The 57,671-nt window shown below is 42.6% G+C and carries 53 protein-coding genes, 1 pseudogene and 1 riboswitch (2 of these 55 running past the window's edge); of the genes and pseudogenes, 23 read left to right on the top strand and 31 right to left on the bottom strand.

The features are described 5' to 3' along the window. The 11 genes from CHA01nite_RS08050 to trpS all read left to right on the top strand — a co-directional run. Positions 1–1,428: the 3' portion of a hypothetical protein gene (locus tag CHA01nite_RS08050; protein WP_146940799.1), read on the top strand. 1,206 nt of this gene lie to the left of the window's left edge; 1,428 of the gene's 2,634 nt are visible here — the last part of the coding sequence; its start codon lies beyond the left edge, outside the window; the stop codon is at positions 1,426–1,428. A gap of 1 nt (position 1,429) precedes the next feature. Beyond that, complete coding sequence (locus tag CHA01nite_RS08045) at positions 1,430–1,738, top strand: hypothetical protein (protein ID WP_146940798.1); 309 nt, start codon at positions 1,430–1,432, stop codon at positions 1,736–1,738. Between the two features lie 36 nt (positions 1,739–1,774). Continuing rightward, entirely contained in the window at positions 1,775–2,098 is a 324-nt protein-coding gene (locus tag CHA01nite_RS08040; protein ID WP_146940797.1) for a hypothetical protein, read from the top strand. A gap of 249 nt (positions 2,099–2,347) precedes the next feature. After that, a complete protein-coding gene (gene ileS, locus CHA01nite_RS08035) occupies positions 2,348–5,755 on the top strand; it encodes an isoleucine--tRNA ligase (RefSeq protein WP_146940796.1) in 3,408 nt (1,135 codons plus the stop codon). 61 nt (positions 5,756–5,816) lie between these two features. Beyond that, the gene (locus tag CHA01nite_RS08030; RefSeq protein WP_146940795.1) at positions 5,817–6,197 is read left to right on the top strand and encodes a TraR/DksA family transcriptional regulator; all 381 of its coding nucleotides are present in this window, start codon (positions 5,817–5,819) and stop codon (positions 6,195–6,197) included. Positions 6,198–6,278: 81 nt separating this feature from the next. Next, positions 6,279–6,524, top strand: coding sequence for a DUF6576 domain-containing protein (locus tag CHA01nite_RS08025; protein ID WP_146940794.1), 246 nt, complete (start codon positions 6,279–6,281; stop codon positions 6,522–6,524). Positions 6,525–6,543: 19 nt separating this feature from the next. Beyond that, positions 6,544–6,735 carry a DUF2683 family protein gene (locus tag CHA01nite_RS08020; RefSeq protein ID WP_146940793.1) on the top strand — a complete coding sequence of 64 codons (192 nt, stop codon included), beginning with the start codon at positions 6,544–6,546 and terminating at the stop codon, positions 6,733–6,735. Then, complete coding sequence (locus CHA01nite_RS08015; RefSeq protein ID WP_146940792.1) at positions 6,735–7,376, top strand: lipoprotein signal peptidase; 642 nt, start codon at positions 6,735–6,737, stop codon at positions 7,374–7,376. Before CHA01nite_RS08020 ends, CHA01nite_RS08015 begins: the two co-directional genes overlap by 1 nt. A 12-nt stretch (positions 7,377–7,388) precedes the next feature. Continuing rightward, entirely contained in the window at positions 7,389–8,033 is a 645-nt protein-coding gene (locus CHA01nite_RS08010) for a SanA/YdcF family protein (protein ID WP_146940791.1), read from the top strand. Next, positions 8,005–9,033, top strand: coding sequence for a hypothetical protein (locus tag CHA01nite_RS08005; RefSeq protein WP_146940790.1), 1,029 nt, complete (start codon positions 8,005–8,007; stop codon positions 9,031–9,033). The genes CHA01nite_RS08010 and CHA01nite_RS08005 overlap by 29 nt, the downstream gene beginning before the upstream one ends. A 48-nt stretch (positions 9,034–9,081) precedes the next feature. Next, positions 9,082–10,050: a tryptophan--tRNA ligase gene (gene trpS / locus CHA01nite_RS08000; RefSeq protein ID WP_146940789.1), complete on the top strand. Its 969-nt coding sequence runs from the start codon at positions 9,082–9,084 to the stop codon at positions 10,048–10,050. 502 nt (positions 10,051–10,552) lie between these two features. Here trpS and CHA01nite_RS07995 read toward each other — a convergent pair. The 6 genes from CHA01nite_RS07995 to CHA01nite_RS07970 all read right to left on the bottom strand — a co-directional run bounded on the left by CHA01nite_RS07995 (position 10,553) and on the right by CHA01nite_RS07970 (position 15,667). Continuing rightward, positions 10,553–10,915: a hypothetical protein gene (locus CHA01nite_RS07995; RefSeq protein WP_146940788.1), complete on the bottom strand. Its 363-nt coding sequence runs from the start codon at positions 10,913–10,915 to the stop codon at positions 10,553–10,555. Positions 10,916–10,939: 24 nt separating this feature from the next. Further along, positions 10,940–11,635, bottom strand: coding sequence for a YjjG family noncanonical pyrimidine nucleotidase (locus CHA01nite_RS07990; protein ID WP_146940787.1), 696 nt, complete (start codon positions 11,633–11,635; stop codon positions 10,940–10,942). A 201-nt stretch (positions 11,636–11,836) separates the two neighbouring features. Further along, complete coding sequence (locus CHA01nite_RS07985) at positions 11,837–12,427, bottom strand: RNA polymerase sigma factor (protein ID WP_146940786.1); 591 nt, start codon at positions 12,425–12,427, stop codon at positions 11,837–11,839. Positions 12,428–12,625: 198 nt separating this feature from the next. After that, a complete protein-coding gene (locus tag CHA01nite_RS07980) occupies positions 12,626–13,117 on the bottom strand; it encodes a hypothetical protein (RefSeq protein ID WP_146940785.1) in 492 nt (163 codons plus the stop codon). Positions 13,118–13,201: 84 nt separating this feature from the next. Then, positions 13,202–14,482, bottom strand: a complete 1,281-nt coding sequence (gene metK, locus CHA01nite_RS07975; RefSeq protein WP_146940784.1) for a methionine adenosyltransferase — start codon at positions 14,480–14,482, stop codon at positions 13,202–13,204. A gap of 234 nt (positions 14,483–14,716) precedes the next feature. Next, positions 14,717–15,667 (bottom strand): LysR substrate-binding domain-containing protein, encoded by a 951-nt coding sequence (locus tag CHA01nite_RS07970; RefSeq protein ID WP_146940783.1) that lies wholly within the window; start codon positions 15,665–15,667, stop codon positions 14,717–14,719. Between the two features lie 134 nt (positions 15,668–15,801). Here CHA01nite_RS07970 and CHA01nite_RS07965 point away from each other — a divergent pair, with 134 nt between their 5' ends. The 5 genes from CHA01nite_RS07965 to CHA01nite_RS07945 all read left to right on the top strand — a co-directional run bounded on the left by CHA01nite_RS07965 (position 15,802) and on the right by CHA01nite_RS07945 (position 20,068). Continuing rightward, complete coding sequence (locus CHA01nite_RS07965; protein WP_146940782.1) at positions 15,802–17,289, top strand: catalase; 1,488 nt, start codon at positions 15,802–15,804, stop codon at positions 17,287–17,289. 107 nt (positions 17,290–17,396) lie between these two features. Continuing rightward, entirely contained in the window at positions 17,397–18,164 is a 768-nt protein-coding gene (locus tag CHA01nite_RS07960) for an enoyl-CoA hydratase-related protein (RefSeq protein WP_146940781.1), read from the top strand. 47 nt (positions 18,165–18,211) lie between these two features. Continuing rightward, positions 18,212–18,634 carry a deoxycytidylate deaminase gene (locus tag CHA01nite_RS07955; RefSeq protein ID WP_146940780.1) on the top strand — a complete coding sequence of 141 codons (423 nt, stop codon included), beginning with the start codon at positions 18,212–18,214 and terminating at the stop codon, positions 18,632–18,634. A gap of 7 nt (positions 18,635–18,641) precedes the next feature. After that, entirely contained in the window at positions 18,642–19,556 is a 915-nt protein-coding gene (gene xerD / locus CHA01nite_RS07950; protein ID WP_146940779.1) for a site-specific tyrosine recombinase XerD, read from the top strand. After that, positions 19,553–20,068: an NUDIX hydrolase gene (locus CHA01nite_RS07945; RefSeq protein WP_146940778.1), complete on the top strand. Its 516-nt coding sequence runs from the start codon at positions 19,553–19,555 to the stop codon at positions 20,066–20,068. The genes xerD and CHA01nite_RS07945 overlap by 4 nt, the downstream gene beginning before the upstream one ends. A gap of 525 nt (positions 20,069–20,593) precedes the next feature. On the opposite strand, the gene CHA01nite_RS07940 is transcribed toward CHA01nite_RS07945, so the two are convergent. From CHA01nite_RS07940 to CHA01nite_RS07925, 4 genes are all read right to left on the bottom strand, one after another. Then, positions 20,594–21,052: a heme-binding domain-containing protein gene (locus CHA01nite_RS07940; RefSeq protein WP_146940777.1), complete on the bottom strand. Its 459-nt coding sequence runs from the start codon at positions 21,050–21,052 to the stop codon at positions 20,594–20,596. A gap of 1 nt (position 21,053) precedes the next feature. Beyond that, positions 21,054–22,811, bottom strand: a complete 1,758-nt coding sequence (locus CHA01nite_RS07935; RefSeq protein ID WP_146940776.1) for an Ig-like domain-containing domain — start codon at positions 22,809–22,811, stop codon at positions 21,054–21,056. A 25-nt stretch (positions 22,812–22,836) separates the two neighbouring features. Further along, positions 22,837–24,093: a serine hydrolase domain-containing protein gene (locus CHA01nite_RS07930; RefSeq protein ID WP_146940775.1), complete on the bottom strand. Its 1,257-nt coding sequence runs from the start codon at positions 24,091–24,093 to the stop codon at positions 22,837–22,839. A 238-nt stretch (positions 24,094–24,331) separates the two neighbouring features. Further along, a complete protein-coding gene (locus CHA01nite_RS07925) occupies positions 24,332–25,261 on the bottom strand; it encodes a 2-hydroxyacid dehydrogenase (RefSeq protein ID WP_146940774.1) in 930 nt (309 codons plus the stop codon). Positions 25,262–25,357: 96 nt separating this feature from the next. Between CHA01nite_RS07925 and CHA01nite_RS07920 the strand changes: the two genes are divergently transcribed. Next, positions 25,358–25,717 carry a DUF1648 domain-containing protein gene (locus CHA01nite_RS07920; protein ID WP_146940773.1) on the top strand — a complete coding sequence of 120 codons (360 nt, stop codon included), beginning with the start codon at positions 25,358–25,360 and terminating at the stop codon, positions 25,715–25,717. Between the two features lie 119 nt (positions 25,718–25,836). Here the strand turns inward: CHA01nite_RS07920 and CHA01nite_RS07910 are convergent. The 5 genes and pseudogenes from CHA01nite_RS07910 to CHA01nite_RS07890 all read right to left on the bottom strand — a co-directional run bounded on the left by CHA01nite_RS07910 (position 25,837) and on the right by CHA01nite_RS07890 (position 31,201). Continuing rightward, positions 25,837–26,222, bottom strand: a pseudogene (locus tag CHA01nite_RS07910) (GxxExxY protein). A 63-nt stretch (positions 26,223–26,285) separates the two neighbouring features. Next, positions 26,286–26,813, bottom strand: a complete 528-nt coding sequence (locus CHA01nite_RS07905) for an acyl-CoA thioesterase (RefSeq protein WP_146940772.1) — start codon at positions 26,811–26,813, stop codon at positions 26,286–26,288. After that, complete coding sequence (locus tag CHA01nite_RS07900; RefSeq protein WP_170234702.1) at positions 26,813–27,598, bottom strand: HU domain-containing protein; 786 nt, start codon at positions 27,596–27,598, stop codon at positions 26,813–26,815. The genes CHA01nite_RS07905 and CHA01nite_RS07900 overlap by 1 nt, the downstream gene beginning before the upstream one ends. A 341-nt stretch (positions 27,599–27,939) precedes the next feature. After that, positions 27,940–30,042 carry a TonB-dependent receptor gene (locus CHA01nite_RS07895; RefSeq protein WP_146940771.1) on the bottom strand — a complete coding sequence of 701 codons (2,103 nt, stop codon included), beginning with the start codon at positions 30,040–30,042 and terminating at the stop codon, positions 27,940–27,942. Between the two features lie 388 nt (positions 30,043–30,430). After that, positions 30,431–31,201, bottom strand: coding sequence for a WG repeat-containing protein (locus CHA01nite_RS07890; protein ID WP_146940770.1), 771 nt, complete (start codon positions 31,199–31,201; stop codon positions 30,431–30,433). Between the two features lie 323 nt (positions 31,202–31,524). Here CHA01nite_RS07890 and CHA01nite_RS07885 point away from each other — a divergent pair, with 323 nt between their 5' ends. Both CHA01nite_RS07885 and CHA01nite_RS07880 read left to right on the top strand, forming a co-directional pair. Then, positions 31,525–34,308 (top strand): bifunctional aconitate hydratase 2/2-methylisocitrate dehydratase, encoded by a 2,784-nt coding sequence (locus tag CHA01nite_RS07885; RefSeq protein ID WP_146940769.1) that lies wholly within the window; start codon positions 31,525–31,527, stop codon positions 34,306–34,308. Between the two features lie 306 nt (positions 34,309–34,614). After that, positions 34,615–36,882, top strand: a complete 2,268-nt coding sequence (locus CHA01nite_RS07880; RefSeq protein ID WP_146940768.1) for an aconitate hydratase — start codon at positions 34,615–34,617, stop codon at positions 36,880–36,882. A 329-nt stretch (positions 36,883–37,211) separates the two neighbouring features. On the opposite strand, the gene CHA01nite_RS07875 is transcribed toward CHA01nite_RS07880, so the two are convergent. The 3 genes from CHA01nite_RS07875 to CHA01nite_RS07865 are packed head-to-tail and all read right to left on the bottom strand — an operon-like array spanning position 37,212 to position 39,248. Further along, on the bottom strand, positions 37,212–37,898 hold the full coding sequence (locus tag CHA01nite_RS07875) for a LytR/AlgR family response regulator transcription factor (RefSeq protein ID WP_146940767.1): 687 nt from the start codon (positions 37,896–37,898) through the stop codon (positions 37,212–37,214). After that, a complete protein-coding gene (locus tag CHA01nite_RS07870) occupies positions 37,891–38,862 on the bottom strand; it encodes a sensor histidine kinase (protein ID WP_228458368.1) in 972 nt (323 codons plus the stop codon). Before CHA01nite_RS07870 ends, CHA01nite_RS07875 begins: the two co-directional genes overlap by 8 nt. Before the next feature lie 38 nt (positions 38,863–38,900). Beyond that, positions 38,901–39,248, bottom strand: coding sequence for a hypothetical protein (locus CHA01nite_RS07865; protein ID WP_146940765.1), 348 nt, complete (start codon positions 39,246–39,248; stop codon positions 38,901–38,903). 160 nt (positions 39,249–39,408) lie between these two features. Between CHA01nite_RS07865 and CHA01nite_RS07860 the strand changes: the two genes are divergently transcribed. The 3 genes from CHA01nite_RS07860 (at position 39,409) to CHA01nite_RS07850 (ending at position 45,104) form a co-directional block, all read left to right on the top strand. Continuing rightward, positions 39,409–41,526 (top strand): outer membrane beta-barrel family protein, encoded by a 2,118-nt coding sequence (locus tag CHA01nite_RS07860; protein ID WP_146940764.1) that lies wholly within the window; start codon positions 39,409–39,411, stop codon positions 41,524–41,526. 483 nt (positions 41,527–42,009) lie between these two features. Next, the gene (locus CHA01nite_RS07855; protein ID WP_146940763.1) at positions 42,010–44,244 is read left to right on the top strand and encodes an outer membrane beta-barrel protein; all 2,235 of its coding nucleotides are present in this window, start codon (positions 42,010–42,012) and stop codon (positions 44,242–44,244) included. 170 nt (positions 44,245–44,414) lie between these two features. Continuing rightward, positions 44,415–45,104 (top strand): DUF1345 domain-containing protein, encoded by a 690-nt coding sequence (locus CHA01nite_RS07850; protein ID WP_146940762.1) that lies wholly within the window; start codon positions 44,415–44,417, stop codon positions 45,102–45,104. Positions 45,105–45,157: 53 nt separating this feature from the next. On the opposite strand, the gene thiH is transcribed toward CHA01nite_RS07850, so the two are convergent. From thiH to CHA01nite_RS07785, 13 genes are all read right to left on the bottom strand, one after another. Then, positions 45,158–46,276: a 2-iminoacetate synthase ThiH gene (gene thiH / locus CHA01nite_RS07845; RefSeq protein ID WP_146940761.1), complete on the bottom strand. Its 1,119-nt coding sequence runs from the start codon at positions 46,274–46,276 to the stop codon at positions 45,158–45,160. A 9-nt stretch (positions 46,277–46,285) separates the two neighbouring features. Further along, positions 46,286–47,062: a thiazole synthase gene (locus CHA01nite_RS07840; protein WP_146940760.1), complete on the bottom strand. Its 777-nt coding sequence runs from the start codon at positions 47,060–47,062 to the stop codon at positions 46,286–46,288. A gap of 10 nt (positions 47,063–47,072) precedes the next feature. Beyond that, entirely contained in the window at positions 47,073–47,714 is a 642-nt protein-coding gene (gene thiE, locus CHA01nite_RS07835) for a thiamine phosphate synthase (protein WP_146940759.1), read from the bottom strand. Between the two features lie 29 nt (positions 47,715–47,743). Beyond that, complete coding sequence (locus CHA01nite_RS07830) at positions 47,744–48,487, bottom strand: hydroxymethylpyrimidine/phosphomethylpyrimidine kinase (protein WP_146940758.1); 744 nt, start codon at positions 48,485–48,487, stop codon at positions 47,744–47,746. Further along, the gene (locus CHA01nite_RS07825) at positions 48,460–49,047 is read right to left on the bottom strand and encodes a thiamine phosphate synthase (RefSeq protein WP_146940757.1); all 588 of its coding nucleotides are present in this window, start codon (positions 49,045–49,047) and stop codon (positions 48,460–48,462) included. The genes CHA01nite_RS07830 and CHA01nite_RS07825 overlap by 28 nt, the downstream gene beginning before the upstream one ends. Further along, positions 49,044–50,855 carry a phosphomethylpyrimidine synthase ThiC gene (thiC, locus tag CHA01nite_RS07820; RefSeq protein ID WP_146940756.1) on the bottom strand — a complete coding sequence of 604 codons (1,812 nt, stop codon included), beginning with the start codon at positions 50,853–50,855 and terminating at the stop codon, positions 49,044–49,046. Before thiC ends, CHA01nite_RS07825 begins: the two co-directional genes overlap by 4 nt. Before the next feature lie 19 nt (positions 50,856–50,874). Further along, positions 50,875–51,081 carry a sulfur carrier protein ThiS gene (thiS, locus tag CHA01nite_RS07815; protein ID WP_146940755.1) on the bottom strand — a complete coding sequence of 69 codons (207 nt, stop codon included), beginning with the start codon at positions 51,079–51,081 and terminating at the stop codon, positions 50,875–50,877. Between the two features lie 56 nt (positions 51,082–51,137). Further along, a riboswitch (TPP riboswitch) is annotated at positions 51,138–51,234 on the bottom strand. 311 nt (positions 51,235–51,545) lie between these two features. Continuing rightward, a complete protein-coding gene (locus tag CHA01nite_RS07810) occupies positions 51,546–51,923 on the bottom strand; it encodes a hypothetical protein (RefSeq protein WP_146940754.1) in 378 nt (125 codons plus the stop codon). Between the two features lie 7 nt (positions 51,924–51,930). Next, positions 51,931–52,527, bottom strand: coding sequence for a glycoside hydrolase family 19 protein (locus CHA01nite_RS07805; protein ID WP_146940753.1), 597 nt, complete (start codon positions 52,525–52,527; stop codon positions 51,931–51,933). A gap of 440 nt (positions 52,528–52,967) precedes the next feature. Continuing rightward, positions 52,968–53,645 (bottom strand): RluA family pseudouridine synthase, encoded by a 678-nt coding sequence (locus CHA01nite_RS07800; RefSeq protein WP_146940752.1) that lies wholly within the window; start codon positions 53,643–53,645, stop codon positions 52,968–52,970. Positions 53,646–53,648: 3 nt separating this feature from the next. Beyond that, positions 53,649–53,975, bottom strand: coding sequence for a hypothetical protein (locus CHA01nite_RS07795; protein WP_146940751.1), 327 nt, complete (start codon positions 53,973–53,975; stop codon positions 53,649–53,651). Positions 53,976–53,978: 3 nt separating this feature from the next. After that, entirely contained in the window at positions 53,979–54,794 is an 816-nt protein-coding gene (panB, locus tag CHA01nite_RS07790; protein ID WP_146940750.1) for a 3-methyl-2-oxobutanoate hydroxymethyltransferase, read from the bottom strand. Between the two features lie 61 nt (positions 54,795–54,855). After that, positions 54,856–55,569: a Crp/Fnr family transcriptional regulator gene (locus CHA01nite_RS07785; RefSeq protein ID WP_146940749.1), complete on the bottom strand. Its 714-nt coding sequence runs from the start codon at positions 55,567–55,569 to the stop codon at positions 54,856–54,858. Between the two features lie 89 nt (positions 55,570–55,658). Here CHA01nite_RS07785 and CHA01nite_RS07780 point away from each other — a divergent pair, with 89 nt between their 5' ends. Further along, positions 55,659–57,671, top strand: the 5' portion of a protein-coding gene (locus CHA01nite_RS07780) for a heavy metal translocating P-type ATPase (protein WP_174771813.1). Its footprint extends 363 nt past the window's final position; only the first 2,013 of its 2,376 coding nucleotides appear in the window; its start codon is at positions 55,659–55,661; its stop codon lies off the right edge, out of view.

The raw sequence follows: 57,671 nt of genomic DNA, 5'->3' as shown, positions 1-57,671 counted from the left end.
GAAAGACATTGTGATCTTACAGGATATTTTATGGAAGGAGATCCTGACAATATCGTAACCCTGATCAATACGGTAAAAGTGTTTAATCTGAAAACAGAGAAAATTGAAGCTGAAAACGAAATTGAAAACGGAGAATTCAGGCCACTGGATATGCTGCACCTCAAAGTGTATGAACAGGAAAAACTTCGGACAGGTAAGGTTCAGACTCATGAAACCGACACTGAGGTTCCGGCTTTGTTTCTTTATCATATCGCTCAGACAAAAGCTGCTGAAGATGCATTAAGATGTCTTCGCGTCGCCGCGGATCTCATGGTGATCTCCGCCAGCCTTGCAACCATTGAATCCGGAGTTTCGGGATTGCCTTTATATGCGGCTTATGCAGATATCGGAATGACCCTTTCAGACTTTTATATAGAGACCCGGCTCAGAGATGAGCTTAAATTCACCACTAAAGGGAAAAAACTTCTGGAATTATGGGATGACATTTATATGGTCCAGGGCACAGCAGGTGCCATGGCAAGCATGTTACCAAAGGCAGAAAAAGCCTTGGACGTCACGGTAGAAGTCCTGTATACATCCAGGTATCCGCGTCAACAGGAAAGTTTACAAAAATTAATTAAAAATGCATTATATTCGTTTCCGTTAAGGAATTATTCTAAAAACGGATTAAGGGTTCTTTCAAAGGATGGTATAAAAAGCTTTACCACGCACGCTACTGATTTTGAGAAGCTGAAAGTGCTTTTTATAGAAAATGCAAAGAAAGAGGTAGCAGTACTTTATAAAGGGAAAAAGTTCTTTCAAGCAGATTCCGCCGGAAGAACGGGGAAATTCCTAGATTATCTTTACAGGAAGGCTGGCGGTAATATTACAAAGCTTGATCAAGAGATGAGCCGTCTTGCAGGAATGGCGGAAAATCTTCCTCCTAACTTCAGTATGAAAGCTGAAGAGTTTGAAGCAGGATGGAAAGCTCTTCAAGAAGCTATAGTTGAAAATAAAATTTCTAGTGAAAATGCACTGGATTATATCTATGAAGTACTACCATATTTTAATCATCATGTAGTAAATGGAGAAGTCGTTATGATTTCTAATACCAACTGTGTAAACGTTGTTAAAAATTTAATAGAATATCTAACGACAGGTGAATTAAAGACTGCACTACCTTCTGAAGGACAAGAAGTTGATTTATTAGAACAAATTTATAATGATAAATTTAAACCAACAACTTTGGAAGATCTTAAGGCAGAGAAAGGAATGAAAGAAGGAGAAATTGGGATTATTTTTGCCTACAAAAATATTTCCACAACTATTAAAGGTCATGTTTTTAATATTGTTAAAAAGAATAACAGGCTGATTCTGCCCGATGGACAGTTTGGAATATTAGCCAGAACAAGAGACTATAAATATTTTGAATATATTAAAGTAAAATAAGATGATGCTAAGCAATGAAAAAATAGATAAAATCGCGGAAAGATATGTAAAAATGATATCTGAAAATATAAATGTAGAATTAATTATTCCTAAAGATATTATAATTGATAAACCTTATGGAAGAATTTATTTTTATGGAGCTAAAGATTACAAGAAACATCGATTGGCAGGAAATGGACCTTTTCTGGTGAAAAATGACACCGGTATTGTTATTCCATTTGGTACCGCTATGGATGTTGATTACTATATTAGAGGATATGAGGATGGTACCTGGAAGCCCGCATCATATGGTATTTGGGATCCTAATTAAAATTAATAGATTTACTCTTATATTAAATTAAAAATCATGATGTTAAAAGAACAAGAAGTAATAGAAATTGCGAAAAATCATGTGAAAAACCAGAGTGAAAAAAGTGGATATGATCTTGTCATCTTGGATAATGCCGAAATTAAGAAACCATACGGAATAATATTCAGATACAATACAAAAAAATTCAATCAGACAAGAGATTACAATGATAAAACATTAATTGGAAACACTCCATTCCTGGTTGAAAATAAAACTGGTAAAATTATAATATTCGGTTCTTCACAAGACTTAGACTATTATATTAAGGAATACGAAGCAGGCAGATGGCCGGATATGTCAAGACTCAGCGATTTCCAATAACAAAAAAGCCTTCTTTTGACAGGTGTCATTCTTAAAAGAGGTAAGCTTTAATACCTATTAAGCCTCTGAATAAATTTAATTTCCATAAAATTCACCCGTCCACTATTCCACATTGACCATTCACCTTTCACTTTATTTTTCTGAAACAGAACATTTTCATGGGAACGATCAAAATAAAACATATATTATAAACCGGTAAATTTTAGTAAATTTGCCAACTTAATTAATCAACGATATTGATCTGATACAATGAGCCAGTTTAAAGAATACAAAAACCTCAACCTTATTGACGTCGCCGAGAACATCTCGGAATTCTGGAAGCAGAATAAAACCTTCAGTAAAAGTGTTGAGATCCGTGAGGGGCAGCCTGAGTTTGTTTTTTATGAAGGTCCGCCTTCGGCAAACGGTATGCCCGGAATTCACCACGTAATGGCCAGGGCACTAAAGGATATTTTCTGTCGTTACCAGACCCAGAACGGAAAGCAGGTTTTCCGTAAAGCGGGTTGGGATACCCACGGACTTCCGGTAGAGCTTGGTGTGGAAAAAGAATTAGGAATCACCAAAGAAGATATTGGCAAAAAAATTTCAATCGAAGATTACAACAAAGCCTGTCGTGAAGCGGTGATGCGCTATACGGACGTATGGAATAACCTTACCGAAAAAATCGGGTACTGGGTAGACCTTAATGATCCGTACATCACGTACAAATCCAAATACATGGAAACCGTCTGGTGGCTGCTGAAACAACTGTACGATAAAGAATTACTGTACAAAGGGTATACGATCCAGCCGTACTCTCCGAAAGCCGGAACCGGACTTTCTTCGGCAGAATTAAATATGCCGGGAACCTACCACGACGTTTCGGACACCACGGTGGTGGCCCAGTTCAAGGTAAAGAAAGAATCTTCCGAACTGTTTAGCGATGTGGACGGAGACGTGCACATCCTGGCATGGACGACAACCCCATGGACGCTTCCTTCCAACACGGCTCTTACTGTAGGAAGAGATATTGAATATGTCCTGGTAAAAACTTTCAACCAATACACTTTCGAGCCGGTAAATGTTGTTCTGTCAAGAGTGCTGCTGTCTAAAGTTTTCGGGAAAAAATATACTGAAGGAACGGATGAAGATTTTGAGAATTATTCTGCAGAAAACAAAACAATTCCGTTTAAAATTCTAAAAGAATTCACCGGAGAAAAACTGGTGGAAACCCGGTACGAACAACTGGTTCCATGGTTTACCCCGAATGACCATCCTGAAAATGCCTTCAGGGTAATTTCAGGGGATTTCGTAACCACGGAAGACGGTACGGGAATCGTTCATACGGCGCCGACTTTCGGTGCGGATGATGCACGGGTTGCCAAAATGGCAAAACCTGAAGTTCCGCCGATGCTGGTAAAAGATGAAAACGACAACCTGGTTCCGTTGGTAGACCTTCAGGGAAGATTCATCAAAGGGGAAAACGTTCCTGAATTGTTCTCCGGGAAATACATCAAGAACGAATATTACGATGAAGGAACTGCTCCGGAGAAATCCTGGGATGTAGAGCTGGCGATTTTACTGAAGACGGAAAACAAAGCCTTCAAAGTAGAAAAATATGTCCACAGCTATCCGCACTGCTGGAGAACGGACAAGCCGGTATTGTATTACCCGCTGGATTCATGGTTTGTGAAAATGACGGCCGTAAAAGAAAGGCTCGTGGATTTAAACAAAGAAATCAACTGGAAACCGAAATCAACGGGAGAAGGGCGTTTCGGCAACTGGCTGGAAAACGTGAATGACTGGAATCTTTCCCGTTCAAGATACTGGGGAATCCCGTTACCGATCTGGCGTACGGATTCTTCGACAGGCTCCGCACAGGAAGAAAAAATCATCGGTTCCGTGGAAGAACTGTACAACGAGATTGAAAAATCCGTTTCGGCAGGGTTCATGAAAGAAAATCCGTTTAAAGGTTTTGTGATCGGCAATATGGCTGAATCCAATTATGAGCTTGTTGATCTGCATAAGAATGTAGTGGACAAGATCATTCTGGTTTCGGATTCGGGAGAGCCGATGAAGCGTGAAAGCGATCTGATCGACGTCTGGTTCGACTCGGGTTCGATGCCGTATGCCCAGCTGCACTACCCTTTTGAGAATAAAGAGCTGATCGACAACAACAAAGCCTTCCCTGCCGATTTTATCGCAGAAGGGGTTGATCAGACCCGCGGATGGTTCTACACGCTTCATGCGATCGGAACCGCGGTATTCGATTCGGTAGCGTATAAAAATGTAATGAGCAACGGGCTTGTTCTGGATAAGAACGGACTGAAAATGTCTAAATCCAAAGGAAATGCCGTAGATCCGTTTGAAACCCTTTCGGTATATGGACCGGATGCTACGCGTTGGTACATGATCTCCAATGCGAATCCGTGGGAAAACCTGAAATTCGATATCGAAGGAATTGACGAAGTAAGAAGGAAATTCTTCGGAACCTTATACAACACCTATTCTTTCTTCGCTTTATACGCGAATGTAGACGGATTCAGCTATTCCGAAAAAGAAGTAGAAAACCGTCCGGAAATCGACCGGTGGATTTTATCGGAACTTAACTTACTGATTAAAGAAGTTAAAGCTTTCTATGAAGATTACGAACCGACGAGAGTCGCCAGAGCGATCAGTAATTTTGTGAACGACAACCTGAGCAACTGGTACGTAAGGTTGTGCAGAAGACGTTTCTGGAAAGGCGATTATTCGGAAGATAAAATCTCCGCTTACCAGACCTTATATACCTGCCTGGAAACGGTAGCCAAATTATCCGCACCGATTGCCCCGTTCTTTATGGATCAGCTTTACCAGGATCTGAATAAAGTAACCGGAAAAGACACGGCGGAATCCGTCCACCTGACGGATTTCCCGGTAGCCGATGAAAGCCTGATCGATCAGGACCTGGTGGAAAAGACCCATCTGGCACAGAACATCACCAGCATGGTGTTCTCTTTAAGGAAAAAGGAAACCGTAAAAGTACGTCAGCCGCTGCAGAAAGTACTGATTCCGGTTTTAGATAAAAAAACGGAAGAGCAGATTCTGGCAGTTGCAGAACTGATCAAGCAGGAAGTTAACGTGAAAGAACTCCAGCTGATTAATGCTGAAGAAGCGTCGCATCTTATTGTAAAACAGATCAAGCCGAATTTCAAGGCCTTAGGTCCGAAATTAGGGAAAGATATGAAGACAGTAGGCGGAGCGATTGCCGGTCTTGAACCGGAACAGATCTCAAAGCTTGAAAAAGAACGGAAACTTGAAGTTCAGGGGTATGAAATTACGCTTGACGATGTGGAAATTTCCACCAAAGACATCCCGGGATGGACGGTAACTTCCGACGGGAAAACAACTGTGGCATTAGATTTGACGTTGACAGAAGAATTAAAATCTGAAGGGATCGCCAGGGAATTCATCAACAGAATCCAGAACCTGAGAAAAGAGAAAGATTTCGATTTAACGGACAAAATTACCATCTTCCTGGAAGAAAACTCACCATTCCTTGAAGATATTAAGAAGAATGAGGAATATATTTCTTCAGAAGTCTTGTCAAATAAAATAGAAATTGTATCTTCACTTTCAAATTTTAACGAAATCGAGATCGATGAGGTTAATTTTAAGATAAATGTTGAAAAAATTTAACATATAGTTATTGTTTTTCAATTTTGATTTCATAATTTTATTAAAAAAGAGAAAAATGATTATGTCAGACGAAAGAGTAAGATACAGTGATGCTGATTTACAGGAGTTTAAAGCAGTAATCCGGGAGAAAATAGAGAAAGCGGAAAAAGATTTGCAGCTGATCAGAGAGAGTTTCATCAACGACCAGAATAACGGTACCGATGATACTTCCCCTACCTTCAAAGCATTTGAAGAAGGTGCTGAAACGCTGAGCAAGGAGCAGAATTCTATTTTGGCAGGCAGACAGGAAAAATTCTTACGCGATCTGAAAAACGCTCTGATCAGAATTGAAAACAAGACCTACGGGATCTGCAGGGTTACCGGCAAACTTATTCCTAAAGAAAGGTTATTCGCCGTTCCTCATGCAACTTTAAGCATCGAAGCGAAAAATATGCAGAAATAACCATCCGGTTATCTACAATACATTGGGTTTATATCGTATTTCACGGAATACTTTATAAACCTGATTTTTTAATATAGGCCCATGAGCGAAATACTTATTGTAGGAATTATTGTTGTTGCCGTACTGGCGTTCTTCAATTGGGAACGGATCAGAAACAGGTTCTTTCCGGATGAAAAGCGAAATTACACGATCGATGACCAGTTCAATTCCGAAAGACGCGACCGGGAAAAAGAAATAGACCGCCTGCTGGGCAAGATAGGCAAAAACGGAGTAAAAGACCTTTCTGAAAAAGACCGGAAAAGGCTCGACGAACTTTCCAGAAAATAGAAAAACTTATATCAAGACAATGGAATCCATAATTGTGCACACCAAGAATGCTATGGAACTGAACGCCCTGAAAAGCGTTTTAAAGGAAATGAACATTAAATTCGAGAAATTCCATACCAAAAACACGCACCACAATGAGAAGACGATTAAAAAAATCGTTGACCGTAAAAATGAGAAAATAGGAAAACCTTCTAAACCAAAAGGCCTGTAATGAAGAAGATCGCACTTGTCACCTTTCTTATTTTACTGATCGACCAGGCTTCCAAGATGTATGTAAAAACGCATTTTGAGCTGAATGAAAGCATTCCCGTTATTCAGGGATTTTTTAATAAAACCTTTGTAGAAAACCCGGGAATGGCTTATGGCTTCCATTTCGGAGGGATTATCGGTAAATACTTTCTCGTGATTGTAAGGATTTGCCTGATCGGAGGAATGGTGTATTTGTTTAAAAAATGGCTTCAGAAAGGCGAATCGAATTACCTGCTGATTCCTATGGCCATGATTTTTGCAGGAGCTATCGGAAATTTAATTGACGGGATGTTCTACGGAATGATTTTCGACAGCGGAACCATTTTCGACGAAAGTACCGGCCGTTGGATCGGATATGGCGGCATTTCACACTTCGTCCCTTTCGGGCACGGCTATTCTACGTTCATGAAAGGCTGTGTGGTAGATATGCTCCACTTCCCGATCGTCGACTGGAACGTTCCTGAAAGCTGGCCGCTGATCGGCGGAAAGCATATTGAATTCTTTAAATATATTTTCAATGTTGCCGATTCTGCCATTACCGTAGGGGCAGCCCTTCTCCTGATTTTCAGAAAAAGAGCCTTTCCGAACGGACTGGAATTCTAAGCATTATCCACGATGAAGAAATTAATTAAGAACATACTTAAAATTTTCCTGCTCCTATTTGTAGCAGGAATTATTTTTATTGCCTGGGCCAACTACAGCATGAAAAGAAATACGGAAGCTTATATTTCCTACCTGATGACTGATCTTCCCGATACGAAAACAGGCCTGCTCCTGGGAACAAGCAAAAATCTGGACAACGGCCAGCCCAATGCCTATTTTCTATACAGGATCCGAGCTGCTGCCGATCTGTTTAAAAGCGGAAAAATCCAATATCTCATTGTGAGCGGAGACAACAGCCGGAAAGATTACAACGAGCCGGAAGATATGCAGCAGGCACTGATCGGATACGGTGTTCCCGAAAACAGAATATTCCTCGACTTTGCCGGATTCAGGACCTTGGATTCCGTGGTAAGGGCAAAGGAAATTTTCGGACAGGAAAAGCTGATCATTATCTCCCAGAAGTTCCATAACGAACGGGCGGTGTTCCTTGCCCGTGAGCATGGAATGGAAGCTTACGGCTATAATGCGCCTGACGTCAACAAATATGCAGGCTTTAAAACCAACGTAAGGGAATATCTGGCTAAAACAAAAGCCTATCTGGATCTCATGACGGGTGTTGAACCAAAGTATGGAGGAAAGAAAATTCAGATTCCTTAACCTGATGAAATTTCTAGGGATCGTTCTGCTGTTAATTCTTATTTCCTGTAAAAAGGAAAATATTTATTATTACGCCGATAAAAAACCGATCAAAGACAGCACTGTCATCCGTTTTATTGATGATGAGCTTGAAAAATTAAAAATAGATCCGGAAGAAAAGAATTTGGAAGTTTATACGGCCCTGGATTCTGCTTCGTACAAAAACAATGCAGATTCCATAAGAAATAAAATCTTTAACAAATCCCTTTCCTATAATCTCAAACCTCAGTATAGAAAGGCATTTGACGATTGGTTCAGAGAAAAAATCATTGTCGTGGACAACAGGACAGGAAAAATCATTAATTATTACAGTTCTTTTAAAAACAAAAAATATGACCGGAAAGATGTTTCGCTTAGCGGATTGAGAAGGCTAATCCGGACAGGAAGCATTCTTTACAGAAATCCCGGCACTGAAATTCCCGGTAATTACCTCTTCGAGCATTCCTATCCGCTCGTATCCGGGAAGGAACTTGAAATAAGCCGGGATGAAGCCCTGTTCCTATCGAAATTCGGTATTGCCGTTAAAGAATCCTCCTACTTTTGCAACTTTATTTCATTTCAGGATGCTATCGGCCTGTTTCGTGCCTGTAACGATGGCTCTGCCGGGAAACCTTTTGTTATAGACCGGATTTTTAAAAACGGAAAAAAAATCTATACCCACCGAAATAAGCTGCGGAAAATTTTCAACAAGGAATCATCAGAGAAAATAAGGTATCTCCTGTCTTACATGAAAGACCATTCCTTCGGCGCATTTAAGAAACAGCTTAAAAACACTGAAAATTTAATTTTCTTTGGTGCCGGATACGATTATTTTACGATGGTCAACGACGGCAAATACACCTATTTTATTTACATTTCGGGAGTTGTTGTTACCAACCTTAAGAAAAAAGAGTATAAGGTTATTCTTCCGGGCATGTTTAAAAGGATCGAAATTCAATACTACAACGCGATCCGAAAATAATTTTAACTAAATTTGCAATTCATTAATTTTAAATATAAATTTTAAACAATGTCAAGAATTCTTACCGGCATTCAAGCCACCGGAACCCCGCACCTCGGGAATTTACTGGGTGCTATTATTCCTGCAATTGAACTCTCCAAACAGGAAGGAAACGAATCCTTTTTATTTATCGCGAATCTTCACTCGCTTACCCAGATTAAAGACGCGAAAGAACTGAAACAGAATACCTATGAGATTGCTGCGGCTTGGCTTGCTTGTGGGCTGGATACCGAAAAAACCTATTTTTACAGACAGAGCGACATCCCTGAAACCTGTGAACTTTCTTGGCATTTATCATGTTTTTTTCCGTACCAGCGACTGACGTTAGCACATTCTTTTAAAGATAAAGCAGACCGCCTCCAGGATGTGAACGCAGGGTTGTTCACCTACCCGATCCTGATGGCTGCCGATATTCTTCTGTATGACGCGGAAATCGTTCCTGTAGGAAAAGACCAGCTTCAGCACCTGGAAATTGCACGTGACGTGGCTTCACGTTTCAACAACCAGATGGGAGAAGTTTTCGTGCTGCCACAATCCGAGCTTCAGGAAAACACCAAATATGTTCCGGGAATAGACGGCCATAAAATGTCTAAATCCAGAGGAAACATCATCAACATCTTCCTGCCGGAAAAAGAGCTTAAAAAACAGGTGATGAGCATCGAAACCGACTCTAAATCTTTGGAAGAGCCTAAAGATCCTGAAACCGATAAGGTGTTTGCAATCTATCAGCTGGTGGCAACGCCTGAGCAGACCGAAGCATTAAGAGCAAAGTATCTGGCCGGAAACTTCGGGTATGGCCATGCAAAAAAAGAACTGCTGGACCTGATTCTGGTACGGTTTGAGAAAGAAAGGGAACTTTTCTCGTATTACATGAACAATCTGGATGAACTCGAAGCCAGGCTTCAGGAAGGAGCGGCAAAAACAAGAGTGATCGCGACGGAAACGATGAAAAGAGTAAGGGAAAGTTTAGGAATTTAATAGCCTAATTGTAATATCGCTTCAATCACAGGTTGAAGCTAATAACAACCCCTGGAAGGATTTCGTAAACAACGGCTTCTTTTCAGGGGTTGTTAATTTAACGTATTCGAAGAAGAATCCGGATTAACAGGCTGGAAACAGAAAGCAGAATGCCGGAAGTTGATCTTGTCAGGATAGGATCAAAGGCTTTGATATTGAAACCAAATATTTTTCATTCCACCAAAGAGCGTTCTTAGGTAGTTCTCAATGCCTGATTTATATTGTTTTAAAGTTCCGAAGGGATGGCTTACTACAGGATAGGATGAAATCCTGTCAGATGTGTAACTGCTTATTTGTTCTGCCAGGAGGAATTCCATTTAAAATCCTGACTGGATCATTTTAAATTTTATTTTTGAATTAAGTAATAGCTGAATATAATTTCAATACAGTCGAATTCATGTTAATTTTAAATATACCAATTGATTTTAATACATAGTCAAAAGTTAGAATATCTTCTAGTTCTCTATTGTTTTTGAAAACTAAAATTACCGGTTAAATTGTTCTTTGTCCATATTCCGCTGCTTTCGGAATCCTTCAAGTAACCTGAAAATTTATAATTGCTTTTGGTATTCATATCAAATTTTCCGTTGAAACTGACATAGCCGCTAATTGGTTCTTTCATATTGCCCGGAAGCAAAGTAATTTCTCCGTCCATATTGCCGTCTTTTTTTACTGTAAATGCAATAGAACCATTAGCGTCTCCGCTGAAAGTGCCGGACCAATTGCCCTGAAATCCCGAATTTACCTGTCTTGCGCTTTCTTCATCAGAGATGCATGAGCATAAAGAGAACAAAACAACAAACAGGAATACAATATTGGTTTTCATGAAAGTCTTTAATTAATTTTAATTCTATAAATATTCTTTAATCTGCAAAAGGTGCTTAATCACTTTCAGTCCTTCCCCTTCTTTGTTTTCATTCAGGACATCAAAGAAGATGACATCCATCCCGAAGCGTTGGGCTCCGGTGACATCCGCGATCCAGTCGTCACCGATGAGCATGCTGTTTTCTTTTTCCGCTCCGGCAAGATTTAGGGAATATTCGAAAATTTCCGGCCTGGGCTTCCGTACGCCTACCGTATCGGCGCTGGTAATGGTTTTAAAATATTTGTCGATTCCCGAGAGGATGCATTTCCGTTCCGTCACTTCTTTAAAGCCGTTGGAAATGATGTGTAAAGTGTAATGCTTTGCTTTAAGATATTCCAGGATATACCCTGCTCCTTCTACCAGTTTGTTATGGTTAAGGATTTTATCCAGGAAATGTTCCTCAAAATACACCGAAAGGGTTTCATCATCCACCTCAAAGCGTCTGAAAGTATCGTAAAAACGGTGCTTTCTCAGATATTCCTTATCGATGATCCCGTCGCGGATATCTTCCCACAGCTTTTCATTGATTTCGTGATAGACTGAATGGAATTCATCAAAAGCAATATTGTATTTCAACCCGATCTCTTCTTTATTAAAAAGTTCCTGGATGGTAAGATAGGCATTCCGGCGGTGGTCCCAGAGCGTATTGTCGAGGTCAAAAAAAATGTGCTGAATTTTCATACAGCACAAAATTAATTTTAATTTTTGGAAATCGGATAATTCTTGCCCGGGGTTTTCACAACCTCTACACTCTTTGAAAAGCTGAGCAAAAACTCAATGGTTTGTTTCTTAGGTTTCAAAGCTTTCACTTTTAAGGAATCATTTTTTCTCATAGGCGAACGAATGTTTTTCCTTAAAACGGGAATATTCCGAAATTATTATCTATCGTGTCAAGACAATATGATTTTCATCCATGATTTTTCTCAGGTTGATCAAAGCGTACCGTACCCTTCCCAATGTGGTATTGATGCTCATATCGGTATGGTCTGCGATTTCCTTGAAGCTCAGACCGTCAAAAAATCTTAGCTTGATCACTTCCTGCTGGTTCTGCGGCAGAAACTGGAGCATCCTTAAAAGGTCTTCCTGGATCTGGTTGGTCACCAGCTGGTCTTCAATATTTTCGGAAGGTTCTTTCAGCAGGTCAAAAATAGAATACTCATCGGTTTCGAAAGTCGTCTCGGAAACCTTGATATTTTTGGCTTTTGCCCTGAAATGGTCGATAATAAGGTTATGGGCAATTCTTTTAGCCCAAAGAATAAATTTTCCTTCCTCGTTATAGCGTCCTTCTTTCAGCATCACAATGATTTTCATGAACGTATCCTGAAACACATCGTTTGCCAAATCTTCATCATTAATTTTGTAAAAAATGAATGTAAACAGTTCTCTCTGATGGCGGTGAATAAGGGTAGACAGCGCCGCTTCGTCTCCTTTCTGGTAAAGGGAAATTAGTAAACTATCCGTTTTTGATTTCATAACTTCTTCTCAATAAATATACTTGCCGAAGATAATTTTTCCAGATATTTCATCTGGCTTCAGCGGTAAATACAAAACAATTCTTCAGAGTAAAGTATAATCAATAGGCGGATACAATTTTTCTATGTTGTAAATATAATAAATTTTTAATAACTGTTAACCATTTATTAACTTTTTACAAGAAAAATTTAAAAAAAATCACTTAAACATATCGTGAATGAATACAGTGGGGATATTTAGTGTAAAATTAACATTCACACCCCTCAGTTCCTTACCATTGATTCCACTGTTTCCTACCGGAAAAGCATACCCGCCGGTCAGGTCAAGGATCCCGAAAAGCGTAACCCCGATCTTCGGCGCAATATATTTATTGGTTCCTTCAGCCCCGATCAGGAAATAATACGAATGGTAGAAATCGACATTTTTTTCAAAATTCAGCAATACATCTGCCGACAACTTGGGCATAATCGCAAATTCCGAATGAGCGGACCCCATCAGTGCCGAAGCGCCCAGGCGATAGATCACATCATCATTTTTTAAGAAAAGCAGTTTACCGCCCAGTTCCCCGAAACTCTGGTTCTGATAGGTATACCCCAAACTGATCATTTTATGCACGGTAACCTGTGCTTTGGCGAAAGTACTCAGGAAAAATACGGTTAGGATCGCAATGGCGGATCTGGCGTTCATCATCTTTAATTTATTATTGTATGTAAAAATAAAAAAAACTGCCTTACCGTAAAGATAAAGCAGTCATTTATTATATCGGTTTAAAAATTAAATTCCGAAAGCGGCTTTAATTTCGTCTACTTTGTCTAATTTTTCCCAGGTAAAGAACTCAAGGTTTTCAAGGGTCAGCTCGTTTTTATGCCCTTTGTTGAAAGTCTTGGTTGCCACATAGCTTTCTCTTCCCATGTGTCCGTAAGAAGCGGTATCCTGATAGATCGGATTTCTCAGCTTCAGGTTCTGCTCGATTGCATAAGGTCTCAAATCGAAAACAGTAGAAACTTTCTTCGCGATTTCACCGTCATTAAGATCCACTTTCGCGGTCCCGTAGGTATTGATGTACAATCCGCAAGGTTCAGCTACACCGATCGCATAAGAAACCTGCACCAGTACTTCATCAGCAACGCCTGCTGCTACCAGGTTTTTAGCAATGTGCCTTGTAGCGTAAGCCGCACTTCTGTCTACTTTTGAAGGGTCTTTTCCTGAGAAAGCTCCGCCTCCGTGCGCTCCTTTTCCACCATAGGTATCCACGATGATTTTTCTTCCCGTAAGACCGGTATCTCCGTGAGGACCTCCGATAACGAATTTCCCTGTAGGATTGATATGGTATTTGATCTGATCGTTGAATAAAGCTTTGATTTCCTCAGACTGCAAAGCCACTACCCTTGGGATCAGGATATTTTTGATGTCCTCTCTGATTTTATTCAGCATTTCTTCTTCTGCTCCGAAATCGTCATGCTGTGTAGAAACCACGATAGAATCGATCCGGATAGGCTTATGATCATCGGAATATTCAATCGTTACCTGGCTTTTTGCATCGGGACGAAGGTATCTGATTTCCGTATCTTCTCTTCTGATGGCAGAAAGCTCCTTAAGAATGGTATGCGCCAGATCCAGCGCCAAAGGCATATAATTAGCCGTTTCGTTGGTGGCATACCCGAACATCATTCCCTGGTCACCGGCTCCCTGAGCATTGGCTTTTGCTTCGAAAGACTCATCAGAAACAGCCCTGTCCACACCCTGGTTGATATCCGGAGACTGCTCGTGGATGGCGGAAATAACTCCGCAGGAATCCCCGTTGAACATATATTCCCCTTTGGTATATCCGATTCCGTTGATCACTTCTCTTGCAATCGTCTGTACATCAAGATAAGCACCGGACTTCACTTCCCCTGCCAGTACAACCTGTCCAGTCGTCACAAGCGTTTCACAAGCTACTTTTGAAGATTTATCGTATGCTAAAAAGTGATCGATTAGTGCATCGGATATCTGATCGGCGATTTTGTCCGGATGTCCTTCTGAAACGGATTCAGATGTAAATAAATAAGACATGTTATTCTGTTTGTTTGAGATTAAAATTCACGAGGAAAATAAGAATAATTGTCGAAAGGCCTAAAAAAGAATACTGTTTTAGCATTTTTTTATAGAGGTTGCAATCAGGTCAAATTTTTCCTCGTCCGTAAACGTTGGCAAATTTAAGTACTATTTTCTAATACTCAAAATTTTTGCCGGTTAATTATAATTTTCTTGAAATTAGCGGTTTAACAACCGGCTGCCGATAAAAAACTATTGGGGTTTTATACTTACGAATTCTTTCGGGCTTTTATGGTAATTCAGCTTTTTTTCCAAAGAAGTACGGATCGAATGTGATAATTCGTCAATAATTTTCTGCTTGAAGGTCGGCTTGTAGTAGATAATGCTGATTTCACGGTACGGAAAAGGCTTCTTGAAACGGTAGACGTTTTCTTTCTGCTGTTCGGAAAGCTGGTTCAGGGCAAGCTCCGGCAAAATACTGATTCCGCCTACTTTATCTACCATGTGCACCAGAGTCTGAATATTGGAAGCCAGAAAATCGAGGTTTTTGGGTTTCAGGGTATTTTCTTTCAGGTGACAGATGTTTTCAAACTGGTTTCTCAGGCAGTTTCCTTCTTCCAGAAGCCATACTTTTTCCACATTCAGCTCTTCCGGAACTACATAGGAATTTTTCTTATGGTTTTCGGTTTCGGAACTGTAGATCATCAGTTCTTCGTTGAACAGGAAATCCTGATAAAATTCATCCGCCGCATCATACGGCGTCGAGATGATTCCGGCATCCAGTTCCCCTGCTTTTAAGGATTTGATAATATTATCGGTTGTCATTTCCTTAACGTTCATCTGGATTTTCGGATTGTCTTTCAGGAACTTGAAAATCTCAGTCGGTAAAATGAATGAAGACACAGTTGGGATAATTCCGATATTAATGGTTCCTCCCAGGATATTGTTCAGCAGATTGGCCTTATTCTTCAGTTCATTGACAGATTCTATAATCACTTTGGCCTGATCGATAATCTGAAGTCCCACATCCGTTGTCCGGATCGGATGCGTGGTACGGTCAAAAACCTTTACATCCAGTTCATCCTCGAATTTCTGTATCATGGCACTTAATGTAGGCTGGGTAATAAAGCACGCCTGAGCTGCTTTCCCGAAATGCTTGTACTTATCCACAGCGATAAGATACTCCAGTTGCTGAATGTTCATCTGATTAATATTATCTATTACAAAGATAAAATGTTTTTGGTATTGACAATTAAAAATTCAAGTAATTTTGATTATTACTACCTTTACATCATCAAATACCACTCCGAAAATATTTTATACAAATTGCAACTATTATGGATTCTAAAAAATTAACCTTAAGCAATGGTTCACCCTATTATGAACACCAGGATTCGCAGACGGTAGGCCCGAGAGGTCCGGTCCTGATGCAGGATTTTATCCTGCAGGAAAACCTGGCCCATTTTGTGCGGGAAAGAATTCCGGAAAGGATCGTTCATGCCAAAGGAACAGGTGCTTACGGAACATTTACGGTTACCCACGACATTACCCGATATACCAAAGCCGGATTATTTTCGAAAGTAGGAAATTCATGCAGGATGTTTGCCCGGTTTTCTACCGTCGGCGGCGAAAAAGGAAGCGCAGATACAGCAAGGGATCCGAGAGGTTTTGCCCTTAAATTCTATACGGAAGACGGAAACTGGGATCTTGTAGGAAACAATACCCCGGTATTTTTCATTAAGGACGGCAAAAAATTTCCGGACTTTATCCATACCCAGAAAAGGGTTCCGAAAACCAACCTGAAAAGTGCCACGATGATGTGGGATTTCTGGAGCCTGAACCCCGAATCGCTCCACCAGGTCCTGATCCTGATGTCCGACCGGGGAACCCCCTACGGTTACCGGCACATGCACGGCTTCGGCTCGCATACCTATTCCATGATCAATGATAAAAATGAAAGGATCTGGGTGAAATTCCATTTCGTAACGAAGCAGGGCATTAAAAACTTTACCAATGATGAAGCCGTAAAAATGGCAGGTGAAAATCCGGATTTTGCGCAGGAAGACCTTTGCAATGCCATTGAAGAAGGCAACTTTCCTAAATGGACCATGTATATCCAGGTCATGACGGAAGAGCAGGCCCGTGATTTCCGGTGGAATCCTTTCGATATTACCAAAGTATGGTTCCATGATGATTTCCCGATGATCGAAGTGGGAGAAATGGAGCTGAACGAAATTCCTGTGAACTACTTTGCGCACGTGGAACAATCGGTTTTTTCGCCGAGCCACCTGATCAACGGGATCAGCTTTTCACCGGACAAGATGCTTCAGAGCAGATTGTTTTCCTACCCGGATGCCCACCGCTACCGAGTTGGTGTAAATGCCCATCAACTGGAAGTGAACCGCTGCCCTTTTGCCGTAAACAATTACCAGAGAGACGGCTTTATGGCAGATTCCAGCCAGTATCAGGACAAACCGAATTACCATCCGAACAGCTTCGACGATATCAAACCGGATTATGCTTATAAAAGCTACGAATATGAACTGGACAGCGCCCATGTAGCCGCCTATAACCGAAATGAAAATGACGACGACCATTATACGCAGCCGGGATTACTCTATTCAAAGGCCATGAGCCCCGAAGAGCGGCATAGTCTTGTAAACAATATTGTAGCCAGTATGAAACAGATTAACGGGCCAAAAAAAGATGAAATCATCAACCGTCAGCTGTGCCATTTCTTCAGAGCCAATATCGAGCTTGGCATGAAAGTCGCATCCCAACTCAGTGTTGTTATTGACGCCAACATGATGAACCATACGAAATAACGAGTTTAAAATATAATTTTTGTTAAAAGGAAAAAAGATCAATGCTTTTTCCTTTTTTTTGTAAAAAATTTCATAATTTGCGCGGAATAATATTTTATTAGTGGAAAATGAGTTACGAAAATATATTATTGCAAAAAGAGGATAGACTTTCTATCATTACAATAAACAGACCTGAAAGCTTGAATGCACTGAATGCCAAAACAATCAGTGAACTTAGTTCAGTCCTGGACGAATTGAATTCCGATACCACCTGCAGGGTTATTATCATTACCGGAAGCGGCGAAAAATCTTTCGTTGCCGGTGCCGATATTAAAGAATTCAGTGATTTCGGACAGGATCAGGCAGAAGAACTTGCCCGCAACGGACAAAACTCTTTATTCAATAAAATCGAAAAGATGACCAAGCCCGTTATTGCAGCCGTAAACGGTTTTGCCTTAGGCGGTGGTCTTGAGCTTGCCATGGCATGCCACATCAGATATGCATCGGAAAACGCGAAACTCGGACTTCCTGAAGTGACGCTGGGACTCATCCCGGGTTACGGAGGAACCCAGCGGTTGCCGAAGCTTGTCGGAAAAGGTATTGCCAACGAAATGATCTTCTCCGCCAAAATGGTGCCCGCCGCAAAAGCGAAAGAAACCGGCCTGGTCAATGAGGTCTACCCTATTGAAGAATTATTAACGAAGACAAAAGAATTAGCCAAGACCATTGCCAACAATTCACCCATGGCGATTTCAAAAGCAATTCATGCCATCAACCTTTCGGACACGGATAAAGGCTTTGAAACCGAAATCAGATATTTCGGAGAGCTTTTTGAAACGGACGATAAAAAAGAAGGAGTCTCGGCCTTTCTTGAAAAAAGAAAACCCGGCTTCTGATTTTTACCCTTAATACAAATTATTTCGAAAACCAACAATGCTGCTGTATGAATAAGTTTGATAAAGCTTATCTAAAAATGGCCCAGGAATGGGCACAACTTTCCTACTGTAAACGAAAGCAGGTAGGAGCTCTTATCGTAAAAGATAGGATGATTATTTCAGATGGTTATAATGGTACCCCCTCAGGATTTGAAAACTGCTGTGAGGACCCCGAAGGCAATACCCACTGGTATGTGCTGCACGCCGAAGCGAATGCCATTTTAAAACTGGCCGCTTCCACACAGTCTGCCAAAGGGGCTACCCTGTATTTAACGCTTTCTCCGTGTAAAGAATGCAGCAAACTGATCCTGCAGGCAGGAATTACCCGGCTGGTCTACATCAACGAGTATTCGGACGAAGACGGAATATCATTTTTAAAAAACCATCAAGTTGAAATAGAACAAATTTCGGATTATGAACTAAAAAAATAACACACCAATGACTTGGGATGAAAAAATTAAGGATTTTGAAATCTTCCTACGTTTTGAAAGAAACTTTTCAGAAAACACATTAGATGCCTACATCAGGGACATCAAAAAATTAAAAGAATATGCAGAAGGAGATCTGGAAAATATGGGTCCGGATTCAATCGACTATGAAAATCTGCAGGAATACATCTTCAACCTTTCCAAACAGAAATTCAGCGAAAGATCGCAGGCAAGATGGATCTCTTCCATTAAAGCATTTTTCAAATTTCTTTTGGAGGACGAATGCCGCGAAGATAATCCGGCCTCTCTGCTGGAAGGCCCTAAACTAGGTCTTTATCTTCCGGATACCTTGAGCCTTACCGATATCAATAAGATTATCGGCGCCATAGAAATCAGTACAGATCTCGGTAAAAGAAACCAGTGCATCATCGAAGTCCTGTACGGCTGTGGGCTGCGCGTTTCAGAACTGATCGACCTGAAGATTTCCAATATCAATTTTAAAGAACAGTATATCAAAGTAGTCGGAAAAGGAAACAAAGTACGTTTTGTTCCCCTGGCCGATTATACCGCAGAGCTGATCAAATGCTACATCAACGATATCCGTTCCAAAAGCAAGGTCAACCGGAAGCATGAGGATACCTTATTCCTGAACAGCCGCGGAACATCGATGTCCAGGGTCATCGTATTTTTAATTATTAAGGAACTGACTGATAAGGCCGGTGTAAGCAAGAAAATTTCACCGCACACCTTCCGTCATTCTTTTGCTACCCATCTGCTTCAGAACGGGGCCGACCTCCGTTTTATCCAGGAGATGCTGGGCCATTCCAGCATTACCACGACCCAGGTGTATACCCATCTGAAAACGGAAGAACTTCGTGATGTAATCCTCACGTATCATCCGAGAAATGCTAAAATCACGCAATGAAAACACTGAAATACTGCCCGAACTGCGGTAAGGAATCCCTTAAATGGGACGGAGAGAAAAAATGGAGCTGTCCTGACTGCAATTTCACATTGTACAACAATGTGGCCGGTGCGGTAGCGGTGGTGATCCGGCATCAGGATGAAGTTTACCTGACACGGAGGAACAGGGATCCGAAAAAGGGAAAGCTGGATCTTGCCGGGGGCTTTGTAGATCCGGGGGAAAGCGCTGAGGAAGCCTGTAAAAGGGAACTTTTCGAAGAATTGCAGCTGGCGGTTGATTTATCCGGTTTAAAATACCTCGCCAGTCTTCCGAACGTGTATCAGTATAAAGAAATGGATTACCACACCATCGATCTTTTTTATGAATATAACGTTCCGGAGAAATTTGAAGTGAACCTGGAGCTTTCCGAAATATCGGAAGCCGTCTGGATTCCTTTACAGACTCTTCAAGTGGATGATCTGGCTTTTGATTCTCAGAAAACATTTTTTAAAGAATACCTGAAGAAGATCTGATTATTCTCTTAAAATATTACAATCCCCGCAGATGAAGAACCTGCGGGGATTTTTATTTAATGTAAAATCCAACCGTATTCAACCTGTAATCAGGCACCTCCTTAACTAAAATAAGATTAATACCAATTCAGTCAGGATTTTAAATAGCATTCTTTTCGATATGATCACAAACAATTTCGTTCTTAATAAAAGAAAATTCCGACTTCCCATTTTCTCCTTCCGGTTCATTACCTGATTTCATTATAATGCTTCTGATGGTATTTTACCCTATTCTGTTAAAAGCCATCTCTTCCGGGCTTTAAAACAAAGTGAATCCAGAGGTACTCAATGGTATTCCTTGTTTATTTAACTAAAAAAAATAAGACTGTCAAGTCAGGGGTTTAAACAGAATGATTTTTTGAAAGAACGGATAACGGCTTCGTCTGATTATCAATTTCGTAATTGTATTTTTGCCAAGAGAAACCTTCGGCATCCCGCTTCCCTCACCAGTCTGTTAATCCGAGTCCTGATTCGAATTCACATTATTCAATACGATCCCGATTTAAGTATTTCATCAAAATATTTAACCAATAAGGCCCGTTCTGCATCGGATAAATTGGCTTCTTTATGGTAAACGATATAACCAGGCATCGGCATCGTTTTATTCTGAATGGTCTGAACTGCCTTATTCAGCATGCTTTCCTTCAGATCCCTATTATATGTTCCCCAGACGGAAAAGTTTAGATGTTCCCGTCCTTCATTCACATGGCTTTTTACCGACCATGAGACCGGTGCTATGTATGCGTATTTGGGATAAACGGTTTCGTAGGAATGACAATCGTAACAGGCTCCCTTCAGCAATCCCTGGATCTTTGCCGGTGTTTTCCGGATATCGGTAAAATTGGCTTTACGGTCCACCGGCGGATTAACCTTATCCGTCGGGATAAACTGAATCATGGCAAACCCGATCAGGCTCCATAACAGGATTTTTTTAAACGTTTTCATATTATCTCGTCAGTGTTGATCCGGCAGGAGAAAGCAGGGTATTGTTGCTTTTCAGATCAGGCTTCTTGGTATCTTTCGGAGTCGCGGTATTGGTCTTCGGAAAGCTTAATTTTGACGTATCCAATACCCGGGTGTCTTTCAGGTCCCAGTTTTCATTGCTGTCCCAAAGCGGACGTACCACGGCCGTTTTATAGTAGATGTAAGAATCTTCTGCAAAAGCGTTGTTCTGAAAGTCCGATTCGTCCCAATAGCCGTTCCCGTTGTTGTCCACAAGGATCCTCACGATGTATTCACCGGGTTTCAGGATATCGAATTTCACTTCACTGCCTTTCGTATATTTCTGGTAAAGAACTTTATCCGACGTATCCAGCAGCTGAATCCAATAGCTGGAGGCAGGCGCATTCTGCAGGATGAATTTCAGACTTCCGTAGTTTTCCACTTTATCCGCTTCAAAATCGAAACGCTTCGACTGGAAATTTTTAGCATAGAAAGAAGAAACGGTTTCTTTCGGAACGGTAAGCTGGTATTTTTTACCGGCTACGAAATCTGCCTTTACCAGAATCTGATAAGGATTCTTCTCTGAGATCCGTGCTGTAAAAGGAAGGGTGTTCAGACTGTCGCCCGCCGCCCTGAAAATCCATTTATCCGTATTGAGCTTATCGATATAATAATTGGACACCATCTTAAAGTCTTCTCCCGGCGGAAGCAGGCTGCCACCATTATCACTGTTAATGTCCATTGCGTTTTTGGTATTGTACTTATAGAACAGTGAAGCGTTGTACAGGGAGTCTTTTTTGCCGACTCCGGCATTATAACCGAATTTCAGGTTTTCCGTGGTCGTTTGCCCGACATCGCTTTTTACCGCATCAAACCAGATTCTCACCGTATCGGATTTCGGAGCGTGGGTCACTTTGTAATCCTTTATTTTTTCATTTAAAGGCTGAACCCTTACTTCTTCCGGCTTTCCTTCAAACGCCATCTGCACGCCTCCCGGAATTTCTTTCATCTCCAGGTATTTTACCGGCTTTCTGGAAGGATATAATTTAAGATTCAGTCCTGAGATTGATTTTTCCACGACCACTTCGTCTTTCTGGAAACCTACTTTTTCTTTTCCGGGATCATAAATGGAATTTCCGTTTTCATCTTCAAAAGCAACAATCCTATATTTTCCCGGCGACAGGTAGTTCAGTTCAAAATAGCCGTCATCATCAACTTTGGTAATATAATATGGCTTCTGTCTGTAATTCATGGTATCCTTCACCTGGTACAGTCCCACGACGTATTTATTTTCACCGGGCTTTTTGGTGGATAAAGCATCTTTAATTTCACCACTGATGTAAAGATCATCCAGTTTACTTCCTGTAGAAAAAGCAAAGTTGAAATACCGCAGGATATTCCCCTCATTATTATCGCCGATGGAATTTCCGAAATTAAAGTTGTAGGTGGTATTGGCCTGCAATGTATCTTTCCACTGGATCAGGATGAATTTATTGGCAATATTCGATGGGATGATCCGCGTAATATTCTTGATCGGCGGAGAAATGATCAGGTTTTTGCTGACATCTTTCAGCGTCACATATTCATCAAAATCAAGGCGGAGTTCCTTAATATCCGTCGGGACATTTACTCTCGTCGTATCAATATTGGAGCTTAAAAACTTCGGAGCCAGCGTATCTTTCGACCCGCCGATAGGCGAACCCACTCTTGCACAGGACTGCAACAGAAAACCGATAACGAATAAAAAAAGGAATCTTTTCATGAATATGTTTACGCAAAAATAAACATTATTCTCCATAAACTTCGCCATGTCCTTTCAATGTATCTTTTTCGTCGCTCATGATGCTGTGCAGCTTATCTTTCTGAGGCGGGAAATCTTCAAACAGCCCGGACAGCGCCAGTGCTGTATATACTTTTCCGGAATATTTATTCCCGATGGCAATGATCGTCACTTTGGATTTAAGCAAATGGGCAAATACGGAATTCGTCCCGTGCCACCAGCCGTTGTGATAAGTCAGCTTTTCCCCGTTATCGAACAGTTTCATCCTGAAGCCGAAACCGTAATTGTTCATCCCGAACTTTTCATTGCTGTACGGGGTGAATACCTGTTCGATCAGTTCGGGTTTCAGGAAATCCTTTGAAAACATGGCTTTTGAAAAATTATATAAATCTCTCGGTGTCGTATAGACGTTTTTATCTCCGTAGATCAGATCCAGCCGGTCCAGAGGGTAAAGCTTGCTTCCGCCGTAGTAAAACGACTGTGAAGCCGTCGGAATATCTTTTTCCTGGAAGATGTAGGTATTTTTCATTTTCAAAGGCTCAAAAACCATTTCTTTCATGGCCTGCGGGAAGGGCGTTTTGGTTACTTTTTCAATAACAAGGGCCAGCATGGCGAAATTGGTATTGCAGTACATAAAGCCTGTATCCGTATCCCTTGCCAGGGCAGGTTTGTATTTAATAAGTATGTTCAGGATATCCTCATTGGTAAGGAAAGCCTTGGAAAGTTCTGCCGGAGCCGGCTGTATTTTGGTAATGAAATATTCGTATTTCGGAAGGCCACTTCTCTGGTCCAGCAAAGTTTTAACGGTAACCTGCGGATAGGGGAATCCCGGGAAAAATTTTGTCAACGGATCCGATAAACTGATTTTTCCTGCCTCGATCAGCTTCATCGTGGCCATCGCCGTCAGGGTCTTGGAAACTGAAGCTACATGAAGCGGTGTATTCCGGTCTATCGGTTTCTGATTGCCCGCCCTGGCAAACCCCCGGTAATTTTCGTACAGGATATCGTCTCCTTTGGCCACCAGGATCCCTCCGCTGAGATCGCCTCTTTCCCATACTTTTTTATAATATTGGTCGATATACCTTACCAGTGATGCTTTATCATCCACACAGCTTTCCGCCGGTGTAAATGCCTTGCTTAAATCTACATTTCCGTAATTCGGGAGGTTCGTCGCAGGTCCGGCGACCGCCTCCTGGTTTTCAGATTTTTTTTTACAGGAAAAAAGAGATAAAAAGACCGTTACAATAAGGACAAAATTACGCATTCTCAGGAATTTCAAAATGAGCGGCAATTTAATAAAACTCAAAATAATTATTACTTATTGGCTCTATATTATGAATTATTTAACATAAAGTAAAAACGCAAAAAATGAAATCATTTCACCCGGAAATTTTATTTAAAAATTTTATCCGGTTTACACAGCAGACCGTTAAAATTTTATGCTTCAATTAAGCAGCAGCATTAAACCTGTACGAACTTAATGCTTACCCGATGAAACAGGACTAAGCAAACCCCGCCACAATTTTATCTACGATCACCTGGGCCAGCTTTTCCTTGCTTTGCACCGTCCATCCTGCGATATGCGGCGTTACAATTGTTTTTTCAGACTCCAGAAGGTATTTCAGGTCTTCATTTTCAATTTCAAGGTTTTCGAAGGAAGGTTTTTCATATTCCAGTACATCCAGACAGGCACCTTTTACCTTGCCTGATTTCAACGCTCCGACTAAACTTTTCGTTTCTACATTTTTTCCCCTTGCCGTGTTTACAAAATAAAAGTTATGCTTCATGCCGTCAATGAAGGCCCCGTTGACTATATAATGCGTCTGTTCCGTTAAGGGAATATGCAGGCTTATTACTTCCGCCCTTTCTTTTAATTCTTCCAGGGAGACCTGTTCCGCAAATTCATCGGAAAGGCCCGGCAGGATATCGTAGAAAACCACTTTACACCCAAAACCCGACAATCGTTTTGCCGTAGCTTTCCCCATATTTCCGTAGCCAATCAGCCCTACAGTCTTTCCGAGCAATTCGTCGCCGCGGTTTTCTTCACGCAGCCAGATGCCGTTTTTCACTTCCTGCGAAGCGATGAAAAGCCTGTTCATTAAAACCAAAAGCATCCCCACCACATGTTCCGCAACGGAATCGCGGTTTCCTTCCGGAGAATTGATGAGTTGAATCCCTAATTTTTCGGCCACCGGAATGTCAATATTTTCCATCCCCGCTCCTACCCTGGCAATAAATTTCAGGTTTTTTGCTTTCTCTAAAAAATTTTTATCCAGAGGAATTCTGCTTCTGATAATCACCCCGTCGTAGTTTTCAATTTTCCTGCACACCTCATCGTAGGAAGACGTAAAATCTTCTTCCAGAATAAATTTTTTTGCGGTAAGCTGTTCGGTAATCAAAGGATGGTTTTTATCTAAAAGCAATATTCTCATTGAAGGCATAATTCTTTATATTTGTTGATGCAAAGGTAAGTTAGAAAGAAATAGAAACTGATTTTGCAGGATAGAATTTTTCAATTTTGCATTCTCATGAAGTTATCTAAAATTATTTTTGGAATTTCCAGCCTGCTGTTCCTGATGTACAGTGCTTTATTACGGATGGAATACCCTTCGGTTCCGGAAATCATTCCGATCCATTATTCTGCGGAAGGCCCGGACGGATTCGGAAACAAAATATTTTTATGGCTGGGCGTGGCTTTCAATGCCCTGCTCCTGGTTTTTATAGGATTTATCCTTTTTTTTCCTCAGAAAATGTTCGGCAAAAACAATGATTATCTTGAAAGCTCTCCGGAGCAGGCAATAAAAAACCGACAAATATTTCTGTCGGTTGTATCGGTAATCATAACATTGATTTTTTGTGGGCTCTCCTTAAAGGAAATTATTCTGTAGGCTCCTGGAAAAGCTTTTTCAGCTCGACGGATTCAGACGGCTTCATTCTTCCGGAAAAGACATAATTCAGTTTAACACGAATGACACTAATTTTTTTCACGAATAACACGATATAAAAGTCATAAATTTCCATTGATCACTCTTTTCACACCATTTTTAAAATAGAGGGTATTAAAGTTGATCAGCATTCCCAATTTGCAATTGCTCAAACGGAGATAGGTCAGTATATGAGCAAGATGCACGTCAGTCAGGGCTTCTACCGATTTAATTTCCAAAACAAATTATTTTCTATCATCAGGTCCAGCCTGTATCCGATATCCAGTTTAACTTCATCATAAATTAAAGGCATTGGTTTTTGCTTTTCAATCGATATATTATGTTTTTTCAACTCATAAAACATACATTCCTCATAAGCACTTTCCAATAGCCCAGGTCCTAAAGCCTTGTGAACCTTATAGCCTGACTCATAGACGATTCTTGAGATCTCATTTTCCGAAATATTCATTTGTGTTTATTTATGTTGCACATTATTTGTGAAAATCTGTGCCGGTATTTGTGTTATCTATGTTTAATCTGCAGGAGTCTCCTGGAAAAGCTTTTTCAGCTCGACGGATTCAGACGGCTTCATTCTTCCGGAAAGGATCAGGGAAAGTTCTTTCCTTCTTAAAGCGGCAGCATATCTTTCCTGTTCAAGCTCGGTTTCCGGTTCCATGTCGGGAATCGGAATCGGCCGGTTGAACTCATCTACAGCTACGAAGGTATAGATTCCTTTGTTGGTCTGGATTTTTTTACGGTTGATCGGGTCATCCAGCCAGACATCCACATAAATTTCCATGGAAGTGGAGAATGCCCTGGAGACTTTGGATTCCATCACCACAATTCCGCCTTCCGGAATCGGATGATCGAAGGAGACGTGGTTTACAGATGCCGTCACCACCCTTCTCTCGCAGTGTCGGGTTGCCGAAATCGAAGCACAGCGGTCCATCCTGGCCAAAAGTTCGCCTCCGAAAAGGTTTCTCAGCTGGTTGGTGTCGTTGGGAAGGACGATGTTCGTCATTACCGTAAGGGAATCTGAAGCTTTTTTTATTTTTGCCATTATTTCTTAGTGTTGTTTGGAATTGCCTGTTTTGGGGTCTGGCTTTTAGCTGCCGGCTGTACTGTAACGGTTTTCTGCAGTACCGGCTGAGCGGTTTTCTGGATAATGGAATCTTTCTTTAAAGAATCCGTTACCGGAGCCGCATGCTGCTGAACCTTCACCGTATCTTTCTGAATCCTGTGGGTTTTCGTCTGTACGGAAATCGGGGTATTCTCAAACGATTTTTCCCCGAACAGCAGTTCCTGTTGCGTGAAACCGACATAAATGATCCCAACCACCGGAATGATAATCAGGAATGCCCAGAGAATCGATTTATTAAACTTATAATCCTTTTCAGCATTGGAAGAAACCGCCGATTTCGGGCTATGGGCCTGCATATCGGAAATTCTGATCTCTTCCAGTCCGTAAAAATCCGGATGGTCCGACTGCAGCCTTTGCCCTTTGAAACGGGTGCTTCCGTCTTCAATATAAACGGTGCCCAACCCCTGAACTTCCAGGATCTGCTCGGCCTGAAGTTTTTTCTTCCAGAAATCCGTCTGGATCTGAAGGTCGGTTTTTGAGGCTTCCAGGGTCATCTGTTTCTGTCCGGCAATGAAAGCTGCCAGATCATCCGACTTCGCTTCATAATCCGGAGCATACTTAATGGTGCTGGCAGGAGGAAGAATGCTCCCATTTTCGGAATTGATCACCGCCTTGGATTTTTCCAGGGAAAAAACACCGAAGTCCGGTACTGTAACGGTCCCGAACTGTTTCAAATATTCTAAAATGTAAGCTGAAATATTCATCTGGCAGCAAATTTATGACTTTTTCGGGACTTTTGGTATACGCACGCCGTTCAAGACCGTAAGTTTAACATGAACCCAAGAAGTCTGATTGATGGGTTGGATGATGGAAGTTTTCAATAGGAGCTATGTCTTGAATATCAAATGGCAATAACGATCACGACTGCCCTAGCCGCGATAGGAACGGCATCCTTTTTTGTGGCGGATGGAGCAATGCGGAGGCCGGCACAAAAAAGATACAGTGGATAGCGCGATAAAGCTCCCTATAAAAAAAAGACTGCCGGAGCAGCCTTGAAAAATCTAACTTTTTACTTACTATAATTTGTTTAAATATAGCCTGATGATTACCTGATGGTCCAGCTGATCCCGAACATGAAATTGGTCCCGGCCTGTGAAAAATAATACGGTTCGCCATCCCACACCGCCCCGTTGTTGACGTACTTTTTGTTGAAAATGTTGTTCACCAGAAGTTTCAGGGCAATGTCATTGTTTTTGATCTTAAACTGATACTGCGCATTGAAATCGGTAAGAAAGTAGTCTTTCAGCCGAAGGTCCTCATCTTCCGAATTATCAAGATACTGTTTCCCTACATACTGGTTCATGAGGGCAAACTGGAAATTTTTATTCGGATTGAATTTCAGGGCCAGGTTGGCGATGATGTCCGGTGAGAAAGAAATCTGGGTGTTTCCGAGATCCTGGATGCCTTCGGTATTTTCAACTTTAAAATCCAGGTTCCGGTTGTTGCTGAAGCTCACGTTTCCGTTGATCTCCCATTGCTTTGAAAGCCTGGCCAATGCACCCAGCTCGATGCCGCTCCGGTAGCTTTTCCCTGAATTGGTGCGGATGAAAGCACCGACGTTGTTCAGTTCCCCGTTTAGCACCAGCTGGTTGACATAATACATATAGTATATATTCGCAGTAAGCGAAACGATGCCAAACTGTTTTTCCACACCGGCTTCAAAATCGTGCAGTTTTTCCGCTTTTACATCGTTGTTGGCCAATAAATCATCACGGTTGGGTTCGCGGTGGGCATGCGCATAGGAAAGGAAGAACTTGCCGTTGCCGATGCGGTAATTGATTCCGGCTTTCGGGTTGAAAAACAGCCAGTTTTTCTTCAGGTCTGCTCCTTCCCCGTCGCCGGCAGCGATAATTTTGGTATCGTAATCAACATTTCTCAGTTGAAGGTCTCCGAAAAATTCAAAATCATTCAGCTTCACCAGGGCTTTGGCGAATCCTGAGACTTCATTTTTTACGGAACGGTTTCTGTAATATTCATATTCATTGATCTGCGGCAGAAAAACGCCGGTTACATTTCCGAAATGCCTTCCGTAATACTGGTTGGCCACTGCTCCGAAATTTATATCCACCATTCCCAATTTCCCGTATAAGGTAGAAACGATACCGTAAAAATCGTTATTCAGCCATTTTTTCCTGATGAAATCGGAAGAATCTTCGCCATTCATATCCGGCAGGTTATACCTTGCAAAAGGATCGCCCTGCTTGTAGTTTTCGTAATATCCTTTTCCTTTCGTATAATGCAGCGTGGTTTCGAGGTTCCATCTGTCGTTGAATTTCTGTTCCCAAAGCAACTGGTAGTGGCTCTGTTTGTAGTTATCGGTTTCATTATTGTAGAATCCTGAAATATTGCCGTCGGCATCATAGATTGCTCCGGAATAATTGAATTTCGGATCGGTTTCCCAGGTCTTGCGGTCGATTCCGTTCCAGGCCTGGTAGGTTTTTTCCTTTCCTCCGAAAGCCATCAGGCGGATCCTCGTCTTTCCCTCCTCAAACAAGGCGGTGAAATTGTAAGAATCCAGTTTCGAAAAGGCCCGGTCGATATACCCATCGGAATTGATATGGGTATATCTTCCCATCACCGAAAGCCGGTTGCCCCAGAATTTTCCGGAACCCACTTCCGCAGCATATTTATAGGTATTGAACGAGCCGTAGCTGTCGTCGGTTTTTACATAAAACTTTTCGTCGGGATCTTTGGAAAGCACGTTGATGCTCGCTCCGAAAGCTGCGGCCCCGTTGTTGGAAGTGCCGACTCCTCGCTGGATCAAAATCTGTGATGCGGAACTGGTAAGGTCCGGTACATTTACGAAAAAAGTTCCCTGGCTTTCGGAATCGTTGTAAGGTACTCCGTTCATCATCACGTTGATGGCTGTCCCTGATACGCCCCGGATCCTGAAACCGGTATAGCCTACCCCGTTTCCGGCATCGGAAGTTGAAATCACGGAAGTCTGGTTTTTCAGCAGAATGGGAAGATCCTGCCCCAGGTTCCGGCTGTCGAGGTCTCTCTGAACATTGATGATTTCTTTTGCAACGGGAAGTCTTTTGGTAAAATTAACGGCTTCGATTTCCCTGATCTTTACGGAATCGGTACTTTGTGCCTGGAGGAAGGCGAATGCGCCAACGGTAAGCCCTAAAAAAAATAATCCTTTCATTCTATAAATTTTAACATTTAATGAATAAAAGGGGCAGATTAATAATGTAACGATGCATTCGTTTTACCGATTTAACAATAAGCATTGGTAGATTGCTAAATTTTCACATCGGTACATTTAAATTCCCTAAACGGCATTATCCGTTCCAGGTTCATTGGGTATAATCTCAGCTTGTGACAGCACCCCTTTATTTCAGACGCGAAATTAAGAAAAATTTATGAGAATCGGCTTATGGCTTATGGCTTATGGCTTATGGTTTATGGTTTATGGTTTATGGTTTATGGTTTATGGTTTAATTTACGGTATTAATGAATAACAAACAAAATTTTGTTAAAAGGTGGAATCTTCACCTGAAAATCAGTTTGCCAAAGCCCATACCTATTACAAATCAATACGCTTTGTTCCGCTGGTCGATGTAGAAATAGTTTTTGCCGTCTTTGGAAACTTCGAACATACGGCCGAGCTTCCAGCTGAAATTCCTTTTGATGTCGGCATACTCGAACGGAATGATGACATTCCCGTTGACATCAACAACCCCGAAAGCATTATTTCCGGAAGCGATGATCATCGGGTTGGCCACATCATCCCCTTCCATAATAAACAGGTATTCGTATTGCGGGTAGATTTTAAACTGCCTGTAATCCTGCGGATCTTTAAAAGTTGATTTTTCGACCAGGCCGAAGAAACCGTTCATTGTGTATGCCTGAAACAGCTGTTGTACATAGTCTTTATGAATGCATTTCCCCAGGTCTGCCTGCCTGTACCGGTATACCCTTTTGCCTTTCTGGTCGATCCGGTAGGAAATTTCGTTTTTCTCTACGGTTGCATAATCCGCCGTACCGAATTTTCTCAGCTTCTCGTCAGGTGAATTCAAAAGATTGCAGTCTTCATAGAAAAACACGGCAATATGATATTCAGGCTGGATCATGAATTTCCCTTTCTGATTGATGTATCCGAAATTGCCGTTTTTCTTTTTAGGAATCAAAAGCGGAAGCTCCTTATTCAGAACCGGCAGATCCGGATTCGCTTCTGGCTTTCCGGAAGGTTGGGCTACCGCTGTCTTTTCTATATTCTTTACCGGTAATTTTTTTACCGTTTTAGTCTGGGAAAAAACAGAAATCGAAATAAAAACTCCTAAAATTGAAACAACATTTTTCATAATCATCACTGGTTCTGCAAAGTTCGGGCAAAAATAGAAAATATAAAACAGATATTTATAAAGAATCTAAATAATTAGGTTATATAAAATACGAAAATTCCGTAAATTTGAAAACCTTTTCAGAGGTTTAAATAATAAAAATTATTTTTAACCCGGATTTTTGACAGCAACATCTGCAAAACTCTTTACGTCAGGATCCGGAAATACTTGTTATTGAGCACCTTCTGAAATAATTACGGATTATAACCGATTCTTCTTCTGACTTTTACGGATACCGGAATACCGTTATAATCTCTTTTAAGATTGAAAAGACTTCTATTATTATGAACATTTATCAGGATTACATCCAAGAAATTGAAGAAAGAAAAAATCAGGGCCTTCACCCAAAACCTATTGACAGTGCAGAATTACTAAGTGAAATCATCGCACAGATTAAAGACAAGGCCAATGAGCACAGGGCCGATTCTCTTAAATTTTTCATCTATAATACATTACCCGGAACGACCAGTGCAGCCAGCGTAAAAGCTGACTTTTTAAAAGAAATTATCCTTGGTGAATCGGTAATAGAAGAAATTTCCCAGGCTTTTGCTTTTGAGCTTTTATCTCACATGAAAGGCGGTAAATCCATCAGCGTATTGCTGGATCTGGCCCTTGGAAACGATGAAGCCATTGCACACGAAGCTGCGGCAGTCCTTAAAACCCAGGTTTTCCTTTATGAAGCGGACACCAACCGTTTGAAGGAAGCTTACCACAACGGTAGCGAAATCGCAAAGGAAATCCTTGAAAGCTACGCCCAGGCGGAATTTTTCACCAAGCTGCCGGAAGTAGCCGAAGAAATTAAAGTAGTGACTTACATTGCAGGGGAAGGCGATATTTCGACAGACCTTCTATCTCCGGGAAACCAGGCGCACTCCAGATCAGACCGTGAGCTTCACGGAAAATGCATGATCACGCCTGAAGCACAGGAAGAAATCAAAATGCTGCAGACCCAGCATCCGGATGCCAGCGTTATGCTGATCGCAGAAAAAGGAACAATGGGCGTAGGTTCTTCCCGTATGTCCGGAGTAAACAACGTCGCATTGTGGACCGGTAAGCAGGCAAGCCCTTACGTACCTTTCGTTAATATCGCTCCGATCGTAGGAGGAACCAACGGGATTTCCCCGATTTTCCTTACGACCGTAGATGTGACGGGAGGAATCGGGATCGACCTTAAAAACTGGGTGAAGAAAACCGATGAAAATGGAAACCCGGTTCGTAATGAAAATGGTGAAGTGGTTCTTGAGCAGGCTTATTCAGTAGCTACCGGAACGGTTTTAACCATCAATACCAAAGAAAAGAAACTTTATAAAGGAGACGAAGAACTGATTGATCTTTCCAAATCGTTCACCCCGCAGAAGATGGAATTCATCAAAGCCGGAGGTTCTTATGCCATTGTCTTCGGTAAGAAGCTGCAGACTTTTGCCGCTCAGGTACTGGGCATCGAAGCCCCTCAGGTTTTTGCACCGTCCAAGGAAATCTCCCATGACGGGCAGGGCTTAACCGCCGTTGAAAAAATCTTCAACAGAAATGCCGTAGGAGTAACTCCTGGTAAAGTTCTTCATGCCGGTTCAGATGTCAGGGTACAGGTAAACATCGTAGGTTCCCAGGATACGACCGGTCTGATGACCGCTCAGGAACTGGAATCCATGGCGGCAACGGTAATTTCCCCGGTAGTTGACGGCGCCTACCAGTCGGGATGCCACACGGCTTCCGTATGGGATAAAAAAGCGCAGGCGAATATCCCTAAATTAATGAAATTCATGAACGATTTCGGTCTGATCACCGCCCGTGACCCGAAAGGTGAATACCACTCCATGACGGATGTGATCCACAAAGTTCTCAATGATATCACGATCGACGAATGGGCGATCATCATCGGGGGAGATTCCCATACCCGGATGTCCAAAGGGGTGGCTTTCGGAGCGGATTCCGGAACCGTAGCCCTTGCACTGGCTACCGGTGAAGCTTCCATGCCGATCCCTGAATCGGTAAAAGTAACTTTCAAAGGGAACATGAAGGAGCATATGGATTTCCGTGATGTGGTTCATGCCACCCAGGCGCAGATGCTGAAGCAGTTCGGCGGGGAAAATGTGTTCCAGGGAAGAATCATCGAGGTTCATATCGGAACGCTTCCTGCTGACCAGGCCTTTACCTTTACCGACTGGACTGCAGAAATGAAAGCGAAAGCCTCGATCTGTATCTCTGAAGATGAAACCCTGATCGAATCGCTGGAAATTGCAAAAGGCAGAATCCAGATCATGATCGATAAAGGAATGGATAACAGAAACCAGGTTCTTCAGGGACTGATCGACAAAGCCAACAAGAGAATCGCCGAGATCAGATCAGGAGAAAAGCCGGCCCTCACTCCGGATGCCAATGCTCAATATTACGCTGAAGTAGTGGTGGACCTTGATGCGATTGTGGAACCGATGATCGCCGATCCGGACGTGAACAACGACGACGTTTCCAAAAGATATACCCACGACACCATCCGGGACCTGACGTTCTACGGAGGGGAGAAAAAAGTGGATCTCGGATTTGTAGGATCCTGTATGGTTCACAAAGGCGACCTGAAGATCGTTTCCCAGATGCTTAAAAACATCGAAAGTAAAAACGGTATGGTAGAATTTAAAGCACCGCTTGTGGTAGCCGCTCCTACGTATAACATCATCGATGAACTGAAAGCGGAAGGCGACTGGGAATTCCTGGAGAAATATTCCGGTTTTGAATTTGACGACAACTCGCCGAAAGGAGAAGCCCGTGTAGAATACAAAAACATGATGTACCTTGAGCGTCCGGGATGTAACCTTTGTATGGGGAACCAGGAGAAAGCTGAAAAAGGAGATACCGTTTTAGCGACTTCCACCCGTCTGTTCCAGGGAAGAGTCGTAGAAGATTCCGACCGTAAAAAAGGCGAATCTCTGCTGGCTTCCACTCCGGTAGTGGTACTTTCCGCGATTATGGGAAGAATTCCAAGCATCGAAGAATACAAAACTGCTGTAGAAGGCATCGACCTGACGACTTTTGTACCGTCCATTAAGGAGCTTACCAGTACAGGCGCTCATTAATACTCAATGATAAACAGCAGGGCTGTTTTAGATCATACTGAAAGATTCCGGTCCGCATGGATTGGAATCTTTCTTTTTTGTTTAGAATATTTCTATTTAAGACGGCTGTATTATTATTTTATCTTATATCAACGATCGAAATCTTATTTTTTCTTAAATTGATCCCTACTAATATTTGATCACAGCACATTTATTTCTTTTTATGTACCGGAGGAACAGATTTTGCTGAATCAAAGGAATCGTATTTTCCGCTTGCTGATCAAAATGAAGCGGAAAAATTTAAAAGAAAGAAAAAATAAATTAGATATGACTTTTGATATTGACATGATCAAAAAAGTGTATGAGCGTTATCCTGAAAGAATTGCAGCGGCAAGACAAATTACAGGAAAACCACTGACACTTTCAGAGAAGATTCTTTACACCCACTTATGGGAAGGAAATGCAACCCAGGAACATGAAAGAGGGAATTCTTATGTAGATTTTGCACCGGACCGCGTAGCTATGCAGGATGCTACGGCACAGATGGCACTTCTGCAGTTTATGCAGGCCGGAAAGGCAAAAGTAGCTGTTCCTTCAACAGCCCATGCCGATCACCTGATCCAGGCAAGAGTAGGTGCGGAATCCGATTTGCAGGAAGGAATCAACAAGAACTCGGAAGTTTTCAATTTCCTGAGCTCAGTCTGTGATAAATACGGAATCGGCTTCTGGAAACCGGGAGCAGGGATCATTCACCAGGTGGTACTGGAAAATTATGCCTTCCCGGGCGGAATGATGATCGGTACCGATTCCCACACGGTGAATGCCGGAGGTCTTGGAATGGTCGCTATCGGAGTCGGTGGTGCGGATGCCGTAGACGTTATGGCCGGAATGGCCTGGGAGCTTAAAATGCCTAAACTGATCGGGGTAAAATTAACCGGCAAAATGAACGGCTGGACCGCTGCAAAGGATGTGATTCTAAAAGTAGCAGGAATTCTTACCGTAAAAGGGGGAACCGGCTGCATCGTAGAATATTTCGGTGAAGGAGCGGAATCGCTTTCGGCAACCGGAAAAGGGACCATCTGTAATATGGGTGCGGAAATCGGAGCAACGACTTCCACTTTCGGATATGATGATTCGATGAGAAGGTATCTTGCTGCTACCGGCAGACAGGATGTGGTGGATGCCGCAGACCAGATTGCCGAGCACTTAACCGGTGACCCTGAAGTCTATGCCAATCCTGAACACTATTTCGATCAGTTAATTGAAATCAATCTTTCGGAACTTACGCCTCACCTGAACGGACCGTTTACTCCGGATCTGGCAACGCCGGTCTCTGAATTCAGAGCCAAAGCAGAAGCCAACGGATGGCCTCTTGAAGTGGAATGGGCATTGATCGGTTCATGTACGAATTCATCTTACGAAGACCTATCAAGGGCAGCTTCTATTGTAGAAGATGCCGTAGCAAAAGGGGTTAAACCAAAAGCAATCCTCGGAATCAACCCGGGTTCGGAGCAGGTAAAATATACTGCAGAAAGAGATGGGTTTATAGACTCTTTCAGAAAATTTGAAAATGCCAGGATCTTTACCAATGCCTGCGGTCCCTGTATCGGACAGTGGGACAGGGAAGGTGCTGAAAAAGGGGAGAAAAACTCAATCATCCACTCATTCAACAGAAACTTTGCAAAAAGAGCGGACGGAAACCCGAATACCCACGCTTTCGTAGCTTCTCCTGAAATGGTAGCTGCCGTGGCGATTTCCGGAAGACTGGATTTCAACCCGATTACCGATACCTTAACTGCAGAAAACGGAGAACAGGTAAAACTGGACGAGCCTAAAGGTTCCGAACTTCCGGCAAAAGGCTTTGCCGTAGAAGATAATGGTTATCAGGCACCGTCTGAAGACGGTTCAGGCGTAGTGGTGAATGTAAGCCCTACTTCAGACAGGCTTCAGCTTCTTGAAGAATTCCCTGCATGGGACGGCCAGAACATTACCGGAGCAAGGGTTCTGATCAAAGCTTTCGGAAAATGCACGACCGACCATATTTCCATGGCAGGACCATGGCTGAAATACAGAGGTCACCTGGATAATATTTCCAACAATATGCTGATCGGTGCGGTAAACGCCTACAACATGGAAACCAACAAGGTTAAAAACCAGCTGAACGGTGAATACGGTGAGGTACCTGCAGTACAACGAGCTTATAAAGCTGCCGGAATTCCTTCGATTGTTGTGGGAGACCAGAATTACGGGGAAGGATCTTCGAGAGAGCATGCGGCGATGGAACCGAGACATCTTGGCGTAAAAGCGGTATTGGTAAAATCTTTTGCGAGAATTCACGAAACCAACCTGAAAAAGCAGGGAATGCTCGGACTGACGTTTGCCGATGAAGCAGACTACGATAAAGTACTGGAAGATGACGTGGTTAACTTCCTGGATTTGGATCAGTTTGCTCCGGGTAAACAGCTGACTCTGGAGTTTATTCATACGGATGGTACCAAAGATACGGTCATGGCCAACCATACGTACAACCAGCAGCAGATCGAGTGGTTTAAAGCAGGTTCCGCCCTGAACCTGATCAAGCAACAGGAAAATTAATCCTCAGTATAATGATAGAAAAAGCAGTTTCGTTTGAAACTGCTTTTTTGTTTTAATCCGATCGTATCCAAATTGTAGTTAGCTTTTAATTAATTAAAAAATTAAATCCAGGCTGATTCAGTCAGTATTTTAAAGAGAATTCTTTTGGTAGAATGAAACAAATGGTTCACCTTTCTGATAGGATTTCATCCTATCCTTTAATAAGCCGTTCCTTCGGGACTTTAAACAATGGCCCTATGACAAAAGATTCAGTTTGATTTCAAGACCTTTGATCCTATTTTTGACAAGTAAAACTTCCAGGGTCCGTCTTCCAGCTTGTCATTTCCAGTTTACTTTAGCCTTGTCAGAAGACCCATGCGGTAACTCTCCCCTACCGGAATTTCATTTCCTGAAACAAGCGTTACTTTTTTTCCGGCCACATTGCTGATCTGGTGGAGATTAATTATAAATGATTTATGGATCCTGATAAAAGACGTCTTGGGAAGCTGCTGCTCCATCGATTTTAAGGTGTCCAGGACGATATATTCCTGTTCTGCCGTTTTGATATTGATATAATCCCTGATGCTTTCCACATACAGAATATCTTTAAAATTAATCCGGTGCTGCTGACCTGAAGACTTGACGAAAAAATGCGTCTCTTCTTTACTTTCTGCGGTCGCGAAACGCTCCTGTGCTTTCAGCGCACTTTTATAAAACCGTTCGAACGGGATCGGCTTCAGCAGATAATCGATAATGTGGTGCTCATACCCTTCCAGCGCATACTCGGAATAGGCGGTGGTTAAGATATATTTCTTCTTGTCTCCGAGGATTTTCATGAAATTGATTCCGGTAAGTTCCGGCATCTGGATGTCCAGGAAAATCAGGTCGGATTCACTTTTCTGAACATATTCCATCGCTTCGATCGGGTTTTCCGTTGCAAAAACCAACTCCAGAAACGGCACTTTATTCACATAGCTTTCCAGCAGGGAAATAGCCAGCGGTTCATCATCTACAATGACACATTTAATCTTATTCATTCCGCAAATCTATTTTTAAATCGACTGTAAATTCCGTTTCCGAATTTTTTATATTTAATTCATGCCTTCCGGGATACAGGATTGAAAGTCTTTTTTTCACATTCTCGATTCCGATTCCCGAAACCTCATCTTTCATCCTTTCACTTTTATGGTTTAACAGATAAAAATGCACCGTTTTATGATCGTCGGAAATCCTCATTTCAAAACCCTTATTCCGGAAGTCTCCGTGTTTAAAAGCATTTTCCACAAAGGGTACCAAAAGCATGGGAGAAATTTTCAGTCCGGGATGACTGATGTTTTTCTCAAAGATCAACAGTTCGGGTTTTTTAATCCGGAGTTTTTCGAGAGCGGTCAGACTGTCGATGTACCCGATTTCTTTATCCAAAGTAATACAATCTTCGGTCAGGTCTTTCGTACTGTACCTCAGCAGGCGGCTCAGTTCTTCAATGGCAGGCAAGGCTTTTTCGGAATTCTGGTACACCAATGAATAAATGTTATTCAGTGAATTAAAAATAAAATGAGGATTGATCTGGGTTTTTAAGGCCTGCAGCTCTGCCGTTTTCCTGGCTTCGATGAGCTCCGCTTTTTCAGATTCCGCATCGATAAAGTACTGAAGGAACCAAAACGTCGTACTGATGAAAATGGCAGTGCTGCTGAAAAAAATATTATCGAAAAAATAAAAGGCAATGCCCGTATTAGGATCGTAATTCCTGAATCCCAGGGTCGCAGGCAGCAGGACTTCTTCTATAGAATAGCGTACGATGACAAAGCAGGTGACGCTCAGCAAAAAGGCAATAACCGATTTGTAAATTTTATCCGGTTCGTAAAACCGGGGAACAATAATAAAATAGTTTACATAAAAGGATATAAAGCTGGTAAGGAAAAAGGTAATTTTAAAGGTAAGGGACTTTTCAGAATCAAATACGAGATATGGAATGACGATCGATCCGATAATATAAATCATCCAGAAAAAAATATGGAACCAAATAAGCTTATGCGTCTTCATCGTAATTCTTTATTATTAATGAAAATACTTTTTGAGGAGGTATAATGCAAATATACCGAAACCGGAACGGTATTCCTGTTCTCTATTGTAAGGCTGCCTTTTTTCGGTAACCGGTATCTGAGTTCTGATTCAGCGGACAGGCTTTCAGGCATATCAAGCTTGGAGGACAGGTGGATTTCTTTATCGGAAAGGTTTTTCATTTCCAAAGTTACCGGAACTTTTACTTCACTGATGTAAAGGCTTTCTCCCGGAGGCATTGTAAGGGTCTTCCATATATCCACCCGTTGAAGCGGCATACAGAACGCTACATACATCAGGCTGAAAATAAGAATAAGATTTTTCATAGTTCAAAAATAGTCAGGACCACAGCTTTTTTAACATCGGAATCGGCGAACCGCCTGAAATCATCGACGAAATAAGGTTAATCGGATGAAAACCACCGAATGTCTAAATGCTGTTTTATCCTATGCCTTATCAAAATACATTTGTCAAAAAAAAATTACTATGAAAAATATTTCTGTATTAGTTTGTCTGTCGGTTTCATCCCTGTTCTGGTCACAGGTGAAAAAAGACAGCATCCGGAATATTGAGAAAATTGAAATTCTCGTTAAGAAAAAGCTCCTGGAGCGGAAAGCTGACCGCATGATCTTTAATGTGGAAGCTTCCATCGCTTCACAGGGAATGGACGGCTCCGAAACTCTGGCCAATGTTCCCATGATCAGGGTAGATGAAAATCTCGGCTCTGTTTCTATTGTAGGAAAAAGCAGCGTTAACGTAATGATCAACGGCAGGATGCTGAATCTTTCAGGACAGGCCCTGCTGAATTACCTGAAATCCATCCGTTCCGAGAACATTGCCAAAATAGAAGTGATTACCACGCCGCCGGCGAAATACGAAGCCCAGGGCAACAGCGGTTTGATTAACATCATCCTGAAGAAAAATCCGAACCTAGGATTCAGCGGCAGTATCAGCTCCAACCTGATCCAAAGGACCTACTCCGGATTCAGCGACAACGCAACCCTGAGCTACCAGACCGAAAAATTCAGCAGCAGCCTGAAGCTGGTGTATTATGACTCCGCCAAAAGGTCCGATGAAAACTACAGCATTATCGGGGCAACCCAAAATTACAGCAGCTCGGTAAGAAGAGATATGTGGAACGAGCTGACGCCCGGCATCAGCATGTCGTATAAAATCAGTAAAAATTCGGAAGCCGGATTCGAATACCTGTATGCCCACCAGAGATCGGGAATGGATATCGTCAATAATACCCGGAATATCAGTCCGGCCGGCCAGGAAGAAAACCTTCTTACCAATACCTTCCATCGTGAAAAGGAACCTACCCATACCGCGAGCGCCTATTACGACCTGAAACTCGATTCACTGGGAAAGAAATTAAGCATCCTTGGGAATTTTTACAAAAACAACTCCGATACGGAGGTTAATTTCGCCACCCAAAGGCTTTCCGACAATTCTTTGCAGGATGTAAAAACCCTTTCCCTGGTTTCGCCGCAGATTTTTTCCGCACAGGCCGACCTGGAGCTGCCCTTTTCTTTCGGAACCGTTGAAACCGGGGTTAAGTTCAATCAGTTTAAAAATAATTCCGATTTAAAATATTTCAATCTTACCGGCACCGGGTATGTTTCCGATGAAAGCAGGGCCAATCTGTTCCGGTACCGGGAGGAGAATTATGCCGCTTATTTCAGCTATGCCAAAAATTTCGGGGAACACTGGGAAACCAAAGCCGGCCTCCGCTACGAAAATACGTCGGCAGAAAGCTACACGCCTTCCACGGGTTCCGGAAACTCCTACCGGTATGGCCAGTGGTTCCCGTCGGCCTATGTTTCTTACAAAAAAGATAAAAATATTTTCAGCCTGGCGTATTCGAGAAGGATTAACCGTCCTGGAATGGGCAGCCTGAATCCGTTCCGCTGGTATTCCAATCCTTACTCCTATTCTTCCGGAAACCCGCTGCTTACGCCGTCGTATATCAATAACCTTGAATTGGGCTATACTTTTAATAATAAGCTGACCACCAGCCTGTACTATATGAGACTGAAAAATGCATTCGGCCAGGTTTCCTTTCAGGACGGGCTTTCGCAGATCTCCACTTATCTCAATTATTATAACAACAATTCCTTCGGGCTTAATATTTCCTATACCGATACCTTTTTTAAGTGCTGGGAATCGACGATGGCTGTAAACGCAAGCAGGCAGAATTCAGAAATTTTCGGATTGGATGCCCAACCGCAGAAAGGAAGTTCATTCAGCTATTCCATCAATAATACCTTTACCCTGAATAAAACCAAAACCCTTGCTTTTTTCCTGAACTATGAACAGAGCCTGCCTTCCCGGAATGTGAATTACTATTATCATAATTTCTCCGATCTTTCGTTGGGCCTCAAGGTTTCCCTTATGGAAAAGCAGCTGCAGATCAATGCAACCGTAACCAATGTTCTTGCCCAGCGGTTCCGTGGCGATATTTACTTTACCGACAGTGTCCATCACATCAACAATTACTGGGACGGCAGAAGCTTCCGGCTGAGCGTAAACTATACTTTTGGAGGCCAGAAAAAGAAGATCCAGAAAAAGGTCATCAGATTTGAGGAAAAAGACAGGATCTAGATTTCATTAAACTCACAGGCTGTAAAAGGGAAGCCGGATGCCGGAAGTTCCGCCCGTCAATAGTGCTTTTACAGGTATTGATTATCAGGCGAATTGTTAATATGATATTTAAATCTAAATTCCGACCTTTCATTTTACGAAGGCGAATAGAAAGACCCATGATTTTGATTGCTAAGTTTAACGTGAATTCGAGGGTAATCACTTGTTTTTAAGCGATTTAATGGAATTAAAAGAAAAATGAACATCTTAAAAGTGAAAAAAACAGTTTGATATTCAAAATTAACGGCAATATTCTTAAACAACAGTGCTTTCAGCATCCAGCACCCCTCTTCCAGCCTTTCAAGTAGGGTTAGTAGCTCGAATACACGTTAAGTTTAAAGTATCTGATCTTAATTATTCATTTGATCTCACGATTTTATAATTTTTCCTGTGCCTGTAACAAAATCTGTTTTCCGGTGTCTAATCAATCGAATCGAAAAGAGCATGAAAAAAACACTTATTACTTTATCTTTTCTGAGCATGGCATTTGCTTCCGCTCAGGAAAAAAGCAATACCCAGACGACCAAAGAAAAACAGATCGAAGGCGTTGTCATTACCAAAACTAAAAAAGCCGTTGAGCAAAAAGCCGACCGTACCATCTTCGATTTTTCGGAACAGCCCCAGCTGAACAACGGGAATGTGCTGGAAGGAATCAAAAAGCTTCCCGGCCTGGTTTCTACCGACATCGCCGGCATGATGTACCAGGGAAAGGTGCTGGACGTTTATCTCAACGGAAGACCTCTGAATATTACCTCCAATGAACTGAATTCATTTCTGGAAGGGATGCCTGCCAATTCGATAGACCGGATTGAAGTCATCACCCAGCCCGGCGCGGAATTTCCGGCGACTTCCGGCGGAGCCATCATGAACATCATTACGAATAAAAATGCCAATAAATATCTAACCGCTACCTATTCCGGAAACTATTCGTTTACGAATTACGACACATTCAGAAGCCGGACCAGCAATTCCCTGAACCTGAATGCGAGAAATAAAATCTTCGGCTGGCAGCTGAATGCCGGCCAGAATTACCGCGAAAGTATGCTCAGTACCGATCAGGATGGTTTGCTGCACAGCAGTACCGACCGCTACGGCAGGGGATATTTTGCAAAATCGGGGATCACATTCGATCTTGGACAGGACCGGTTGCTTTTGAATTATGATATTTACCATAATAATAATGACAATTATACTCTAAGTGATGGTGATGGCGAGAAAAAAGAGCTGATCCCGAATACCGATCCGAAAGAATATAAATTCAGAGACTTTCATTTTGATGCTTCGGATGCCGCTCACAGTCTTACTACCAGACAAGAAGCTGTGGTAACCTACCAGAAAAGATTTTCAGAAAAAACGCAGAAGCTTGATTTTCAGTTCGGCTATACAAAATCCGACAGCCAGTTTGATCAGGACAATATTTTCAGGAGAGGCACCTATTCCAATCCTAAAGAAGACTATGACCTTTCATTGGGAAGGGTTCTAAGCAATTCCTCTACTATGCGGATTGCTAATTTCAAAATAGATTATTCCCAGCCGATCAGGCTGATGGATGGCGGTAAAATAAGCCTCGGAGGGTTATATGAAAGACAGGATTTTAAAACGGAAAGCTTTGGAATTATAAATCTCGATTACCAGAGACAGACCACCGCCACCTACCTGGAATTGCAGGCCAAGCTGAAAAAATTCGATTTCATCCTGGGAACCCGTGCAGAGAACTACGATATTTCAGGGATCACAAGATATCAGGACGATAATAAGAATATTAGCGAAGCCAGCCTTTTGCCTTTTAATAAATTTAAATTATTTCCGAACGCCAGCGTTCAGTACAACCTGATGGAACAGGTTCATGTAACGGCCAACTACAACAAAAAGATCAGCCTGCCGAGCATTTCCGCCCTGAACCCGAACAACGTTACCTTCCAGGGACCGAATACTCAGGTCACCGGAAATCCCAACCTGCAGCCTACGATTTTCGACAATTATGAATTAAAAATTTCAGCTTTCGACTATGCTTTCATCGGCTACAGTGTGAGTTCGGCAAAAAACCAGGTAGCCCAGATTATCCGCCGGGAGGGGAAAAACCTCTTCAACGAACAAATCAATATTTCGGAGATGAAAATCCATAATTTCAATGTCGGGCTTCCGGTTCCGTTTATGATTTTCAGCAAACCGCTGAGCGAGATCATGAAGTTTAATTTCAACCCCGACAAGATCAACTTTATGTACATCTACGCCGGTTACCAGAAACATGATATCGCCGATCTGGATAACAAAGGGTTCTGGATCTTCAATATCATGACGCAGATTATCCTGCCGAAGGAAATCAAGCTGACCGCCAATTACAGTTACCTGACGCCTAAAGCGGGCTATTTCTATTTTACGGCGGAAAAACCGTTCAACAATTCATTTGATCTAACCCTGACGAAGAAATTTATGGATAACCGCCTGACGGTTTCCGTATTTGCCAATGATATCTTCAACGGCCAGATCATGCAGGTACGATCCAACCCGCCGCAGGGCCAATCGGTTTACATGCGGAATAAATACGACACGAGAAACTTCGGATTATCGGTAAACTATAAAATCCCGACCCGGAACAAGCTGGCCAAAGAAGACCAGAGCATCCTGAAAGAAAGCAAAAAGGATGATAATGGCGGAATGGTTCCGCAGGGACAGTAAACCATTAAACAAACAAAATATCATAACCCCTTTTAATGTAAAAATTAAAGGGGCTTTATTATATAATTCCAATATTCATTTTTGTCATTAAAAAAAACTTAATTTCCCTGTTACCAGATGCAACGCAAAACATTTTTCTTTATTTTTATCTAAAATTCCTAATGACAAAAATGAAAACACTGGACAGCTTTTTCTTAAACCTCAGCCCGCTGAAGAGAGGACTGATCAGTCTGCTGGCCGCAGCGGTGGTTTTCTTTTTGATTTTCAGACTGGACCTTAAACCGCTGATCATCGTTATTTTCTGCTGGCTGGCTTTTTCCGTGGTTTTCCTTTTTCTGGACTGGCAGGTGATTCTCCACCGGAAAGTGGACGACATCCGTAAAAAGGCCAGGGCTGATGACGGCAATGCTATATTTGTGTTTTCTACTATTATTATTGCTTCTCTCGCAAGCATGTTTGCGATCTTCTTTTTAATTACTTCCAAAGACAAAGGCGTACAGAAAGAAATCTATTTCCTTCCCGCCGTTCTCGGGGCCATGATCCTATCGTGGATTATGGTGCAGACGCAATATATTTTCCATTATGCCCGGAAATATTACGATGAGGACCCTTCCGGCAAAAAAGAGGAAACCGGTGGTCTTAAATTCCCGACCGAAGATGAAAACGAAACCTACCATCCCGATTACCTGGATTTTGCCTACTATTCTTTCTGCATGGGCTGTACTTTTCAGGTCTCCGACATCAGCATTACTTCCAAAAATTTAAGGAGAATTACCATGATCCACGGGTTGCTTGCTTTCTTTATGAATACTTTTGTTGTAGCCCTTACTATCAATCTCGTTGCCGGGCTTAACGGTTAAAAGATAGAATTCGTACGGAGCAGGCCTCAATTTCAACAGAAAATTTCCAGCAGTTAAATGCCACTGTAAACAGCATCCCAGTCTTTCATGACCGGATCATAGCCTGCTTTTCTGATGATGCTTTTGATTTCTTCCATGCTTCTCTCATCGCTGGTCTCAAACTGTTCTAAAGATTCCCGGTCTACCGCATAGCCGCCGGGATTGGTTTTGGAAGCCGCGCTCATGGCGGTTGCTCCCAGTGAAACGATATGGTTCCTGAAGGTTTCGTTTTCCCGGGTAGAGATGGAAATTTCAAGATCCTCGTTCCAGATGCGGTAGGCACAGATCAGCTGCAACAGGTCCTGATCGGACATCATGAAATTGGGTTCGATGATGCCTTCGGCAGGCCGCAGCCGTGGAAAGGATACGGAAAACCTGGATTTCCAGTACTGCTTTTGAAGATAATCGATGTGGAGGGCATTGAAAAAGCTGTCTACCCTCCAGTCTTCCAGTCCAAGCAGAACCCCAAGTCCCATTTTATGGATTTCTGCTTTACCGATCCGGTCAGGAGTTTCAAGACGGAAACTGAAGTTTGATTTCTTGCCTTTCGGATGGTATTCTTTGTATACTTCCCGATGGTAGGTTTCCTGATATACCAGAACGGCATTCACTCCCGCTTTGTGAAGCTCCCGGTATTCTTCCTCCGATAACGGCTGGACCTCAATGGAAATATTGGCGAAATGAGGGCTCAGGAGTTTCACGGCATTCACAAAATAACCGACCCCAACCGTCTTATTTGCTTCTCCGCTTACCAGCAATACATGATTCACCCCCATTGATTTCAATACCGAGGCTTCAATCATCAGTTCCGTATCGGACAGGGTTTTCCGCTTAATCAGATTATCCAGGCTGAATCCACAGTAGGTACAGATATTCTGGCATTCATTGCTGAGGTACAGCGGTGCATACAACTGAATGGTCTTCCCGAAACGCTTTTGGGTAAGATGCTGTGCCATTCCCGCCATTACCTCCAGCTTCCCGGCAGCGGCAGGCGAAATGAGATTCAGGAAATCACCGGTCGTCCTGTTATTTTTGCGAAGGCTTTTTTCAACATCAGCCGGTGTCACTTTTTCCAGCCTGGATTTTATATCATCCCACCGGTAATGTTCAAAAACAGAGGTAAAACTTTTCATCTTTTAGATTTAATCAAACAAAAAAGAAGTCAGCGGACTTGATGCTTCCGCATGCTTTGAAACCGCGCCCAATCCTGATTCATACGCCCTTCTTCCGGCAATTACCCCTTCTTTAAAGGCCATAGCCATACAAACAGGATTTCCGGCAACGGCGATAGCGGTATTCACCAGCACGGCATCGGCACCCAGTTCCATCGCTTTTGCCGCATCGGAAGGCGCCCCGATTCCGGCATCCACCACCACAGGAACATTACTCTGGCTGATGATGATCTCCAAAAAATCCAGGGTTTTCAAACCTTTGTTGGTTCCGATCGGTGCGCCCAAAGGCATGACAACGGCTGTTCCTACGTCTTCCAGGCGTTTGCATAACACCGGATCGGCATGAATGTAAGGCATTACAATGAAGCCCAGTTTCGCCAGTTCTTCCGTAGCATATAAAGTCTCGATCGGATCCGGCAGCAGATACTTCGGATCGGGATGGATTTCCAGTTTAACCCAGTTTGTTTCCAGGGCTTCCCGGGCCAATTGAGCGGCCAATACCGCTTCTTTGGAGGTCCTTGCTCCGGAAGTATTCGGTAGAGGGTGTGCTTTTGTCGGCTTCAGGGCATTCAGCAGATTATCTTCCTGAGATTGGGAGTCGATCCGTTTTAACGCCATCGTTACCAATTCGCTGCCTGAAGCGATGATGGAATCCGTCATTTCGGAAAGGTTCCCGAATTTTCCGGTTCCCAGAAACAGCCTCGATTCAAAGGTTCTGTCGGCTATTATTAAATTCTGATTATCCATAGGTAAATTTTTATCTGTTATGTAAAGTCACGGAATCCTGATGCAATGCCGTCCTGAATGCACCGATCATTGAAGGCTGATCTGTAATCTGCCCGGAAACGGCCACCCCATAAATCCCGGATTGCTGCAGCCGTATGATATCGTCCAAAACAACTCCGCCGATTGCAAATATTTTTGGGATGCGTATTGATTTTTCCTGAAGTTCCCGGATGATTGTTTCATAGCCTTCAAAACCTAAAACCGGACTTAACTGTTCTTTAGTTGAGGTAAAGCGTAAAGGTCCCAAACCGATATAGTCGCAGGATTCATTGATCCGCTGGAGGACATTGGAAAAGGTATTCGCAGTTCCACCTATGATTTTGTTTTCTCCCAAAACAGATCTTGCCGCTTCGATAGAGGTATCCTGTAATCCCAAATGAACGCCGTCCGCATCGATGTCTTTTGCCATCTGCACCTGGTCGTTGATAATACAGACCGATTTATATTCCAGACAGAGCTTCTTTACTTTTTCGCAAAGCCTGATCAGTTCATTTTCAGGAGTGTTTTTCCAGCGGACCTGTATCCATTGGGCACCGTTGTCCAAAGCATTTTTAATATTGGATTCCTGTTCGGCCTGTGTAAAGCCCTGGGAAATGTATTGTAGTTTTTCCATTTTTATTTTTTAATTTAATCAAGAAATTTTCAGGAGTGGAACCCGAGCAAGCCGGAAGTGCCTGTTAAAAATCTTTCAATATATTCTTTTCCTTTCCGGCATGCAGTTTCCAAATCTTCCCCTTTCGCCAGATGCGCCGCAATAGCAGATGACATTACACAGCCCGAACCGTGTTTCGGATAATAAGTTGAAGCGGTTTCATTTGGGTAAATAGCGACTTCTCGCCCTTCTTCCCTAAGAACATCGGTTCCCAACAAGTCTTTCCGGTGGCCTCCTTTAATCAGAACTGCACAGGACTTTCCCGGATCGTCGAACAGACGGTGATCCTGCAAAACTTTATATTCATTATAATTAGGCGTGATGAGGTTTATCCGGGTCAAGACTTTTTTTAATTCTGATACAGTGTTCAAATCAAAAAAGGTAAACTCAGAAGTACTTTTCAGCACCGGATCCCAGACAATCTTCGCTTCGGGAGCATAAAGTTTAACGGTCCTGATTATCTCATTTAAAAATTCAGCATCCCTTACCACTCCGATCTTTACTGCCTTAACCGAATATTTTTTCATTAAAATACAGACGGATGGTACCACTTTTCCCAGTGGCTGCCATTCGAGGTCCAGACATTGGGATTCCGTCTGAACAGTCATAGCGGTACATATGCCTAACCCCTGAACTCTGAGCTGCTCAAAAGTTTTACAGTCGGCAAGGATCCCTGCTCCGCCGCTTGGATCAAAACCTGCTATCGTCATAACAAAAGGGCGTTCTTCCTGCATTCGATATATGTTTTTAAAGGTTCCTTACTTTCCCAAATCGCTCCCAGCAAAGCAGCTCCGTCCACATCTTCTGAAAAAACCGTATCGATGTTGTGCTGATGGATACCGCCCAGGGCAATAAGCCCCGAATGATCATTGTCCCTTTGCCGGATGCTTTCCAGAATTTTCGTACCATCTCCATAACCTTTTTTGGAAATGCTGGGAAAGACCGGACTGATCAGCGCGTATTCCCAACGGGCATCCAGGGTGTTAAAACTACTGATACCATGCACCGAAGTCGACACAATGTATTCATCAAAAAAATGATCAGGAATATCCGGTCTTTCCGATTCTTTAAAGTGGATTCTTGAAGTTTCGAATTCCTCAGCCAGGATGTAATGGCTGTGCAGAACCAGCTGTTCATGATAACCGGAATGAATACTTTTTATATAATTCCTCATCGCTGCGGCATCCATCACCGGCTTTCTCACATGAAGCAATTCCAGCCCTTCCTGAAACAATTCATTAATGATTTCAGTTTCGTTCCGGACGGATTGTTCAGACGTGATGACGATGATCATATATAAATCTCCTTCCCTTTTTCGATGAATTCCTCAGATTTATCCAGCATTCCTTTTTCTGCAGACTCACGGATTTCCTGGGTGATTTTCATCGAACAGAACTTCGGTCCGCACATCGAGCAGAAATGTGCCACCTTCGCTCCGTCAGCCGGAAGGGTTTCATCATGATAAGATCTTGCCGTTTCCGGATCCAGCGACAGATTGAACTGGTCTTCCCAACGGAATTCAAACCTTGCCTTACTCAAGGCATTGTCCCTGTACTGCGCTCCCGGATGGCCTTTTGCAAGGTCTGCCGCATGAGCTGCCAGCTTGTAAGTGATTACCCCTGTTTTTACATCATCTCTGTTCGGAAGCCCGAGATGTTCTTTCGGGGTGACGTAACACAGCATGGCACAGCCGAACCAGCCGATCATCGCCGCACCAATACCGGAAGTAATGTGATCGTAACCCGGCGCAATGTCTGTGGTTAAAGGACCTAAGGTGTAAAAAGGAGCTTCGTGGCATTCTTCCAGCTGCTTGTCCATGTTTTCCTTGATCAGGTGCATCGGAACGTGGCCCGGGCCTTCGATCATGACCTGGACATTATGTTTCCAGGCAATTTTCGTCAGTTCCCCCAATGTTTCCAACTCCGCAAACTGGGCTTCGTCATTGGCATCGGCAATGGAACCCGGACGGAGCCCGTCGCCAAGGGAAAAAGCAACGTCGTATTGTTTCATGATTTCGCAGATCTCTTCAAAATGCGTGTACAGGAAGTTTTCTTTGTGATGGAATAGGCACCATTTGGCCATAATGGATCCTCCCCTGGAAACGATTCCCGTTACCCTTTTTGCCGTCAGGTGAATATACCTCAGCAAGACACCGGCATGGATGGTAAAATACGAAACGCCCTGCTCCGCCTGCTCAATCAAGGTATCTTTAAAAATCTCCCAGGTTAAGTCTTCCGCCACTCCTTTTACTTTTTCCAGTGCCTGGTAGATCGGAACGGTGCCGATGGGAACCGGGCTGTTGCGGATGATCCACTCCCTTGTTTCGTGGATATTTTTCCCGGTGGAAAGATCCATGATCGTATCGGCACCCCACCGGCATGCCCAGACTGCTTTTTCAACTTCTTCTTCGATGCTCGAGGAAACGGCACTGTTCCCGATGTTGGCATTGATTTTCACCAGAAAATTCCTTCCGATAATCATCGGTTCGCTTTCCGGGTGGTTGATGTTATTGGGAATAATGGCCCTTCCGGCAGCAATTTCATCCCTTACGAATTCGGGAGTAATTTTACCTTTGGGCGTTCTTGCTCCAAAGCTGTTGCCGGGATGCTGGAAAGCCATTTCTTTGGAAACGGTATCCAATTGCTCAATCTTTTGATTTTCCCTGATGGCAATATACTCCATTTCAGGGGTGATGATTCCCTGTCTGGCATAGTACAACTGGGTAACTTCTTTTCCTTCTTTGGCTACTTTCGGCTTGTGGTTGTATGAAAACCGGAGTTCATCCAGCTTTGAATCGGCAAGCCTGGCTTTTCCGTATTCGGAAGTAATTCCCTCCAGGATTTCTACGTCGTTGCGGTCCAGGATCCACTGTTCACGGATCCTCGGAAGCCCCTTTTCGATATCGATTTCAGAATCTTCATCAGTATAAGGGCCTGAGGTATCGTAAACAGTAACCGGCGGGTTATGTTCAAGTGTCCCGCTGGAAAGCTTTGTTGCGCTGAGTTCTATTTCACGCATTGCGACCCGGATAGGATGGATTGTCCCTTCTACGTAGATTTTTTTTGAGTTCGGAAAAGGCGAACGGGTGATGTTATGAGCCATACAATTTGTTTTTATGGGATTAACCGCCCTGAGTGGCAGTGATGATTAAAACTGAATCTTTATCGCTGAGAAAGGTTTCTGCCCAGGAATGCTGCGGAATAATACGGTTGTTGAGGGCCACGGCGATACCTTTCCGCTTTTGGGGAAGTTCGATAGCCAGCAATGCTTCCAGCGTGGCGGGAAGTACATCAAAAGTTTTTCGGGTGTGGTTGATTATGAGTTCCATTCCTAAATTTTTTATATGCTTTAGGAATGCCCATGACGGTACAATAGAATGTACGGCAAAGTCATTGCACTTTTCCCTACGCCGGTATGATCCGGATCAGGTTCAAAGGGTAATTCTCAGCCTGTTTTTTAACAGGCACCCCTAAAGTCTGTGACGAAGGTAGCCATTTTTTCTGAACAGGCAAATTTTTTTTGAAGAATGGGAAGTTGGAAGCTGGGTGATGGGAGTTGGAAGTTTTAGAGTATGTAAAATTCGGGTTCATAAAAAAAGACTACTTTCTATTGAGATAATCTTTTGGTTTAATTTAAAGAAATATGTATATTCAAATTTTTATCAGTTAATTACAATTTAAACAGCGTACCCATCAACATAATGGCAAAACTGTCAGTTGATATTAATGACAGACACCTGTTATCTTTACAGAAAAACATCCAGCCTCCAACTTCCTTCTTCCAACTTAATAATTAACAGCCGCACGTCCCCTTTCTCTTGTAGAAATACGCCTTTTTCTTATACACGATTTTTATGGAATATACTTTTTCTTCAATGCAGGTATCTTCCATTTTGGTTGACCCGGTTGCTTTAATGTAAATTTTGTATGCTTTATTCCCGAAAGCTTCAGGATACTCTTTCGTTGCCTTCATTGCCGGGAACAGCTCATCTTTTCCGGTAAAGTTGAACAAGGCACCTCCATCTTCCGATAGATTTGCCACAGGATTCTCCTTTCCGTCAATATAACAGCCGGCATGCATCCTGGGATCTTTCAGATCATGGAGAACAGGTTTCTGGGCCATTCCTTTTGCTGACAGTAAAAAGACCATCATGACAATGACATATTTCATAACTGCTTTATTTAACGTTAAGAAAATAAGGAAGTCCCGCTTTATAGCGGTTCAGTCGGTCCGGCAATCCGTTGTAACCTCCGTTGATGGCTTTGGTGATTTTCTTGAAAACCAAAAGGTTGTTTCCGGTATCGATGCTTTTGGTAATGTCGATCTGGTCAGCAAGATCGTTCAGCTTCCGGGTGTTCCAGAACCATCCGGCACTTTTCGCTGCATTTTCCAGCTGGGCCGTGCTGCATTTAGTAACATTTTTCCCGCCCAAAAACGTCGGATTCGCAACGAAATCCGTTCCCAGTGCTTTGGAAACAGCCAGGTAATTGGCTCTTCCGGTAATCTGGATGAGGCCGCGTCCCTTGAATTTTACGCCGTCGCCTTTCTGGGTATTTCCTAAATCTTTCCTGCCTTCGTAAGCACTTCCGCTGGCCAGTTCTTCCGTATAAAAAAGGCCGCCGCTTTCATGCCCGACCTGTGCCAGAAAATTCAGCATTCTTGCAGGTGTATTGATTGAAAATTTGTTGCATGTTTCGACAACATAAGGTAAAAACTTGGAAGCATAGTCCGATTTGGAACAGGTGGCTTCTTTCAATTGTCCGAGTGTAAGCATGGTTTTTGTTTTTAAAATTACTTTCGTAAAAGTATTAAAAAAAACAAAGCGCCGCTCAGGAAAATCCTTTGTTTTCAGCAGGTATCGATACGGATTTATTTTACAGTCAATGCATTAGACAGAAGGCTGAAAGAAAGATGCTGGGCGCCGGAAGTTTCTCTTGTCAGAAAGAGGATCAAAGATCCGGATCATCAAACTAAATTTTTTATCACTTTATCAGAGAAATTCTTATTTAATACTGAATTACCAGCTTTGGTTATTTTTCGATCATGGTGTTTTAAAGTTCCTAAGTGATTTATCGAAAATAGAAAGTGAATTTGAAACACTTTAACTTAGTGAAAAAATACGTACTATACAAAATTACTGGCAAGATCTTAACCGAAATACTTCCAGCATCGAGCACCCGTCTTCCAGCCTATTCATCCGATTTGTACCTCGAATTAATCTTCACAAGCCCTCCAGACGGCGTCATTCTGCGGAACCGGCGCAATGATTTCTATATTTTCCTTCGTCACGGGATGGATGAATTCCAGCTTCCGGGCATGAAGGTTGATTCCGCCGTCGGGATTTGAACGCGGAGCCCCGTATTTCAGATCCCCTTTGATGGGAACTCCGGTTTTGGATAACTGGGCACGGATCTGATGATGCCTTCCGGTCTCAAGATCGATTTCCAGCAGAAGATAATTCTCCAGCGTTTTGATGACGTGGTAAGTAAGAACCGCTTCTTTGGCACCGTCCGTTGCTTTCGGGAAAACAATGGCTTTGTTGTTCCTTTCGTTTTTCTTCAGGTAATGAACCAGCTTCTGGCTTTTGGGAATCATTTCCTTTGCCACTACTGCCCAGTACGTTTTTTTTACCTCGCGGTTTTTCACCATCTGTGTAAGACGCGATAAAGCCTTGGATGTTTTAGCATAGATCACCAGGCCTGAAGTCGGCCGGTCGATCCGGTGAACCAGCCCGAGAAATACATTCCCCGGCTTTTCATCCCTTTTTTTTATGAAATTCTTAATGGCTTCCAATAAGGATTCGTCGCCGGTCTTATCACCCTGCACCAGCTGTCCGACTTTTTTATTGATTACCAGAAGATGGTTATCTTCATATACAATCTGTTCTTCCATACGCTATTGACGATAACCTTTTCTGCCGGAAAATGTAAGGATCAGCCCTACAAAAACGGCAAGGGTTTTAATAGATTCCATTCTTGAGCCTACCGGAATCAGCAAGCCTCCCAGGACACAAACGGCGGCGGCGGCATACATTCCGTAAACAAAATTCTTATTCTTTAAAAAAGGAGCCTGCAGAAAGAAGCTGATCCCAATAAGAGCATAAAAAATTTTCCGGGATAATAAATTATTGATTTCCGGGGAGAAAATATTGAACCATCCTGCGACAAGGCAGAACAATGCGATGATGGAAATAATCCCCTGGGTTTGCTGTGGGTTTCTCATGAATTAATAACTTTCGCTTTCGTTGGGGAAGTCCTGCCCTTTTACATCTTTTACATACTGTGCTACGGCACCGGTAATTTCTGTATAAAGATCTAAATATCTTCTTAAAAATTTCGGACTGAAACCTTTGTTCATTCCTACCATGTCGTGGTATACCAGCACCTGACCGTCACAATGGGCTCCTGCTCCGATCCCGATGGTCGGAATGGAAACGGCTTCCGTTACTTTCTTTGCCAAATCGGCAGGGATTTTTTCCAAAACCACGGCAAAACATCCCAGTTCTTCCAGCAGCTGCGCATCGGCAATCAGCTTTTCCGCTTCCGCCTCTTCTTTTGCTCTTACTTTATAGGTTCCGAATTTGTAAATCGACTGTGGCGTCAATCCCAGATGCCCCATTACTGGAATTCCGGCGTTGATGATTTTCTTGATTGATTTTGAAATTTCCTTTCCGCCTTCGATCTTCACGGCATGCGCACCGCCTTCCTTCATCATCCGTACTGCAGATTCCAGGGCCTTCTCAGGATTGCTCTGGTATGTTCCGAAAGGTAAGTCGGCCACCACCAATGCCCGGTCTGTTCCTCTTACCACACTCTGGGAATGGTAGATCATCTGGTCCAGCGTAATCGGCAGCGTAGTCTCAAAACCCGCCATAACATTCGCTGCAGAATCTCCGATCAGAACCGCATCAATTCCTCCTGCATCCACCATTTTTGCTGTGGTAAAATCGTATGCCGTCAGCATGGTTATTTTTTCCTTGTCGAATTTCATTTTACGCAAGGTTTCCGTGGTAACTTTTTTAATTTCAGAGTGAACAGACATAATGTATCTATTTTTTAAAAGTTAAAAAGTCGGCGCTGAGCCGACTTAAAGTTTGTATGATTTATAAAACTACGTGACCGAGTTTCATTAATTTGTCGTGGTTGAGAATCCTAATGTTCCGCCCGTCCACTTCGATGAGCTGGTCTCCTTTAAACTCGGAGATCAGGCGGATGGCACTTTCGGTAGCCGTTCCGATAATGTTGGCAATTTCTTCCCGCGTTAAAGAAATTTTAATAAAGCCTTCCGGATCAACGCCTAATTTCTGCTCCAGAAGCAATAAAATTTCGGCCAGCCTTTCCCGGACGGTCTTCTGTGCCAGGAACGTAATGGTATTGGACGATTCTCCCAATTCGTAAGCAATCTTCTGCAGCATCACAAAAGAAAGCTGGGGATCTACCTCCAGAAGATACATGAAGATGTCTGCCGGCAGAAAAGTGGCTTCAATATCCGTCATCGCTTCAGCCTTGGCCTGGAAATTTTCACCGCAAAGCAGAGAACGGTAACCGATGATATCGCCTTCTTTGATAAACCGTAAAATCTGGTCTTTTCCGAAAGCTCCCGATTTGGAAAGCTTGGCAGCCCCTTTTTCCAACACAAAAACGCCTTTCGGAGTTTCGCCGTCTTCGAAAATAGTATCATGCTTATGAAAAGAGAACTTCTTTTTCCCATTGATGTATTTTTCAAAATCGGCGCTGGAAAGTCTTTCCTTGAACGATTTATCACTAAATACCCTGGCAAACCTCTCTTCAATTGCAATCTGTTGTTCCTGCGACATTCTATATGACATTTATCACAAAAATAGAACTTTTTAACTCGATAAACAAAAAAATTTGTTATAATTTTGTAGTTCAATAATTTATGAAGGTGAGTGAGAACTGTTTTCATTGTGGTCAGGGGATCGAGAAGGAAAGGATTCTGTTTGATGAAAAGACTTTCTGCTGCAACGGTTGCAGATCGGTTTACGAAATTCTGAATACCAATAACTTAAGTAATTTCTACGAATTAAATAAACGGGCCGGGATCCGTCCGGACGCAAGCGCTTCACAGTTTGACTATCTTGATACCCAGGAAATTTTCGATAAGATTACGGATTTTTCAGAAGGCGGTACCAGCCTGGTGACTTTCAAGATTCCCGTTATCCATTGCTCTTCGTGTATCTGGCTGCTGGAAAGCCTGCATACGCTGAATAAAAACATCAAATATTCCCAGGTTAATTTTACAAGAAAGACCCTGCAGATCTCTTTTAACCATAACGAACTAAAATTAAGCGAATTAGCCAGTTTTTTAACTAATTTAGGCTACAAGCCCGTTATCAGTCTGGAAACAGCAGATAAAAATGTGGAACATCTCGACAAGTCACTGTTGGTTAAGTTTGCCATTGCCGCTTTTGCTTTCGGAAACGGGATGTTTCTGGCGTTTCCGGAATACATCGGTGGTGAAGATTACTGGATGGAGCATTACAAAGGCCTTTTCAGGGCTTTAATGTGTTTACTGGCGATTCCGGTGGTGGTCTATTCCGCCTCGGATTATTATAAATCGGCCTGGTATGGTCTTAAAAACGGAATCGTAAATATCGACGTCCCGATTGTACTTGGGATCATCGTTCTTTTCGGGCGAAGCCTGTATGAAGTGGCCACCAATTACGGTCCGGGCTATTTCGATACGCTGTGCGGACTTCTGTTCTTCATGCTCTTGGGCAAAATTTTCCAGAAGAGAACCTACAATGCGCTTTCGTATGACCGGGATTACAAATCTTTTTACCCGATTGCCGTAACGAAGGTTGATTTTGAAGGAAAACAGGAAAACATCCTGCTTTCAGACGTTAAAGTCGGAGACCGGATTTTAGTACGGAACCAGGAAATCATTCCGGTGGACGCTATCCTGATCAATGGAGAAGGGAATATCGACAACAGTTTCATTACCGGGGAAAGCGAGAGCATCAGTAAACAGCCTGGCGACAAGATCTTTGCGGGCGGCAAACAGATCGGTTCGTCTCTGGAACTTGAAGTGATCAAAGATGTGGACCAGAGCTACCTGACCCAGCTGTGGAATAAAGAAGCCTTTAAAAAGCACGAGACCGGACTGGATACGCTGACGAATACCATCAGCAAATATTTCACATTCATCATTTTAGGCATTGCGCTTGTCGCAGGAATTTACTGGGCCACCGTTGATCTGGAGAAAATGTTCCAGGTAATTTCCGCGATCCTGATCATCGCCTGCCCTTGTGCGCTGGCCTTATCGGCTCCGTTTACCTTCGGGCATATCATGAGGATTTTAGGCCGAAATAAATTTTACGTAAAGGATACCCTGACAATTGAAAAAATTGCAAAACTGGATACGATTGTTTTCGACAAAACCGGAACGATCACCCACCGTAAAAAGTCGAATATCAGGTTTGAAGGTCCGGAAGTTTCTGAATTTGACCTGCTGAATATTAAAACTTTACTAAAAAATTCCAATCACCCTCTTTCCAAATCCCTCTACGAATTCATCGAAGCAAAAGATGAGTATTTCCCGGTGGACCATTTCAGGGAGATTTCAGGAAAAGGATACGAAGCAAGCGTAAGAGGAACTGTGTACAAAATCGGTTCGGCAAAATATAACGGTCAGGAATCCAAAAACCTTGAAACGGCCGTATATATCAGCAGGAACAATGAGTTTATAGGAAAATTCATTTTTAAAAATGAGTACCGTGAACACCTGAAAGACCTGTTCAGAAAGCTGACCCATTATAAAGTTTACATTCTGAGCGGTGATAATTCTTCGGAGGAAGAGCAGCTGAAAGAACTGATCCCGGATTACAAGGCGATGGCATTTAACCAAAACCCTGAGGATAAACTGAACTACATCCAGAACCTTCAGAACCGGAAGATG

Origin of the sequence: Chryseobacterium hagamense, from assembly GCF_007991455.1 — a bacterium.
Taxonomy (GTDB): Bacteria; Bacteroidota; Bacteroidia; order Flavobacteriales; family Weeksellaceae; genus Chryseobacterium; species Chryseobacterium hagamense.
Note: the sequence above shows the minus strand (reverse complement) of the source record. Positions and strands in the feature narration are given on the sequence as shown.

Bases quoted from the DNA above. Each gene is read 5' to 3' on its own strand.
- CHA01nite_RS08045 (WP_146940798.1), top strand. From the start codon at position 1,430: ATGATGCTAAGCAATGAAAAAATAGATAAAATCGCGGAAAGATATGTA.
- CHA01nite_RS08040 (WP_146940797.1), top strand. From the start codon at position 1,775: ATGATGTTAAAAGAACAAGAAGTAATAGAAATTGCGAAAAATCATGTG.
- ileS (WP_146940796.1), top strand. From the start codon at position 2,348: ATGAGCCAGTTTAAAGAATACAAAAACCTCAACCTTATTGACGTCGCC.
- CHA01nite_RS08030 (WP_146940795.1), top strand. From the start codon at position 5,817: ATGTCAGACGAAAGAGTAAGATACAGTGATGCTGATTTACAGGAGTTT.
- CHA01nite_RS08025 (WP_146940794.1), top strand. From the start codon at position 6,279: ATGAGCGAAATACTTATTGTAGGAATTATTGTTGTTGCCGTACTGGCG.
- CHA01nite_RS08020 (WP_146940793.1), top strand. From the start codon at position 6,544: ATGGAATCCATAATTGTGCACACCAAGAATGCTATGGAACTGAACGCC.
- CHA01nite_RS08015 (WP_146940792.1), top strand. From the start codon at position 6,735: ATGAAGAAGATCGCACTTGTCACCTTTCTTATTTTACTGATCGACCAG.
- CHA01nite_RS08010 (WP_146940791.1), top strand. From the start codon at position 7,389: ATGAAGAAATTAATTAAGAACATACTTAAAATTTTCCTGCTCCTATTT.
- CHA01nite_RS08005 (WP_146940790.1), top strand. From the start codon at position 8,005: ATGGAGGAAAGAAAATTCAGATTCCTTAACCTGATGAAATTTCTAGGG.
- trpS (WP_146940789.1), top strand. From the start codon at position 9,082: ATGTCAAGAATTCTTACCGGCATTCAAGCCACCGGAACCCCGCACCTC.
- CHA01nite_RS07995 (WP_146940788.1), bottom strand. From the start codon at position 10,915: ATGAAAACCAATATTGTATTCCTGTTTGTTGTTTTGTTCTCTTTATGC.
- CHA01nite_RS07990 (WP_146940787.1), bottom strand. From the start codon at position 11,635: ATGAAAATTCAGCACATTTTTTTTGACCTCGACAATACGCTCTGGGAC.
- CHA01nite_RS07985 (WP_146940786.1), bottom strand. From the start codon at position 12,427: ATGAAATCAAAAACGGATAGTTTACTAATTTCCCTTTACCAGAAAGGA.
- CHA01nite_RS07980 (WP_146940785.1), bottom strand. From the start codon at position 13,117: ATGATGAACGCCAGATCCGCCATTGCGATCCTAACCGTATTTTTCCTG.
- metK (WP_146940784.1), bottom strand. From the start codon at position 14,482: ATGTCTTATTTATTTACATCTGAATCCGTTTCAGAAGGACATCCGGAC.
- CHA01nite_RS07970 (WP_146940783.1), bottom strand. From the start codon at position 15,667: ATGAACATTCAGCAACTGGAGTATCTTATCGCTGTGGATAAGTACAAG.
- CHA01nite_RS07965 (WP_146940782.1), top strand. From the start codon at position 15,802: ATGGATTCTAAAAAATTAACCTTAAGCAATGGTTCACCCTATTATGAA.
- CHA01nite_RS07960 (WP_146940781.1), top strand. From the start codon at position 17,397: ATGAGTTACGAAAATATATTATTGCAAAAAGAGGATAGACTTTCTATC.
- CHA01nite_RS07955 (WP_146940780.1), top strand. From the start codon at position 18,212: ATGAATAAGTTTGATAAAGCTTATCTAAAAATGGCCCAGGAATGGGCA.
- xerD (WP_146940779.1), top strand. From the start codon at position 18,642: ATGACTTGGGATGAAAAAATTAAGGATTTTGAAATCTTCCTACGTTTT.
- CHA01nite_RS07945 (WP_146940778.1), top strand. From the start codon at position 19,553: ATGAAAACACTGAAATACTGCCCGAACTGCGGTAAGGAATCCCTTAAA.
- CHA01nite_RS07940 (WP_146940777.1), bottom strand. From the start codon at position 21,052: ATGAAAACGTTTAAAAAAATCCTGTTATGGAGCCTGATCGGGTTTGCC.
- CHA01nite_RS07935 (WP_146940776.1), bottom strand. From the start codon at position 22,811: ATGAAAAGATTCCTTTTTTTATTCGTTATCGGTTTTCTGTTGCAGTCC.
- CHA01nite_RS07930 (WP_146940775.1), bottom strand. From the start codon at position 24,093: ATGCGTAATTTTGTCCTTATTGTAACGGTCTTTTTATCTCTTTTTTCC.
- CHA01nite_RS07925 (WP_146940774.1), bottom strand. From the start codon at position 25,261: ATGAGAATATTGCTTTTAGATAAAAACCATCCTTTGATTACCGAACAG.
- CHA01nite_RS07920 (WP_146940773.1), top strand. From the start codon at position 25,358: ATGAAGTTATCTAAAATTATTTTTGGAATTTCCAGCCTGCTGTTCCTG.
- CHA01nite_RS07905 (WP_146940772.1), bottom strand. From the start codon at position 26,813: ATGGCAAAAATAAAAAAAGCTTCAGATTCCCTTACGGTAATGACGAAC.
- CHA01nite_RS07900 (WP_170234702.1), bottom strand. From the start codon at position 27,598: ATGAATATTTCAGCTTACATTTTAGAATATTTGAAACAGTTCGGGACC.
- CHA01nite_RS07895 (WP_146940771.1), bottom strand. From the start codon at position 30,042: ATGAAAGGATTATTTTTTTTAGGGCTTACCGTTGGCGCATTCGCCTTC.
- CHA01nite_RS07890 (WP_146940770.1), bottom strand. From the start codon at position 31,201: ATGAAAAATGTTGTTTCAATTTTAGGAGTTTTTATTTCGATTTCTGTT.
- CHA01nite_RS07885 (WP_146940769.1), top strand. From the start codon at position 31,525: ATGAACATTTATCAGGATTACATCCAAGAAATTGAAGAAAGAAAAAAT.
- CHA01nite_RS07880 (WP_146940768.1), top strand. From the start codon at position 34,615: ATGACTTTTGATATTGACATGATCAAAAAAGTGTATGAGCGTTATCCT.
- CHA01nite_RS07875 (WP_146940767.1), bottom strand. From the start codon at position 37,898: ATGAATAAGATTAAATGTGTCATTGTAGATGATGAACCGCTGGCTATT.
- CHA01nite_RS07870 (WP_228458368.1), bottom strand. From the start codon at position 38,862: ATGATTTATATTATCGGATCGATCGTCATTCCATATCTCGTATTTGAT.
- CHA01nite_RS07865 (WP_146940765.1), bottom strand. From the start codon at position 39,248: ATGAAAAATCTTATTCTTATTTTCAGCCTGATGTATGTAGCGTTCTGT.
- CHA01nite_RS07860 (WP_146940764.1), top strand. From the start codon at position 39,409: ATGAAAAATATTTCTGTATTAGTTTGTCTGTCGGTTTCATCCCTGTTC.
- CHA01nite_RS07855 (WP_146940763.1), top strand. From the start codon at position 42,010: ATGAAAAAAACACTTATTACTTTATCTTTTCTGAGCATGGCATTTGCT.
- CHA01nite_RS07850 (WP_146940762.1), top strand. From the start codon at position 44,415: ATGAAAACACTGGACAGCTTTTTCTTAAACCTCAGCCCGCTGAAGAGA.
- thiH (WP_146940761.1), bottom strand. From the start codon at position 46,276: ATGAAAAGTTTTACCTCTGTTTTTGAACATTACCGGTGGGATGATATA.
- CHA01nite_RS07840 (WP_146940760.1), bottom strand. From the start codon at position 47,062: ATGGATAATCAGAATTTAATAATAGCCGACAGAACCTTTGAATCGAGG.
- thiE (WP_146940759.1), bottom strand. From the start codon at position 47,714: ATGGAAAAACTACAATACATTTCCCAGGGCTTTACACAGGCCGAACAG.
- CHA01nite_RS07830 (WP_146940758.1), bottom strand. From the start codon at position 48,487: ATGCAGGAAGAACGCCCTTTTGTTATGACGATAGCAGGTTTTGATCCA.
- CHA01nite_RS07825 (WP_146940757.1), bottom strand. From the start codon at position 49,047: ATGATCATCGTCATCACGTCTGAACAATCCGTCCGGAACGAAACTGAA.
- thiC (WP_146940756.1), bottom strand. From the start codon at position 50,855: ATGGCTCATAACATCACCCGTTCGCCTTTTCCGAACTCAAAAAAAATC.
- thiS (WP_146940755.1), bottom strand. From the start codon at position 51,081: ATGGAACTCATAATCAACCACACCCGAAAAACTTTTGATGTACTTCCC.
- CHA01nite_RS07810 (WP_146940754.1), bottom strand. From the start codon at position 51,923: ATGAAATATGTCATTGTCATGATGGTCTTTTTACTGTCAGCAAAAGGA.
- CHA01nite_RS07805 (WP_146940753.1), bottom strand. From the start codon at position 52,527: ATGCTTACACTCGGACAATTGAAAGAAGCCACCTGTTCCAAATCGGAC.
- CHA01nite_RS07800 (WP_146940752.1), bottom strand. From the start codon at position 53,645: ATGGAAGAACAGATTGTATATGAAGATAACCATCTTCTGGTAATCAAT.
- CHA01nite_RS07795 (WP_146940751.1), bottom strand. From the start codon at position 53,975: ATGAGAAACCCACAGCAAACCCAGGGGATTATTTCCATCATCGCATTG.
- panB (WP_146940750.1), bottom strand. From the start codon at position 54,794: ATGTCTGTTCACTCTGAAATTAAAAAAGTTACCACGGAAACCTTGCGT.
- CHA01nite_RS07785 (WP_146940749.1), bottom strand. From the start codon at position 55,569: ATGTCGCAGGAACAACAGATTGCAATTGAAGAGAGGTTTGCCAGGGTA.